Genomic DNA, 56,847 nt, shown 5'->3' with positions numbered 1-56,847 from the left:
GCGGCCACGGGCACGCTCCAGGATCGGGTCTTCAAGTTTTTCCCGGGAGACCTTGGCGTTGTAGGGCACGATCTCGGCGAGGACTTTTTCCACGTCGATGATCTCCACCAACTGATCATCTACCTTGCTGATGGCGGTGAGGTAATGCTGGCGCCCGGCGCTGGTCGGCGGCGGCAGGATGGCTTCCCAGTTCATGTTGACGATGCGGTCGACCCCGCCTACCAGGAACGCCTGCACCGAACGGTTGTATTCGGTGACGATGATGGTGCTGTTGGGCCCTGGCACCAGAGGGCGCATGCCGATGGCCTGGGACAGGTCGATCACCGGCAAGGTCTGGCCACGCAGGTTGACCACCCCGCACACGAAGGGGTGGCGCTGGGGCATCAGGGTCAGCTTGGGCAGCTGCAGCACTTCCTGCACCTTGAACACGTTAATGGCAAACAATTGCCGCCCGGCCAGGCGGAACATGAGAATCTCCAGGCGATTCTCACCCACCAATTGCGTGCGTTGATCTACCGTGTCGAGAATGCCGGCCATTGAAAGCTCCTGGTGTGCTGAGGGAATGTGCCACTGATGCGAGCGTGGCGCGCTCTCGAGGTTGTTGCGAGCAAACTCGCGCCTGTAGTGGGTTATCGGCGGCAAACGCCAGACCTTGACCTGAGTAAAATGCCATGTAAATTCATTGATGTCACACTGACATCATGCTTTACTGCAATGACTCCTGCATAGGCACGGAACATGACCTTGCGCGACACCCAAATCGACGCGAGGTTCCGCTATATAAGGGATTCCCCTAGGCACAATCGGGCCTAACCTGATATTCGCGATATCTAATAGCCATTAATGTGACGCCATTCTCATTGCATGAATGGAGTCAGGCTTTTGTTTGCCATCCCAAGCCCTCGGCCCACCGGCCTTCCAGGCACTTACTTGTCGGCTACTCAAGGTGTGCAAGCGGTCCGGATAACGAGGACGATGCACGGCCTTTGTCGGCATTTCAATAAACGTCCTACCGAAACATCAGAAGCGACCTACAGATTCCCGTCAAATTTCAGCGCTAGTTTTAAGCTATTCGCCCGGTGCGACATCTCATCACCCGACCTAAAGTTGTGGAGACTTGCATGATGAATAGCGCAAACGAATGGCAAACAGCACTTCCCGATTTTCTGCTGGAAGCGGAAATGCTGCTGGCCAAGTCTGAAGAGTGCCTGAACCACCTGCATTTGATCCGCAACGACAGCGATGCCATCGACTGCATGAAGGCCAGCCTGGCTAAACTGGCTGAAAAAGCCGACGGCCTGGCCTTGCAGGCGATCAGCGAGTTCTCTCGACATATCCAGTACCTGATCGCCAATGCCGTGAGCCCCGTGCAATTGCATGACCAGGCACTGGATGCGTTGCATGACTGCCTGACGCTGCTGGCCTGGCAGCTGGAGCTGATCGACATGCGTACCGGCGAGTTAAGCCTGGATGACAGTGAACAGACATCGCTGATTGCAACGGTGACCTCGCAGATCCCGCAAAAAGATTATGCACCTGACCTGCAGTCTCGCTTGCAGCAGGGATCTTGAACCGCAAAGGTCGTATTTGATAGCCGGGCTATCTGAAAACGACCGCTTTTGCTCAAAAGATGAAACCCACTTAGCCTTTCATTCAATAGTTGTACAAACTACTCTAATTAATACAACTGGCTATCTTTGAACTCTGGGACTATTGCTCAGGGCGTTGACGTGGCCAATACATCCAACACGGAAAGTGCCAGGCGACCAACGGTAATAGTGGTGGTACTATGCCCCGCTCGAAGTGACTCAACTTCATCATGGATAACCACGATTCGGCACCGCATTCCCAACAGAGCCCAGTCAACCGCCGTGACCGGTCTTCCCGCAGCGAACCCTCATTGGCTCCATCTGCTATGTACGCCAGTCTCAAGTCACTCATCGCAAGGTCCGTGTCCCGCAGTCATGCACCTCGCATAGTCCTTGCCCTGTGCCTGTGCGCAACGCTGGCCAGTCTATTGGCCTACCTGCATGGCGCGTCGCTGCCGTTATTGATCCTGCTGCTCAACTTCGCCACGCTGGTGGTGGTGGCCCTGTACCAGTGGTGCTCGCGCAAAGCTATCAAGTTCCAGCCCCAGGAACTGGCCGACCGCCTGCTGCAAGTCCAGGAAAACGAACGCCACCGTCTCAGCCGCGAACTGCACGACGACATTGGCCAACTGCTGACCGCCGCCAAACTGCAAGGCGAATGGCTGCAACGTCGCCTGCCCCAGGACCTGCAAAACCATTGCTCGGTGCTGTGCAACACGCTCAACGAAACCCTGGCTAAGGTGCGCGACGTGTCCGCGATCCTCAACCCTCGCCAGCTGGCAAGCCTGGGCCTGGAAGCCAGCCTGCGCGCGCACCTGCTCAAGACCTTGGAGAACACTCAGGTATGCTGGAGCCTGGAGTGCCAGCAACGACTGACCGGCATCCCCGAGGAAATGGCCGTGGCGGCCTTTCGCATCACCCAGGAAGCCGTCACCAACATGCTTCGCCATGCCCAGGCGCACAATCTGCTGGTGCGCCTGCAACGCCTGCCCGAAGGCCTGTCACTGGTGATCTGCGATGACGGCCTGGGTTTCTCGCCTGCCGCCGACCCCGGCCGGGAAGGCCAACGGGGCATGGCCGGCATGAAGGAGCGAGCCGATCAGTTGGGGGGCACCCTGACCGTCAGCAGCCAGCCAGGCAAAGGCACACGCATCAACGCACTTTTCCCCTGGGCGCCCCGCGCCCTCAAACGGGCCAGCCCCCCTAAGGTTCTCGAGTGACCTGCACCTTACTCCTGGTCGATGACCACGCGCTGATTCGCGCCGGCGTGCGTGCACTGATCCAGGATCTCCCCGGCTACAGCGTAACCGGCGAGGCCAGTGATGGTGCGCAATTGCTGGAGCAATTCAGTGCCCTGCAGCCGGACATCGTGTTGCTCGACCTGTCAATGAAACACACCGGCGGCCTGGATGCCTTGCAGCAACTCAAAAGCGCCTACCCCACGTGCAAGGTGCTGATCCTGTCGATGCACACCGATCCCGAGCTGATCATGCGTGCGCTGGAGGCTGGCGCCCACGGCTACCTGCTCAAGGACACCACCGCCAACGAGCTGGAGCACGCCCTGCTGGCCCTGCGTAACAACGAACGCTACCTGAGCCCCGCCATTGCCCACACGGTGATCAACCAGGCGCTGATCCGCAGCCATGGCCCGAGCGCTCCCGTCACCCACAGCCACAACCTGACGGCGCGGCAGTTGGAAATCCTGCGCTTGATCGTACGCGGCAAGTCCACCCGGGAAATCGCCCACGGCCTGGGCCTGAGCATCAAGACCGTGGAAGCCCATCGCTCGCAGATTATGAAGCGCCTGCAGATTTTCGACGTGGCGGGCCTGGTGCTATTCGCCGTGCGCGAGCAGATCATCAGCCTGGACGACTAACGGCGACCCCAGCGGCAGGTGCACGCGCAGGGCCTTGGGCAACGCCTCGAAATGCAGGTCATCGCCTTCCAGCGGCTCCCCATCGAGGTTGATGTACAGGCCTTGCGCGACCTTGATATTGACCCATGGCAGGCGTGCGCGAACGAACATGGTATCCAGGCCCCAGCCATTGTTCATCAATTCACGCAGGGTGCCGACCACCTCCTGGGGGGCCGGCAGGATGCTGACGTCGAGCAATCCATCATCGGCCAATGCGCCGGGGCACAGTACATGCCCGCCACCAGCCTGGCGACCGTTGCCGATACCCAGCGCGAGCAGCTCACCTTTCCAGTGGAAATCCGGGCCTTCCAGCTCCCCGTACGCGGCCTTCAATTCACTGAAGCGCGATAAACCGGTGAACAGGTAGGCGGCTCCGCCGAGGACTTTCTTCAGGTCTTCGGAAGTGTTGGCCGTGACCTGGCTGCCGAAACCGCCGGTGGCCATGTTCAGGAAGATCTGCCCGCCCACCTGGCCAAGGTCGATAGCCCTGGGTTGAACGTCCAGCAACGCCAGGGCGCCAGCCGGTTCCAACGGCACGCCGGCGGCCTTGGCGAAGTCATTGGCGGTGCCCAGGGGCATCAGCACCAGGCTGGCATCGGTCTTGGCCAACGCCATGGCCTCGGCCACATCGCGCAGGGTGCCGTCGCCGCCACCGGCGATGATATGGGTATACCCGCCATCCAATGCTTCGTTGACCAGGCGCTGGGCATCCCCGCCCTCCCAGGTCACTCGCACCGCCAGTTCCCAACCCTGCTCACGTCGGGCCAGCACGGCGGCACGCACGTCCTCGTTCAGGGCTTGTTTGCCATGGAGGATCAACAGGGCTTTGGGGGTGGTCATTTGGGGGTATCTCCTGGGTCAGGGTGCTTGAAGGATGTTGACCCTTGGGGAACAGGAAAAGTCTGTGGCTGGAGAAAATTGATTAAAGTACACAGATCAAAAAGTGGGAGCCGGCTTGCCTGCGATGGCGGCGGTTCAATCGACAAAGATGTCGAAGGTGCCGCCCAAAGGTAACCACGATGCGAAGCGAGCCGCTCTTGATCTTGCTCTTGATCTGCTTTTGATTTCAGGCGCCCCGTTAAACCACGCTGGCGGATTACGGGCACACCGAGCCTAGGCGAGGTGCCGAGTGGTGGGCGAGGACCTTTTGGTTACTTTTGGGTCCTTCCAAAAGTGACCCGCTGTCAGAGCGGAACCCTAAGTGGCCGTTACCGCAGATATGTACTCGGTATAACAGCGGCGGCTATCAGGCCGCCATCGCAGGCAAGCCAGCTCCCACATTTGGACTGCGGGGTGTCAGGTAGATAGAGGTCGGCTGCCAGGCCGCTATCGGGGCAAGCAAGCCCAGCCCCCATCAGCTCTTGTGCAACTTACTCATCAACTGCGCCTCAGCCTGGGTCAACCCGCAGGACTGCGTCAACTCATCCACGGTCGCGCCCATGCCCACCAGCTTGGCGGCCTGGGCAAACGACAGGTTCGAAGGATCGCGCTGCTCCAACTGCACCAACTTATCCGGCAATGGCGCAAGAATCGCGCGCAGTTCATGCACTTCATCCCCAACCCGCACGGCACTTTGCTGGAAGTGGTCGACGCGCTTGACCAGCTCCAGGATGCGCCGGTCGCGCACCGCATCGCGTTCGGCCTGTTGCAGGGCCAACTCCCGTTGCTGGCGTACATAGCGCAGCACAAACGCCAAGGTCCCGGCCCACAACAGGGCCAGGACAATCACCGCTGCCTCAAGGAACAATCAGATGCTCTCCAGTTCCGACCATTCTTCTTCGCTCATCATCTTGTCCAGCTCAACCAGAATCAACAGCTCGTTGTTCTTGTTGCACACGCCCTGGATGAACTTGGCCGATTCTTCGTTACCGACGTTCGGCGCGGTTTCCACTTCCGATTGGCGCAGGTAGACCACTTCGGCCACGCTGTCGACCATGATCCCGACCACCTGCTTGTCGGCTTCGATGATCACGATGCGCGTGTTGTCGCTGACTTCGACCGTGTCCAGGCCGAAGCGCTGGCGGGTGTCGATCACGGTTACCACGTTGCCGCGCAGGTTGATGATGCCCAGCACGTAGCTTGGCGCACCCGGCACTGGCGCGATTTCGGTATAGCGCAACACTTCCTGCACACGCATGACGTTGATGCCGTAGGTTTCGTTATCCAGTTTGAAGGTAACCCATTGCAGGATCGGATCATCCAAACCTTGTGCGGACGCTGACTTGTTCATCTCTCTGACCCCTTCAAGTGCCGTTCGACACGGCGTATAGGCTGCTCTGACCGCACTCGCGCACGGACCTTATTGTTCAATCAACTGCGTTTGTTCTGCGGCATCGCCTTGACCGCCCCGCTGGCGATCAACTCGGCCAGTTCGGCGACATCCAGCAAGGCGCACATGTGTTCGATCACGGTGCCCGCCAACCATGGACGCTGGCCGCGATGGCTGCGCCATTTGATTTCATTCGGGTCCAGGCGCAACGAGCGGCTGACTTGATGCACTGCCAGCCCCCACTCGTAGCCCTGCACCGAGATCACGTATTGCAAACCCTGGCGGAAGTCGTCGCGGTAGCGGTCGGGCATGACCCAGCGCGCGGTATCCAGCACCTTGAGGTTGCCGGCCTGGCTGGGCAGGATGCCGAGAAACCACTCCGGCTGGCCAAACAGCGGCGTCAGCTCGTGGCCTTCCAACGAATAGATCGAGCCCAGGCACACCAGCGGCACCGCCAGGGTCAGCCCGGCGACGTCGAACAGCAGGCACTCGAACGGCTCGGCAGCCCATGAAGGGCGGCCATCGCCGGACACTGGCGGCGGCGTGATGCTCGGCGGCAAGTGCACTTCAACCAATGGCTCGACTACCACGGGCGCGACCGGGTCTGGCGTGACCGGCACCACAGGCGCAGCCTCGGCAAGTGCATCGCGTGCCTGCTCCTCGAGCACCGCCAGCTGGAACTCATCCAGCGTGCCGGGGGGTTCGACAGCAGGCTCCAGCACCAGGATCGGTTCCGGCAACTCTTCCTCGGTCGCGTCCTGCAGCAAGGCATCCAGGTAGGATTGCAGTGCCAGTTGCGGCCGGGTCTTGAGGTCGACGGGTCGGTTCATCACGCCACCTGCGCCACAAGCTGCTGCGACAGCAGATGCTTGAGCAACGCACGGTACGCCAGCACGCCACGGCTCTTGCCGTCGAACTGCGATGGCGTGAGCCCGGCGCGGCTGGCGTCACGCAGGCGTGTATCCACCGGAATGTAGCCATTCCAGATGGTATCCGGATAGGCGTCGCGCAATACCCGCAAGGTGCCGAGGGACGCCTGGGTGCGGCGATCGAACAACGTGGGCACGATGCTGAATGGCAGCGCCTGCTTGCGCGAGCGGTTGATCATCGCCAGGGTGCTCACCATGCGTTCCAGGCCCTTGACCGCCAGGTGTTCGGTCTGCACCGGAATCACCAGTTGCTGGCTGGCCGCCAAGGCATTGACCATCAGCACACCAAGCAACGGTGGGCTGTCGATGATCGCGTAGTCGAACTCCTGCCACAGCTGCGCCAGGGTCTTGGCGATCACCAGGCCCAGGCCACTTTGCCCCGGCGACTGGCGCTCGAGGGTGGCCAGCGCGGTGCTCGACGGCAACAGCGAAATGTTGTCGTTGCTGGTGGGCAGCAACAGTTGTCCAGGCAAATCCGCCGCCACGCTGCCCTTGTGCAGGAACAGGTCATAGCAGCTGTGTTCCAGCGCATCCGGGTCATAGCCGAAATAGCTGGTCATGGAACCGTGGGGGTCCAGGTCGACCACGACCACACGCTTGCCCGCCTCGGCCAGCAAGCCGGCTAAGGCGATGGAAGTGGTGGTCTTGCCGACCCCACCCTTTTGATTGGCAACTGCCCAGACTCTCATTCGGTTGGTTCCTCCCGGTGGGCATAGGCGCGACCGAGACATTGCATAAGGTTATTGAGCCGGTGACGGAGAATTGACGTTACTCGATCTGACCGGCGACTTGACTACGGGCGGTGCAGTTTGTGTGCCAGCACGCTTCAACGCCGCATCCGGGGTTGCATTGGCGGTGCCGGTGCCGGTCAGGCTGCGGCGTACATCCAGGTTGCGCGACACCACCAGCACTACCCGGCGATTGCGTGCACGGCCTTCCACCGTGGCGTTATTGGCCACCGGCTGGAATTCACCATAGCCCACCGAAGCCAGGCGCTGGGGGTTGACCCCCTGCATGGCCAGCATGCGCACGATGCTCGACGCTCGGGCGGATGACAGTTCCCAGTTGGTCGGGTACTGCGCGGTGCTGATGGGAAAATTGTCGGTGAAGCCTTCAACGTGAATCGGGTTTTCAAATGGTTTGAGAATCGACGCCACCTTGTCGATGATGGTGAACGCCTGGTCGCTGGGCATGGCATCGGCGCTGGCGAACAACAGGCTGGAGTTCAGCTCGATCTCCACCCACAGCTCGTTGCCGCGCACGGTCATCTGGTTGGAGCTGATCAAGTCGCCAAACGCGGCGCTGATATCATCGGCGATGCTTTTCAGCGGGTCGCTGGTGCCACCCACGCCGGCGGCGGTTTCATCGCTGTCGTTGACCAGCGGCTTGGCCGGGGTCACGGTCTTGGGCCGCTCGTCGCCAATGGGAATCGGCTTGAGGGCACGTTCGGTATCGTTGAACACGCCCACCAGCGCCTGGGAAATGATTTTGTATTTGCCTTCGTTGACCGACGAGATGGAGTACATCACCACGAAAAACGCGAACAGCAAGGTGATGAAGTCCGCGTAGGACACCAGCCAGCGTTCATGGTTGACGTGTTCCTCGGGCTCGCGGCGGCGACGGCTCACAGGCAGCTCCTTCCCATCAATCCATGAAGCCCTGGAGCTTCAATTCGATGGAGCGCGGGTTCTCGCCCTCGGCAATCGACAGGATGCCTTCAAGCAGCATCTCGCGATAACGCGACTGGCGCGTGGCAATCGACTTGAGCTTGCTGGCCACCGGCAGCAGCACCAGGTTGGCACTGGCCACGCCGTAGATGGTGGCGACAAACGCCACGGCGATGCCGCTGCCCAGCTGCGAGGGGTCGGCCAGGTTGCCCATCACGTGGATCAGCCCCATTACCGCACCGATGATACCGATGGTCGGCGCGTAGCCGCCCATGCTTTCAAAGACTTTGGCGGCGTTGATATCACGGCTTTCCTGAGTGTAGAAATCCACCTCGAGAATACTGCGGATCGCTTCCGGCTCAGCGCCGTCCACCAGCAATTGCAGGCCTTTGCGTGCGTAGTTGTCGGGCTCGGCATCGGCCACGCCTTCCAGGCCCAACAGGCCTTCCTTGCGTGCGGTGAGGCTCCAATTGACCACGCGGTCGATGCCGCCTGGCAGGTCGACCCGTGGCGGGAAAATGATCCACACCAGAATCTGCATGGCACGCTTGAACGAGCTCAGCGGCGACTGCAAGAGTGCCGCGCCCACGGTGCCGCCGATCACGATCAGCGCCGCCGGGCCATTGGCCAAGGCGCCAAGGTGGCCGCCTTCCAGGTAGTTGCCGCCAATGATGGCGACAAACGCCATGGTGATGCCGATCAGGCTCAAGACATCCATCAGAGGCAGGCCTCCACCAGATGCTTGCCGATGTCATCCAGGCTATAGACCGCGTCGGCCAGGTCAGCCTTGACGATGGCCATGGGCATTCCATAGATCACGCAACTGGCCTCGTCCTGGGCCCAGATGGTGCTGCCACCCTGCTTGAGCAGGCGTGCGCCTTCACGGCCGTCGGCGCCCATGCCGGTAAGCACCACCGCCAGAACTTTGTCACCGTAGGACTTGGCCGCCGAACCAAAGGTGATATCCACGCACGGTTTGTAGTTCAGGCGCTCGTCGCCCGGCAGGATTTTGATCGCGCCACGGCCATCCACCATCATCTGCTTGCCACCCGGGGCCAGCAGCGCCAGGCCAGGGCGCAGGATGTCGCCATCCTCGGCTTCCTTGACGGTGATGCGGCACAGCTTGTCCAAACGTTCGGCGAATGCCTTGGTGAACGCGGCGGGCATGTGCTGAACCAGTACGATCGGCGCCGGGAAGTTGGCCGGCAATTGCGTCAACACCCGCTGCAAGGCCACCGGGCCGCCGGTGGAGGTGCCGATGGCAACCAGCTTGTAAGCCTTGCGCTTGGGCGCTGGCGAATGAGCGCTCGGTGCCGCTGCGGTACGTACCGGCGCCACCGCAGGCCGAGCCACGGGCGCAGGCGCCGGGCGTGCAAACGACGAACTCGGCGCAGGCGCTGCGGGCGCAGGTGCCGCTGCCGGCGCAGGTGCGCTGAACAGGCTGCGACGGTTACTGCGGGAAATGCTGTGCACCTTCTCGCAGAGCATCTGCTTGACCTTCTCGGGGTTGCGCGAGATGTCTTCGAAATTCTTCGGCAGGAAGTCCACCGCGCCGGCATCCAGTGCGTCGAGTGTCACTCGCGCGCCTTCGTGAGTCAGCGAGGAAAACATCAATACCGGGGTGGGGCAGCGCTGCATGATATGACGTACGGCAGTGATGCCATCCATCATCGGCATCTCGTAGTCCATGGTGATCACGTCCGGCTTCAAGGCGATGGCTTGATCGATCGCCTCTTTGCCGTTGGTGGCCGTACCGACCACCTGGATCGTTGGATCAGCGGAAAGAATTTCCGAGACGCGGCGGCGGAAGAAACCCGAATCGTCCACCACCAGGACCTTGACTGCCATAAACACTCCGTTAGGCGGGGCGGGCATGACCGCCCTGCCCCACCAGAATCAAATACGCCGTGCGGCGTAACGCTTGAGCATGCTCGGAACATCGAGAATCAGCGCAATGCGACCGTCACCGGTGATGGTGGCGCCCGACATGCCCGGGGTTCCCTGCAGCATCTTGCCCAAAGGCTTGATCACCACTTCTTCCTGGCCCACCAGTTGGTCGACCACAAAGCCGATGCGCTGGGTGCCCACGGACAGAATCACCACATGGCCTTCGCGCTGTTCTTCATGGGCAGCCGAAGCCACCAGCCAGCGCTTGAGGTAGAACAGCGGCAACGCCTTGTCGCGCACGATCACCACTTCCTGGCCGTCCACCACGTTGGTGCGCGACAGGTCGAGGTGGAAGATCTCGTTGACGTTGACCAGCGGGAAGGCGAACGCCTGGTTGCCCAGCATCACCATCAGGGTCGGCATGATCGCCAGGGTCAACGGCACCTTGATGACGATCTTGGAGCCTTGGCCCTTGGTCGAGTAGATATTGATCGAGCCGTTGAGCTGGCTGATCTTGGTCTTCACCACGTCCATGCCCACGCCACGGCCGGACACGTCGGAGATCTCGGTCTTGGTCGAGAAGCCCGGGGCGAAGATCAGGTTGTAGCACTCGGTGTCGGTCAGGCGGTCGGCGGCGTCCTTGTCCATCACGCCGCGCTTGACGGCGATGCCCCGCAGAATGTTCGGGTCCATGCCTTTGCCGTCATCGGTGATCGACAGCAAGATATGGTCGCCTTCCTGCTCCGCCGCCAGGATCACTTTGCCGTTGCGGGACTTGCCCGAGGCTTCGCGTTCTTCCGGGGTTTCGATGCCATGGTCGACGGCGTTGCGCACCAAGTGGACCAGCGGGTCGGCCAAGGCCTCGACCAGGTTCTTGTCGAGGTCGGTTTCTTCGCCCACCAGTTCCAGGTTGATTTCTTTCTTGAGCTGGCGTGCCAGGTCGCGGACCAGGCGCGGGAAACGGCCGAAGACTTTCTTGATCGGCTGCATCCGTGTTTTCATCACGGCGGTCTGCAAGTCAGCGGTGACCACATCGAGGTTCGACACGGCCTTCTGCATGGCTTCGTCGCCGCTGTTCAGGCCCAGGCGCACCAGGCGGTTACGCACCAGCACCAGCTCGCCGACCATGTTCATGATGTCGTCCAGGCGCGCGGTGTCGACGCGCACGGTGGTTTCGGCTTCACTGGCGGGCTTTTCCGCCACCGCCGGCGCCGCTGCACGCGCAGGTGCCGGGGCAGCGGCTGGGGCAGCGGCTGGGGCTGGCTTGGCGACCGGCGCGGCAGCTTTGGCGGCAACCGGTGCGGCGGCGACCGCAGCCGCGGCAGCCGGGGCTACCTCGGTGAACTTGCCTTTGCCATGCAACTCGTCCAGCAAGGCTTCGAACTCGTGATCGGAGATCAGTCCGTCGCCGGCCGGTGCGGCGCTGCTGGCCGCTGGAGCCGCTGGAGCTGCGGCGGCAGTGGCAGTGGCAGCAGTGGCGGCGACTTCCGGCAGGGCTTCGGCTACAAACGTGCCTTTACCATGCAGCTGGTCGAGCAGTGCCTCGAATTCATCATCGGTAATGTCGGTGCTGGCGCTGGCAGCCGGTGCTTCTGGCGCAGCGGGTGCCACGGCATCGGCCGCGAACTGACCCTTGCCATGCAACTGGTCAAGCAGGGATTCAAACTCTGCGTCGGTAATGTCTTCGCTGGTCGGCGTGGCGACAGGCGCCGCCGGGGCTTCGGCTTCGGCCTTGACCGCATTGAGCGAATCGAGCAGCTGTTCGAACTCGCTGTCGGTCACATCCGCCTCGGCCTCCACCACTGGTTCCGGCTCAGCTTGTGCTACCGGCGCAGCCGCGGCCGGTTCCGCCAGGCGCGCCAGGGCCGCCAACAGTTCCGGAGTGGCCGCCGTGATCGGCGCACGTTCGCGCACTTCACTGAACATGCCGTTGACCGCATCCAGTGCTTCTAGAATCACGTCCATCAGTTCCGAGTCGACCTGCCGCTCACCCTTGCGCAGGATGTCGAACACGTTCTCGGCGATGTGACAGCACTCCACCAGCTCATGGAGCTGGAGGAAGCCGGCGCCCCCTTTTACAGTGTGAAAACCGCGAAAAATTGCATTGAGCAGGTTCGCATCATCCGGTCGGCTTTCCAGCTCGACCAGTTGCTCGGACAGTTGCTCTAAAATTTCGCCGGCCTCTACAAGGAAATCCTGAAGGATTTCTTCATCGGCGCCGAAGCTCATGGGTGTGCTCCTTAGAAGCCTAAACTGGATAACAGGTCATCTACGTCATCCTGACCTGACATAACGTCTTCACGTTTATCGGCATGAATCTGCGGACCTTCACCCTTGGCGAGATGTTTTTGTGGATCTTTTTCCGAGAGGATCGCTTCGCGGTCATGCTCGATGCCGGCAAAACGGTCGACCTGGCCGGCCATCAGCACCAATTTGAGCAAGTTGCTTTCCACTTCGGTGACCAACTGGGTCACGCGCTTGATCACCTGGCCGGTGAGGTCCTGGTAATCCTGGGCCAGCAGGATGTCGTTGAGGTTGCTGGCCACCGTGCGGTTTTCCTGTTCGCTGCGCGACAGGAAACCCTCGACCCGACGGGCCAATTCCCGAAACTCTTCAGCCCCCACTTCGCGGCGCATGAAGCGGCCCCAGTCAACGCTCAAGGCCTGGGCTTCGCTGGTCATGCCGTTGACCAGCGGCGTGGCGTTTTCCACCAGGTCCATGGTGCGGTTGGCCGCCGCCTCGGTCAGCCTGACCACATAGGACAGGCGTTCGGTAGCGTCGGTGATTTGCGAAATCTCTTCGGCCTGGGGCATGCGCGGGTCAATCTGAAAATTGACGATCGCACTGTGCAGCTCGCGTGTGAGCTTGCCCACTTCCTGGTACAGGCCGCGATCACGGGTCTGGTTAAGCTCATGGATCAACTGCACCGCATCGGCGAACTGGCCTTTTTCCAGGCTGTCGACCAAGCGGTGAGCATGTTTTTTCAGGGTCGACTCGAAGTCGGCCTGCGATGATTCGTTATGCTCCATAGCTCCCCCGTGGCAGCATCAATGACCGATGCGTTCGAAGATTTTTTCAATCTTCTCTTTCAAGGCCAGTGCAGTGAATGGCTTGACCACGTAGCCGTTGACCCCGGCTTGGGCGGCTTCGATGATCTGTTCACGCTTGGCTTCAGCGGTCACCATCAGCACAGGCAGGCTGCGCAGTTTTTCATCGGCACGTACATGGCGCAGCAGATCGATACCGGTCATGCCCGGCATGTTCCAGTCGGTTACCAGAAAATCGATGCTTCCGCTGTTGAGGATCGGAATCGCCGTGATGCCATCATCCGCCTCGACCGTGTTGGTGAACCCAAGGTCACGCAACAGGTTTTTTATGATCCGCCGCATCGTTGAGAAGTCATCAACGATGAGGATTTTCATGTTCTTGTCCAATTCGACCTCCAAGCAGTCTTAAACGCGCCCAGCACCTGGACGCGCCATTTCAATCAACAGGCGTTACACAAAAAGGACTGCCCAGGGCACCACGGTACGAGCCCGCGAACCTTGCGGCTTCACGGTAGCGTCTGCAGTGTCCCCACACTGCCTGTCAGCGCGCGCGCCACTCTCCCAATCGCCCCCGCAAGCGGGCCGCGCACTGGCTATGCAACTGGCTGACACGCGATTCGCTGACCCCCAGCACCTCACCGATTTCCTTGAGGTTCAGCTCTTCGTCGTAGTACAGCGCCAGTACCAGGCGCTCACGCTCCGGCAAATTGGCAATCGCGTCCGCCAACGCGCTCTGGAAACGTTCGTCTTCCAGGTCGCGAGACGGTTCGAGATGTGCACTCGCGCCGTCCTCGTGCAGCCCTTCGTGTTCGCCGTCCTGCAGCAGGTCGTCGAAACTGAACAGGCGGCTGCCCAAGGTATCGTTCAAAATCCCGTAATAATCGTCGAGACTCAATTGGAGTTCGGCCGCAACTTCATGATCTTTAGCGTCACGACCGGTTTTTGCTTCAATTGCACGAATTGCATCACTGACCATGCGCGTATTGCGGTGTACCGAACGCGGCGCCCAATCCCCTTTACGCACTTCATCGAGCATCGCGCCACGGATACGGATGCCCGCATACGTCTCGAAACTCGCACCCTTGCTCGCGTCGTATTTGGTCGACACTTCGAGCAGGCCGATCATGCCGGCCTGGATCAAGTCCTCGACCTGCACACTGGCCGGCAGGCGCGCCAACAGGTGATAGGCAATGCGCTTGACCAGGGGCGCGTAACGCTCGATCAATTCGCCCTGGCTGTCACGTGCCGACTTTTTGTAAAGGTTGTAGCCGCTGGATGTCATAGCACCGGTCCTGCGCTCGTCTGATGCACCAAACGCTCGACGAAAAATTCCAGATGCCCCCGGGGGTTGGCGGGCAACGGCCAGGTATCGACCTTCTGGGCAATGGCCTTGAACGCCAGTGCGCACTTGGAACGAGGGAACGCTTCGTAGACCGCACGCTGCTTTTGCACGGCCTTGCGCACACACTCGTCGTAAGGAACTGCGCCAACGTATTGTAAAGCCACATCGAGGAAGCGGTCCGTGACCTTGGTCAACTTGGCGAACAGGTTGCGCCCTTCCTGCGGGCTTTGGGCCATGTTGGCCAGCACGCGGAAGCGGTTCATGCCGTAGTCGCGGTTAAGCAGTTTGATCAACGCGTAGGCATCGGTGATCGAAGTGGGCTCGTCGCACACCACCAGCAGCACTTCTTGCGCTGCGCGCACGAAGCTGACCACCGACTCGCCGATCCCGGCGGCAGTGTCGATCACCAGCACATCGAGGTTGTCGCCGATATCGCTGAACGCCTGGATCAGCCCGGCATGCTGCGCGGGGCTCAGGTGCACCATGCTCTGGGTGCCCGAGGCAGCCGGCACGATGCGGATGCCACCGGGACCCTGGAGCAGCACATCGCGCAGCTCACAGCGGCCCTCGATCACATCGGCAAGGGTATGTTTGGGTGTCAGCCCCAGCAGAACGTCCACGTTCGCCAAGCCCAGGTCAGCATCCAGCAGCATGACGCGACGGCCAAGCTCTGCCAGGGCCAGGGACAAATTCACTGACACGTTAGTTTTGCCGACGCCACCTTTGCCGCCGGTCACCGCGATCACCTGTACGGGATGCATGCTGCCCATTTTATTTCTTTACCTTGTCTTGCTTAGACGCAGGCTACATGGCTTGGCCGCGTGAATCGCTTGCAGACCATCGATGTAGGTACATTTCACGGTGTTCATCCTGCCTTAACCGACCCGTTTAGCCGGGTGGTGGTAAAGGTCGGCGAACATATCGGCCATCGCTTCCTCGCTAGGCTCTTCTTGCATTTGCACACTTACGGCACGGCTGACCAACTGATGACGGCGCGGCAGATGCAGATCATCCGGGATCCGCGGCCCGTCGGTCAGGTAGGCGACCGGTAATTCATGGCTGATGGCCAGGCTCAACACTTCGCCCAGGCTCGCAGTTTCATCGAGCTTGGTGAGGATGCAACCGGCCAGGCCGCAACGCTTGTAACTGTGGTAAGCAGCGGTAAGAACCTGTTTCTGGCTGGTGGTTGCAAGCACCAGGTAATTTTTCGACTTGATGCCACGCCCGGCCAGGCTTTCGAGTTGCATGCGCAGCGCCGGATCGCTGGCTTGCAGGCCGGCGGTATCGATCAGCACCACGCGCTTGCGCAGCAGCGGGTCGAGGGCATTGGCCAGGGACTGGCCCGGGTCGACGTGGGTCACCGGCACATTGAGGATGCGCCCCAGGGTCTTGAGCTGCTCCTGGGCGCCGATGCGGTAGCTGTCCATGCTCACCAGAGCGATATTCTGTGCGCCGTACTTGAGCACATAACGGGCGGCCAGCTTGGCCAGGGTGGTGGTCTTGCCCATGCCGGCGGGGCCGACCATGGCAATCACACCGCCCTCTTCCAGAGGTTCGATTTCCGGCGTAGCGATCATGCGTGCCAAGTGCGCCAGCAGCATGCGCCAGGCCTGGCGGGGTTCTTCGACTTCGGCGGTCAAGGCCAGCAAATCGCGGGACAACGGGCCGGACAGGCCGATGCGTTGCAGGCGACGCCAGAGGTTGGCCTGTTGCGGCTTGCTGCCTTGCAGTTGCGTCCAGGCCAGCGAGCCCAGCTGCACTTCGAGCAATTCGCGCAGGCCGTTGAGTTCAAAGCGCATCGAGTCGAACACACGTTGGTCGACAGCGGCGGCCGGGGCTGGCGCAGCTGGACGCGGTGGCTCGACGAACGTCGGTTCTACCAGCGGCTCGGCAGCCGTCAACGGCAGGCCGGCGAACAATTGGCGATTGGTGCTGGCGTCGCTGTCGCCACGCATGCTCAGTTCAGCCTGGGCCGACACAATGCGCGAGGCAGTCTTGCGCAGCTCGTCTTCGAGCTCCATGTTCGGCACACGCGGGGCCAGGGCCTGGGGCGTGTAATCCAGCGCAGCCGTCAGCTCGACACCGCCGGCAATCCGACGGTTACCGATAATCGCGGCGTCGGCGCCCAGCTCATCACGGACCAGTTTCATGGCCTGACGCATATCGGCGGCGAAAAAACGCTTAACTTGCATAACCCACTACCTCAGCCATTGGGCCCTACTGTCGCGACGATAGTCACTTGCTTATTGTCAGGAATTTCCTGGTAAGCCAACACGTGCAAATTCGGTACAGCCAAGCGTCCAAACCGCGACAACATCGCCCGAACCGGACCGGCCACCAAAAGAATGACCGGGTTGCCCTGCATTTCCTGGCGCTGCGCGGCATCGATCAACGAACGCTGCAGCTTTTCAGCCATGCTTGGCTCCAGCAAAACACCTTCTTCCTGGCCCTGACCGGCCTTCTGAATACTATTGAGCAATATTTGTTCCAACCTTGGCTCCAAGGTGATAACAGGCAGCTCGGACTCAATGCCTACAATGCTTTGCACGATTGCACGGGACAATCCGACGCGCACCGCCGCCACCAGCGCGGCAGTATCTTGACTCTTGGCGGCATTGTTGGCGATGGCCTCGGCAATGCTGCGAATGTCGCGCACCGGCACCTGTTCGGCCAGCAGCGCCTGCAACACCTTGAGCAATTGCGACAGCGTCAGCACGCCCGGCACCAGCTCTTCGGCCAGTTTCGGCGACGACTTGGCCAGCAGGCCCATCAATTGCTGGACTTCCTCATGGCCGATCAGCTCGTGGGAGTGCTTGTAGAGAATCTGGTTGAGGTGGGTGGCGACCACCGTACTGGCATCGACCACGGTATAACCCAGGGACTGCGCCTGGCTGCGCTGGCTGACTTCGATCCACACCGCTTCCAGGCCAAAAGCCGGATCTTTGGCGGTGATGCCGTTGAGGGTACCGAACACCTGGCCGGGGTTGATCGCCAGTTCGCGGTCCGGGTAGATCTCGGCTTCGGCCAGGATCACACCCATCAGGGTCAGCCGGTAGGCACTGGGGGCCAGGTCGAGGTTGTCGCGGATATGCACGGTGGGCATCAAAAAGCCCAGGTCCTGGGACAGCTTCTTGCGCACGCCCTTGATCCGCGCCAGCAATTGCCCGCCTTGGTTGCGGTCCACCAGCGGGATCAGGCGGTAGCCGACTTCCAGGCCGATCATGTCGATCGGGGTCACGTCGTCCCAACCCAACTCCTTGGTTTCCTGGGCGCGGGCTGGGGATGGCAGCAGTTCCTGTTGGCGTGCAACCTCCTGCAGGGCCTGGACCTTGACCTGGTTCTGTTTTTTCCAGAACAGGTAGGCACCGCCACCGGCCAAGGCGGCCATGGTCAGGAACGACACGTGGGGCATGCCCGGCACGATGCCCATGATCGCCATGATGCCCGCCGCCACGGCCAAGGCCTTGGGCGACGCGAACATCTGCCGGCTGATCTGCTTGCCCATGTCTTCGGAGCCCGAAGCACGGGTCACCATGATGGCCGCCGCTGTGGATAACAACAGTGATGGCAATTGCGCCACTAAACCGTCACCGATGGTCAGCAAGGCGTAGACCTTGCCGGCATCGCCGAAGGTCATGCCATGCTGGAAGATGCCGACTGCAATACCGCCGATCAGGTTGATAAACAGAATCAACAGGCCGGCGATGGCGTCACCGCGCACGAATTTGCTCGCACCGTCCATCGAGCCGTAGAACTCGGCCTCCTGGGCCACTTCCAGGCGGCGGGTCTTGGCCTGGTTCTGGTCGATCAGGCCGGCGTTGAGGTCGGCGTCGATGGCCATCTGCTTGCCGGGCATCGCATCGAGGGTAAAGCGTGCGCTCACCTCAGAAATCCGCCCGGCGCCCTTGGTCACCACCACGAAGTTGATGATCATCAGGATCGCGAACACCACGATACCCACTACGTAGTTACCGCCGATCACCACCTCACCAAAGGCCTGGATCACCTTACCGGCGGCGGCGTGGCCGTCCTGGCCGTGGAGCATCACCACCCGCGTCGACGCCACGTTCAGCGCCAGGCGCAGCAGGGTCGCAATCAGCAGGATGGTGGGGAATACCGCGAAATCCAGCGGCCGCAGCGCGTACACGCAGACGAGCAGGACCACGACAGACAGGGCAATGTTGAAAGTGAAGAACACGTCGAGCAGGAACGGTGGCATCGGCAACATCATCATTGCCAGCATTACCAGCAACAACAACGGCACACCCAGATTGCCCCGCGACAGATCAGTCAGGGTGCCACGGGCCGTGTTGAGCATTTGAGAGCGATCTACCACCGGTATTCCTCGTGTCCTTGAAGCAAAGTTTTGACGCTGAAGGGCGACTTGAAGGCGGTATTGCAAGAAGCCTTCCAACTTTGCTTTTGGGCCCGGAGAACCTCGCAAACACCCCGGGCCACCGGGTGTAAATCAATCCAAATGTGGGAGGGGGCTTGCTCCCGATAGCGGTGTATCAGGCACTGATGTTTGGCTGATTCACCGCTATCGGGAGCAAGCCCCCTCCCACATTTGATCTGTGTACAGCCGGGGCTACCGAGGAAATTTCTGACAAGGATTTGGGGTTGCCCCTAGGAAACCGGCTCTCTAGTCTCCGTACACCGCTGCAAACGCAGCGGTCGGGCGTCGCGGCCCGGTTTACTACGGAACAAAAGCACCATCTCCCTTTCAGTAAGCGGTTTTTTATCGTCTACTGTGCGGCGCTATGGCGGCTGTGCGCGGGATACCTTCGGGTATGCCGGGTTGTTCCTAGACCGGTCCGCGAACCTGCGTACAGCTGCCACCCTCCATCGCGTCGCGGCGATCAGTGGCGGCTCCACTTTTCTAGGAACGTCAAAATGATCAAACCCACCCCAAATCCCCCCATCCGGCTGTTTACCGTAGCCGACGGCATCAGCACCGAAGACCTGCTGGTCAACCTCAGTGAAACACTCGCTTCGGCCAATGCCCTGAGCTGCGACCTGGCATTTGACCTGGAAGGCCCTAAACGAGAGGAGTTGCTCGGCGTTGCGCAGTTGATAGAACTGGCGCAATTACTGGCTGATCGTGTGCACGCTGGCGCAGCACTGACGAGCGCGGCCAGCAGCGGATAACACGTTCCACATGTGGGAGGGGGCTTACCCCCTCCCACATTTGAGCCTTCAAAGAGGCCGTATATTCTCGGCCTGCAGACCTTTTGGTCCTTGTGCTATATCAAACTCAACTCTTTGGTTTTCTTCCAGACTTTTGTATCCATTCGACTGAATTGCCGAGTAATGGGCAAAAACATCCGCCCCTCCATCATCCAGGGTAATAAAACCAAAGCCCTTCTCCACGTTAAACCACTTCACAGTACCCGTTGCCATTGCCCTTCTCCTTACACCTATAGACCCGCCCTGCACGCTTGCGCCGACAGGAAGCGCATAAACGCCCTTAGGTTTATTGATCATCTGAAACATTATCTGCTCACCAATCGATAGCGCAGCCCAATGCCAATCGCTCCAATCGACGAATACGCATTCTTCCTCATCATCCAACGCAATCAACCACTCTCCCCGGGCCAACTCATAGGATTTGACAGTACCTGTAGCCAGCTTCAATGCCGCTCTCCCCTGCATCCGGTTTACTACATGCGCGAAGTGCCTGATCTGTACTAAACAACGGCACGCGCCCTTTGGCTACTGTCAAAGTTGACAGGTAGACGCAAGCAGCCGATGGGTGCTAGAACCGTCGAATCATGTATCCAGTGGTTTTTTCCGCTTGCGGGGTTTTCGTCGCTTGGGCGCGGCGGGCGGAGCTTCAGCGTTCTTAGCGCCTTTGGACTCAACAGCAACCTCATTGCCATCACGGTCTCGGGCAATAAAGCCAATGCCCTTGACCGCGTCGAACCACCTGACCGTGCCCTTATCCATCTGTGCCTCCCGAGACGCGCATGGCTGCGCGCCTCATCGCTGTATCAAACAGTGAAGGCGGCGTCATGGCTACTGTCAAAGTTGACAGGTCAGAGAGGCATCAAGTGTCGCGACGTAAATCCGGCGGGATCGGCAGGTCTTTGAGCGGGTCCGGGCGCTTGCCCTTGCCGGCGCGGTATTGGCGGATCTGGTAGACGTACGCCAGCACCTGGGCCACCGCCAGGTACAACCCGGCCGGGATTTCCTGGTCGAGGTCGGTGGAGTAGAAGATCGACCGCGCCAGCGCCGGGGATTCCAGCAGCAGGATGTCGTTGGCCACGGCGATTTCGCGGATTTTCAGCGCGGTAAAGTCGCTGCCCTTGGCCAGCAACATTGGCGCACCACCCTTCTCGGGGTCGTACTTGAGGGCCACGGCGTAGTGGGTCGGGTTGGTGATGATCACGTCGGCGTCGGGCACCGAGGCCATCATCTTGCGCTGGGACATCTCGCGCTGCAGTTGGCGGATGCGTTGCTTGACCTCGGGGCGGCCTTCCTGGTCCTTGTGTTCGTCGCGCACTTCCTGCTTGGTCATCAGCAGTTTCTTGTGGCTTTCCCACAGCTGGATCGGCGCATCCACCGCGGCAATGAGGATCAGCCCCAGGGCCATCCACAGGGAACTCCAGCCCACCACTTGCACGCTATGGATGATCGCGGATTCGAGCGGCTCATGGGCGATGCGCTGCAAGTCATCGATGTCGGACGACAGGACGGCCAGGGCCACGAACAGAATCAGGATGAACTTGGCCAGGGCCTTGAGCAGCTCCACCAGGGCCTTGGCGGAAAACATGCGCTTGAGCCCGGCGCCGGGGTTCATGCGGCTGAATTTGGGCGCCATGCTGCCGGCGGCGAACAACCAGCCGCCGAGTGCCACCGGGCCGATCAGCGCGGCGAGTAACAGGGTGATCAGGATCGGTTGGACGGCCAGGATCGCGATCTGGCCCGAATGCAGCAGGTATTGGCCCATGGCGCCGGGGCTGAGCAGTACCTCGCGGGGCAGGCTGAAGTTGTGCTTCATCAGCTCCATCAGGTCCAGCGCCAGGCCACCGCCGTAGATCAGCAAAGCACCGGCGCCGGCCATCATGGTGGCGAAGGTATTGAGCTCTTTGGAGCGTGCAATCTCGCCCTTTTCCCTGGAGTCCTTTTTACGTTTCTCCGTGGGGTCTTCTGTCTTGTCCTGACCACTCTCGCTCTCGGCCATGGCTCAGCGCGCCCGTGCCAGATCACGTAAGAACTGCAAGGCGTCGGTGGCCAGCGGTTGATACTGATTGAGAATGTCAGCCAGGCCGACCCAGAAAATCCCCATGCCCAGCACCAGGGTCAAGGGGAAACCGATCGAGAAGATGTTCAGTTGCGGCGCCGCACGGGTCATCACGCCGAACGCAATGTTGACCACCAACAGTGCGGTGATCGCCGGTAGCACCAGCAACAACGAGGCGCCCAGCACCCAGCTGAGGCGTCCCACCAGCTCCCAGAAATGATTGACTACCAGCCCCGAGCCCACCGGCAAGGTGGTGAAGCTCTCGGTGAGCACTTCGAATGCCACCAGATGGCCATTCATGGCCAGGAACAGCAAGGTCACCAGCATGGTCAGGAATTGCCCGATCACCGCCACCGACACACCGTTGGTGGGGTCGACCATCGAGGCGAAGCCCATGCCCATCTGGATCGAGATGATCTGCCCGGCGATCACGAACGCCTGGAAGAACAGTTGCAGGGAGAACCCCAGCAGCGCGCCGATCAGGATCTGTTCGGCAATCAGCATCAAGGCACTGAGGTCCAGGGCGTTGACCGGCGGCATCGGCGGCAGGCCAGGAACGATCACCACTGTGATCGCCACGGCGAAATACAGCCGCACACGCTGCGGCACCAGGGTAGTACCGAACACCGGCATGCTCATCAGCACCGCCGCCACGCGAAACAGCGGCAGGATGAACGAGGCCACCCAGGTGCTGATCTGGGTGTCGGTGAGGGCCAGCAACGACTGCATCAGGTCAGCCGATCAACTGCGGAATACTGCCGTACAGCTGCAGGATGTATTCCATAAAGGTTTGCACCAGCCACGGGCCGGCGACGATCAGGGTGACCAGCATCACCAGCAGGCGCGGCAGAAAGCTCAGGGTCTGTTCGTTGATCTGGGTGGCGGCCTGGAACATCGCCACCAACAGGCCTACCAACAGGCTCGGCACCACCAGCACGGCGACCATCATGGTGGTCAGCCACAGCGCTTCACGGAACAGGTCGACGGCGACTTCTGGGGTCATGCTGCTTCACCTAACAAATCACACGCCTCCGAAACTGCCGGCCAGGGTGCCGATAATCAGCGCCCAGCCGTCCACCAGCACAAACAGCATGATCTTGAACGGCAGCGAGATGATCAGCGGCGACAGCATCATCATACCCATGGCCATCAGCACGCTCGCCACCACCAGGTCGATGATCAGGAACGGGATAAAGATCATGAAACCTATCTGGAACGCAGTCTTCAATTCAGACGTGACGAACGCCGGCACCAGGATGGTCAGCGGCGCCTGGTCCGGGGTGGCGATGTCGGTGCGCTTGGACAGGCGCATGAACAGCTCAAGGTCGCTGGAGCGGGTTTGCGACAGCATGAAGTCCTTGATCGGGCCCTGGGCCTTGTCGATGGCGTCCTGAGCGTTGAGCTTTTCCGCGAGGTAAGGTTGCAGGGCTTGCTGGTTCACCTTGTCGAACACCGGCGCCATGATGAACAGCGTCAGGAACAAGGCCATACCGGTGAGGATCTGGTTCGACGGCGTCTGCTGCAGGCCCAGGGCCTGGCGCAGGATCGAGAAGACGATGATGATCCGCGTGAAGCTGGTCATCAGCATGACAAACGCCGGGATAAAGCTCAGCGCGGTCATGATCAGCAGGATCTGCAGGCTGACCGAATACTCCTGGGCACCGGCCGCGTTGGTACCCAGGGTGATCGCCGGGATCGACAACGGGTCGGCCCCCAGGGCCATCGGCGCGGCCAGCAACAGCATGAGCGTCAAGAAAACGCGCATTACTTCTTATCCTTCTGATCCTTGCCCAGCAACTCCATCAGGCGCTGGGCGAATTCTGGCGTGGCCGGCTGGGACTGATCCACGTTCACCGGTGTCTTGAGTACATGCAGCGGGGTAATGCGGCCGGGAGTGATACCGAGCAGGATCTGCTCCTCGCCAACCTGCACCAGCACCAGGCGATCCCGTGGGCCGAGAGCGCGCGAGCCAACCAGCTCGATGACCTGGGCATTGCCCGGGCCGATGCCCTGTACGCGGCGCATCAGCCAGGCCAGCACGAATATCAAGCCGACCACCAGCAACAGGCCCAGCACCAGCTGGGTCAATTGCCCGCCGACACCACTGCCGACCACCGGCGCCGCAGCCGCCTGGGCAACCGGCTCCGCCGCCAGGGCGCTCAATGGCAGCGCCAGCAACAGTCCCGCCATCGAATACTTCATCTCAGCGCAACTTCTTGATGCGTTCGCTCGGGCTGATCACGTCCGTCAGGCGAATGCCGAACTTCTCGTTGACCACCACCACCTCGCCGTGGGCGATCAGGGTGCCGTTGACCAGCACGTCCAGAGGCTCACCGGCCAGGCGGTCGAGCTCGATCACCGAGCCCTGGTTGAGTTGCAGCAGGTTGCGGATGTTGATTTCGGTGCTGCCCACTTCCATGGAGATCGATACCGGGATGTCGAGGATCACATCCAGGTTCGGGCCATCGAGGGTCACCGGCTCGTTGTTCTTCGGCACGCTGCCGAATTCTTCCATCGCCAGGCGATTGCCAGCCGGTGCGGTGGCGGCGTCGGCGGCCAGCAGCGCGTCGATGTCGTCCTGGCCGACATCGCCGGTTTCTTCCAGGGCCGCAGCCCACTCGTCAGCCAGGGCCTGGTCTTCGGCGGAAGTGTTTTCGTGTTCGGTAGCCATTACATGTCCTCGGCGAAGCAAACATTCATAAATAGGGGTGCATCAGCGGCGGGTGATCGGCTCGACCACCTGCAGCGCCAGGTTGCCCTTGTGGGAACCGAGCTTGACCTTGAACGACGGCACGCCGTTGGCGCGCATGATCAGTTCTTCCGGCAGTTCGACGGGGATGATGTCCCCCGGTTGCATGTGCAAAATATCCCGCAGGCGCAACTGGCGACGAGCCACGGTGGCGCTCAGGGGCACGTCGACGTCCAGCAGGTCTTCGCGCAGGGCCTTGACCCAGCGCTCGTCCTGGTCGTCGAGGTCGGACTGGAAGCCGGCGTCGAGCATCTCGCGCACCGGTTCGATCATCGAGTACGGCATGGTCACGTGCAGGTCACCGCCACCGCCATCGAGCTCGATGTGGAAGGTCGACACTACAATCGCCTCGCTGGGGCCGACGATGTTAGCCATGGCCGGGTTCACTTCCGAGTTGATGTACTCGAAATTGACTTCCATGATCGCCTGCCAGGCTTCCTTCAAGTCGATGAAGGCCTGTTCCAGCACCATGCGCACTACACGCAGTTCGGTGGGGGTGAACTCACGCCCTTCGATCTTGGCGTGGCGGCCGTCGCCACCGAAGAAGTTGTCCACCAGCTTGAACACCAGCTTGGCGTCGAGGATGAACAGCGCGGTGCCGCGCAACGGCTTGATCTTGACCAGGTTGAGGCTGGTGGGCACGTACAGCGAGTGCACGTATTCACCGAACTTCATCACCTGCACGCCGCCCACCGCCACGTCCGCCGAGCGGCGCAACATGTTGAACATGCTGATGCGGGTATAGCGGGCAAAGCGTTCGTTGATCATTTCCAGGGTCGGCATGCGTCCACGGACGATGCGATCCTGGCTGGTCAGGTCGTAGCTTTTGACGCTGCCGGGTTCGGCAGACATTTCGGTCTGTACCAGACCATCGTCCACGCCGTGCAACAGCGCGTCGATTTCATCCTGGGACAGCAGGTCCTGCACGGCCATGTCGTGATCCTACTGCAATACGAAGTTAGTGAAGAGCGCCTGCTCGACCACGACTTTGCCGAGTTCTTTCTGGGCCACTTCCTGCACGCTGGCAGTGACCTTCTGACGCAGCATTTCCTGGCCGACCGGGGTGGCGAGGCTGTCGAAGGCCTGCCCGGAGAACAGCATCACCAGATTGTTACGGATCACCGGCATATGCACCTTGAGGGCGTCCAGGTCCGCCTGGTTGCGCGCCAGCAAGGTAATGCTCACCTGCAGGTAGCGCTGACGACCGTTGACGTTGTAATTGGCAACAAACGCCGGAAGCATCTGTTCGAAGATTGCCGGTTGCTTGACGTTAGTGGCGGTTTCAGCGGCGGGCACCGGCTTGCTTGCACTGCTGTGCATGATGTACCAGGTGCCGCCAATCGAGGCACCGATGGCCAGGAGCAGGCCCAGCACAATCAACAGGATCAGCTTGAGCTTGCCTTTGCCTGCTGCGGGGGGAGTTGCTGCGTCGTCGCTCTTCGCCATGCCAATAATCCGTCACTATTCGGGGATTCATAGATCTACGGGAAGGCAAGAGCAAGTGTTATGCCAGAGTTGTCTAGCGCGAAGGCAACCCAAATCAAATGTGGGAGGGGGCTTGCCCCCGATAGCAGTGTGTCAGTCAACAAATCCATTGCTGACACACCGCTATCGGGGGCAAGCCCCCTCCCATATTTTGACCTTCACAGGGCTTGAATCAGGCGTAGTAGTCGACGGCGCTGGAGCCGATGACAGTCTGGGTCACTGGCGCCACGGCTTCAGCTAGCTCCACCTGGCCGCCGCTGTCGCCACCGCGCCCGCCGCCAGCGCTCACACCACGGGTTTGGGCCTGCTGTTGCTGCTGCTCCTGTCCACGGGACTGGTCGGACACATTCACATCCACCTGCCCCATACCCTGCTGGGTGAACATTTCGCGCAAGCGTCCGGACTGGCTTTCCAGGGCTTCACGCACCACCGCATGGCCGCTCATGAAGCTGACCTGGGCCTGCTGGTCCGCCGTCATGTTGACCTTGATATCCAGGCGCCCCAGCTCGGCCGGCTGCAACTGGATCTCCGCCGACTTGAGGTTGGCGCTGGAGAGGTACATCACGCGGTTGACCACTTCTTCGGTCCAGCCGCTCTGGTGCATGGCCAGCGGCGCATTGTTGACCGGCGGCAAGGCATTCGCGGTTTTCGGCGTGGCGGCCTGGGTCAGCGCGGCCAGGCGGTTGGCGAAATCATCCACGCGGGTGTCGCTGTTGGCGTTCTTGAGGTCCTTGAGGCCGTCATCGATCAGCCCGCTGAAAGCATTGTCGCCACCCTGGTCGGTGCTGTCCTTGGTGGCTTGCTGATCGACCATAGTGGCCAGGCCGGCGGCAAAGCTCTGCGCGGCGGTCGGTTGATCCTGGATCGCAGTTTTCTGCGCCGCCTGGCTGCTGGCCGACACGTGGCCGCCCTGCTCCATCGCCAGGCGCACAGCAGGCATCGCATCCAGGGGGTCAGCCTCCGGGTCGAAGGACGTCGGCTTGGCTTCATCGGTCACGGCGACGGGCAGGGCCGCGTCCTCGGCAGCCACGGCGGGAGCCGAGGCTTGCACGGGCACAGGCACCGGCGTCATTGCAGCGATCACCGCTGGATCGACCACCGGGTCAACCGGGGGCTGTTGCGCCTGGGACGGGTCGGTGGCTTTGTCGCCGTCGCTGCCAGCGCCGTCGCCGGCCTTGGCCGGCGGCTTGGCAGGCAAGGAATTGCCGCTATCGGCAACCGCTGGTTTGCTGGCGGCAGGGAAGTCGCTATCGGCGGCCGGTTTGGCGTTGATATCAGCAGGCTTGTCACGTGTAACTTTGCCTGGGCTGTCGCCGGCCTTCGGCGCCGGCTTGGGACCTTGGTTGGCAAACACTTGAGCAAAGCCAGCACCCTTGTCACGCGGGGCCGCAACCGCTACCGCCGGGGTGGCGACAGGCGCTTGAGGCTTGGCCGCGGGGGCAGCCTGTAGAAGCGAATTGGGAGCGACTGGCATAAGTAAGGGTCTCCACTGCATGAAGGTCGGGGATGCAGTTCTTGGAGATAGAGCAAGAGTCGGGCCAGGTTTAGCGCGATGATTCAGAAACTGAAGCGTTGGCGCTCCGATTCATACAGCGGCCGGACCAATGCGAACTCATGATCGATCTGGTCAACCAATTCGCCCAGATCCGATGATGGCTTGACGGACTCCGTCTCCAGCCGCTGACACAACTGCGCCAGCCGCACCGCCCCGAGGTTGCCACTGCTGCCTTTGAAACTGTGCGCAATCCGTCCCAACGCCTTGGCATCGTCGCGCGCGTTGCGCAGCGCTTCGATGCGCTTTTGCGAGTCATCGAGGAAAGTGTCGAGCAGTTTGGGATACTCCCCCTCCATGACGTCCTGCAAACCCGACAACACGTCGGGATCCAAATGAATCTCAGCCACTTGCTCGCTCCTTGATCAAGAATCGGCGGATTATGCCAGAGCCTCCCAACAAAATTCCACGCAGACGCTGCGCCCGCCATCGGACCAGCGTACGGCGCTGCTCAATTGACGCACCAGACTCAAGCCCCGGCCAGACAGACGGTCGACGTCCACCGGCCGCGCCAATTCCTTCTCTACGTCAAAACCCGACCCGCTGTCTTCAACCCGCAAGGTCATAGTGCCGCCCTGGTCGGTCGGCGCCACCTGTACATGCACGCGCACATAGCCACTATTCAATTGCGCCAGCCGCTCATTGCGCTGGCGATAATACTGCGCAAAACCCTGCGCATCGCGCTTGAGCGCTGAATCCAGGCCCAGCACGCCATGCTCCAGGGCATTGGAATACAACTCGGCCATCACGCTGTAGAGCGCCCCGCTCTGCTCGCGCAGGCCGTGGACCTCCAGCAGCAGTTGCAGCAAGTACGGCAGCGGGTTGTAGTTTTTGAGAGTCTGGGCGCGAAACTCGAAACTCACCGACCAGTCCAGCGGGCTTGACTGGCCGCTGTCGGCATACATCGGCTCAGCCACACGCAGCGGCGGAGCAGACAGCAAAGTGATCTCGACCATGCTCACATCGTCCCGCGCCTGGCCGCGAAATGCTGCCAGGGCCTGTTCGATGTCCTCGAACAGGCGGTCGGGCTCGCGGTTGGCGGTGAACACCTGTTGCAAGCGGGCGGCACCGAACAGCTGGTCGTTGGCGTCAGCGGTATCCAGCACGCCATCGGAGAGCAGGAACACCCGGTCGCCCAAGGCCATGGGCCAGACCTCGGTGCTGTCATCGAACGCCTCCACCGACAACACCCCCAAGGGCAGATGTCGCGATATCAACGGCGTGCGCCGGCCGGTGGCGACTTCATGCACATAGCCTTCGGGCATGCCGCCGTTCCACACCTCCACCGCCCGCCGCTGGGCGCTCAGGCACAGCAAGGTGGCGCAGCAGAACATGTCCACCGGCAGGATACGCTTGAGCTTGGCGTTCATCTCTCGCAACGTCTGGGTCAAGCCATAACCCTTGGCGGTCATGCCGTAGAACACTTCGGCCAATGGCATGGCGCCGATGGCGGCCGGCAGGCCATGGCCGGTGAAATCGCCGAGCAGTATGTGCATGTCACCGGACGGTGTGTAGGCCGCCAGCAGCAAGTCACCGTTGAACAGCGCATAGGGCGATTGCAGGTAGCGGATATTCGGTGCGGCGTTAATACAACCGGAATGGGCAACCTTGTCGAACACCGCCTTGGCCGCCCGCTGCTCATGCAGCAGGTGTTCGTGGTGCCTGGCGATCAGGTCACGCTGTTGCAGGACCGTGGCCTGCAGGCGCCGCAGGCGGTCCATAGCGTTGATCTTCGCCGCCAGGATCAGCGGGTTGTAGGGTTTGGGCAGGAAGTCGTCGCCACCGACATCCAGGCACTGGGCCAGGGCTTCGCTCTCACGCAACGAGGTGAGGAAGATGATCGGCACCAGCGCCTCCCCCGCCAGTTGCTTGATCTGCCGGGCGGCTTCGAAGCCATCCATCAGCGGCATCAGCGCGTCCATCAACACCAGTTGCGGGCGCTCGTGGGCAAAGACCTCAACCGCCTCGACACCATTACTGGCAGTCAACACCTGATGGCCCTGGCGACGGATGATGGTCGACAGCAACAGACGGTCGGCGGCGCTGTCTTCGGCGATCAGGATGGTCAGCGCCTCAAGGACAGGGGCCAGGGCGCTCAACTGATGTCGAACAGCTTGTCGAAGTTAGAGATGGCGAGGATCTTGCGCACGTCGGAGTTGCTGTTGAGCACACGAACCTCGGCGTCATCTCCGCCAGCATGATCACGTAGCAGCAGGAGCATGCCCAAGGCAGAACTGTCCATATAGGTGGTCTCCTTGAGATCGACAATATAGGTCTCGGGCACCTTGTAGAACCGCTCGTAGGCCTCCCGAAACGCCTGATGGCTGCCGAAATCGAACCGGCCCTTGATTGCGATCGTCAACTTCTTCCCATCCAGGGATACTTCTGACTCGATTGACATGTGACTGCTTCCTTGTCGTGGGCACTGTGCAACAAGGTGTAGCAGGCGAACCGGATCCAAGCAACACATCGAATCAAATGTGGGAGGGGGCTTGCTCCCGATAGCGATGTGTCAGCAATGGATTTGCTGGCTGACACACCGCTATCGGGAGCAAGCCCCCTCCCACATTTACCCTGCGTCGTTAGCTAGAACTGTTCGTGGCGGGGCAGGCGCTGGGACAGTTCATCGAGCAGCTTTTGCTCGCGTTTGTCTTCAATCGCCCGCGCTTCGTCGATATAACGCTGCACCAGCTTGCGCAACCCTTCCACACGGGCGAACGCCGCTTGCCAGGCCTCGCGGGCCTTGTCGAGGTTGTTCTGGTGCCAGGCCAGGCTCTGGCGCTGTTGGCCGACAGCCGTCTCAAGCTGGTTGAGAAAGCCCTGGTAACCCATCAGCCACTGGCCCGACACGCCTTTGCTGCCGCGATCGATCCATTGCTGCTGGTATTCGACGCGAAAGCGCTCCAGGTCGCCCAGCTTGCTCTCCGCCAGGCGCACCTGGCCCTGGAAATAACCCAGGCGCTGCACAGCGGCTTTCTCAGCCTTTTCGGCCATGTCCACCACTGGGGCCAGGCGTGCGGCGCGGCTGTTGGCCATGGCTTAGCCGCCCGGCGCGGGGGCGAAGATGGACTGCAGATGCGCCTGGCTTTCGGCCATGCTGATCTTGTCGTTAAGGCCCTGGCGCAGGTAGGTCACCAGTTGCGGCTGCAAGGCGATGGCCAGGTCGGTGTCGCGGTCGCCACCGGCTACATAGGCACCGACGCTGATCAGGTCGCGGCTCTGCTGATAACGCGACCACAGCTGCTTGAACTGCTGGGCACGGGCCATATGCTCAGGGGTAACCACCGACGGCATGACCCGGCTGATGGACGCTTCGATATCGATGGCTGGGTAATGCCCCTCTTCCGCCAACCGCCGCGACAGCACAATGTGGCCGTCGAGCACGCCCCGCGCCGAGTCAGCAATTGGGTCCTGCTGGTCGTCGCCTTCAGACAATACCGTATAGAACGCCGTGATCGAGCCACCGCCGGCCTCGGCATTACCAGCGCGTTCCACCAGTTTGGGCAACTTGGCGAATACCGACGGCGGGTAGCCCTTGGTAGCGGGCGGTTCACCGATGGCCAGGGCGATTTCCCGCTGGGCCTGGGCGAAACGCGTCAGCGAGTCCATCAGCAACAGGACATTCTTGCCCTTGTCGCGAAAATATTCAGCGATGCGGGTGCAGTACATCGCGGCGCGCAGGCGCATCAGCGGCGCATCATCCGCAGGCGAGGCCACTACCACCGAACGCTTGAGTCCTTCCTCACCGAGACTGTGCTCGATGAACTCCTTGACCTCACGCCCCCGCTCACCGATCAAGCCCACCACAATGATGTCGGCCTCGGTAAAGCGCGTCATCATGCCCAGCAACACCGACTTACCCACGCCGGTACCGGCGAACAGGCCCAGGCGCTGGCCGCGACCGACCGTCAATAAACCGTTGATGCTGCGAATGCCCACGTCGAGCGGCACGCTGATGGGGTTGCGCTTGAGCGGGTTGATGGTGGGGCCGTCCATGGGCACCCAGTCTTCGGCTTTCATGCCGCCCTTGCCATCCAGCGCGCGCCCGGCACCGTCAAGTACGCGGCCGAGCATGCCCATGCCCATGGGCAGGCGGCCGGTATCGGCCAGGGGCACCACGCGGGCGCCGGGGGCGATGCCGGCGAGGCTGCCCACCGGCATGAGGAAAATCTTGCTGCCGGAAAAGCCCATTACTTCAGCTTCGACCTGCACCGGGTGGTAACTGTCGTCGTTGATCACCATGCAGCGACTGCCCATGGCGGCGCGCAACCCCTCGGCTTCGAGGGTCAGGCCGACCATGCGCAACAGGCGCCCTTCGAGGATCGGCTGGCCGGGCAACTCGGTCGCCTCGGCGTAGCTGCCCAGGCGCTTGGCGAAACTGGTGCGATCAAGGCGCATCGGAGGCATCCAGGTCAACGCTCAAGTCTGGCTCTGCCGGGTGCAGGGCTTGCTCATGCAGTTGGTCCAATAATTTGGCCATGATCTGGCTGATGCGGGTTTCCACCGTGGCATCGATGCGGCTGTGTTCGGTCTCGACGCGGCAACCACCGGGCAACAACGCGGCATCCTCGACGATGCGCCAGGTTTCTTCATGGCGCTCGCGCAGGGCTTTGACCTGCTCGAAATCCTGCGGGTTGATGTACAACCGCACATTGCCGACACCCAGGGGCAGCAGCTTGAGGGCTTCGCGCATCACGCTTTCGATCTGGCTGGAATCCAGCACCAACTCGCGCTGGATCACCTGGCGGGTGATGTGCTGCACCAGGCCGACCATGGACTTTTCCAGCTGCGTGTCCTGTTCGGCAATGGGGTCGAACAGGTTGGCCATCAGGCGTTCCAGGCTGGCCAGCTGGGTGGCCAGCGCCGCCTCGGCTTCCTGGCGGACCTTGAGGGTGGTGCTACGAAAACCGTCTTTTTCGCCCGCGGCAAAGCCTTCGTTGTAGGCCTCCTGGCGGATGGCCTCCAACTCGTCGAGGGTCAGTGGCTGGACTTCATCCAGCGGCACCTCCTCCATCTCCACCGGCGTTTCTACGACCGGTTCAGGCTCAGGCTGCGGCACATGGGGATCGAAGCTGGGCAGCGACCAGATGTCGAACCCACCGACATCCCGCGCGCGAATCAGATCGCTGGGCGTCTCATCTTTGTTCGACATGGGAGGCGCCTTAGATCATTTCTTCGCCGCCCTTCCCGCCGAGAACGATTTCTCCGGCTTCGGCCATACGGCGGGCAATGGTGAGGATTTCCTTCTGGGCGGTTTCCACGTCGCTGACGCGCACCGGGCCTTTGGCTTCCAGGTCGTCGCGCAACAGTTCCGAGGCCCGCTTGGACATGTTCTTGAAGATCTTCTCCTTGACGTTTTCGTCCGAACCCTTGAGGGCCAGCACCAGCACGTCGGAGGACACTTCGCGCAGCAACGCCTGGATGCCACGGTCGTCGACATCGGCAAGGTTGTTGAACACGAACATCAGGTCTTCGATCTGGCCGGACAGGGTGTCGTCGATCTCGCGGATCGAGTCCATCAACTGGCCTTCGACCGAGCTGTCGAGGAAGTTCATGATGTCGGCCGCGCGCTTGATGCCACCCAGGGTGGTGCGCGAGGCATTCGAGTTACCCGAGAATTGCTTCTCGAGAATCGTATTGAGTTCTTTCAGCGCCGCCGGCTGCACGGTGTTCAGCGACGACACGCGCAGGATGATGTCCAGGCGCACTTTATGGTCGAAGTGGCCGAGCACTTCACCGGCCTGGTCCGGGTCCAGGTAAGCCACCACAATCGCCTGGATCTGCGGGTGCTCGTAGCGGATCACGTCAGCCACCGCACGCGGCTCCATCCATTTGAGGCTGTCCAGGCCACTGGTGTTGCCACCCAGCAGGATGCGGTCGATCAGGCCGTTGGCCTTGTCTTCGCCCAGGGCCGAGGTGAGCATCTTGCGGATGTAGCTGTCGGAGCCGACGCCCAGGCTGGTCTGGTCGCCGACGATCTCGACGAACTCACTCATCACCTGCTCGACTTGCTCGCGGTGCACATTGCGCATCTGCGCCATGGCCACGCCTACACGTTGGACCTCTTTAGGGCCCATGTGGCGCAGCACTTGGGCGGCGTCGGTTTCACCCAGGGACAGCAGCAGGACTGCGGCTTTGTCGACCCGGGAGAGCTTGGCCACAGCGGCTCGATCATTCATCTGCGTTAATCCACTCTTTCACGACCTGAGCCACACGGCCCGGGTCTTCTGCTACCAGACTCTTGATTGCGTTCAACTGAGCGTCATAGCCTTCGCTCGGGCTTGGCAACAGGATGCTTTGCGGGCCGCCGAGGCTGACGCGGTCGTTGCCCAGTTCGCCGTCCAGGCCGCCCATGCCACCCAACTCGACATCGCCTCCAGCAAAAGGCGCCAGTTGTTTCTTGCCCCCACCGGTGATGTTGTTGAGCACCGGGCGCAGCACGCCGAACACCAGCACCAGGATGAACAACACCCCCAGCACTTGCTTGACGATGTCCCAGAACCACGGCTGGGTGTAGAACGCAGGGTCGGCGATCACTTCACTGCGTTCGGCGGAGAACGGCATGTTGATCACGCTGACGCTGTCACCGCGGCTGGCGTCGAAACCGACGGCGTCCTGCACCAGGCGCGTGAAGCGCGCCAATTCGTCGGCGGTCCAGGGTGCACGGGTGACGGCACCGTCAGCGGCGTTGACCTTGACCTGGTCATCGACCACCACCGACACCGACAGGCGATTGATCTTGCCCTGCTGCTGCTTGGTGTGGCTGATGGAACGGTCGAGTTCGAAGTTCTTGGTGGACTGGTTACGCTTGTCCGCCGGGTATGGCGCAAGCATCGGCTGGCCGGTGGCCGGGTCCATGATCTGCTGGCCGTTGGCATCCAGCAGCGGCTGGCCGGGCTGGATCGCGCCAGCAGTGGCAGCGGCGCCACCGGTAGTCTGCGGTGCCGAGGCGGCCGACGGTGGCTGGTTGCTCAAGGCCCCCGGCACACCTTGCGGGCCATTGGCGGCGGTGCGCTGCTCGCTGGTGGACTGCTCGCTGCGCAGCGCCGGCTGGTCAGGGTTGAACTGCTCGGAGGTGGACTCAACGGCGCTGAAGTCCACGTCGGCAGACACTTCCGCCTTGTAGCGGTCGTTGCCCAGCACCGGTTGCAGGATGTTGTGCACGCGCTGGGTGAGCATGCTTTCCATGCGGCGGCTGTAATCGAATTGCTTGCCGGCCTGGGTCAGCGCCGAGTTTTCCGCCATGTCGGAGAGCAGGTTGCCCTTCTGGTCGACCACGGTAATTTGCGACTTGCTCAATTCCGGAACGCTGGTGGCCACCAGGTTGACGATCGCCAGCACCTGGCCAGGCTCCAGGGAGCGGCCGGAAAACAGTTCGACCAGTACCGAGGCGCTGGGCTTGCGTTCGTCACGCACGAACACCGAGCTTTTCGGAATCGCCAGGTGCACACGGGCACCCTTGACGTTATTCAGGCTGGAGATGGTGCGCGCCAGTTCGCCTTCCAGGCCACGACGGTAGCGGGTGGCTTCCATGAACTGGCTGGTACCCAGGCCCTGGTCCTTGTCGAGGATTTCAAAACCGATATTGCTGTCGGACGGTGTCACCCCAGCGGCAGCCAATTTCATCCGCGCACGGGCCACATCATCGGCCTTGACCAGCAGCGCCCCGGAGTTGGGCTCCACGGTGTAGGCGATGTCGGCGGCGGCAAGGGTTTCCATGATCTGCTTGGAATCCATGCCCGCCAGGCTGCCGTACAGCGGGCGGTAATCAGGTTGTTGCGACCACAACACCACGGCAAAACCGATCGCCACGCTGGCCGCCAGGCCGACCATCAGGCCTACCTGACGCAGCATGGTCATTTCCGAGAGGTTTTCCAGGAACGACAGGCCAAAAAGCGGCGGTTTGCCGTCTGTCTTGGCGGGGAGGTTGTCGGAGAGTGCTTCTGCCATGACTTAAATCTCGTCCTTAAACCGGCATCTGCATGATGTCTTGGTAAGCCTGAACCAGCTTGTTACGCACTTGAGTCAGGGCCTGGAAAGACACACTGGCCTTCTGCGAGGCGACCATCACATCGGTGAGGTCCACGCCGCTTTTACCGATCTCGAACGCAGTGGCCAGCTGGCTGGACGCCTGCTGGGTATCACTGACTTTATTGATTGCCTGGCCGAGCATGTCGGCAAAACTGCTTTGGCCCAATTCCGGTGCTGGCACGACGGATTTCGGCTGAGCCATGGCGTCCATTTGCATGGCGCGCATATCCAACATCAACCGATTGAACTCAATACCCTGGCTCATGAACTTCTCTCTCCGACAACCCGCATTTTTTTGACGCTACGCCGCTCTTACAGGGGAGGTAGCAACAAGGGTGCCAGGTCCGTGGCGACTCGTAAGAAAAGGCGACAAACCATGTCAGCCGAAGCATTTTTCAGGTGGCGAAAAGGTAGGCTTCCACGTCCATTCCGGCGTCGCGCATCTGCGCCAGCTTGTAGCGCAAAGTGCGCGGGCTGATGCCCAGGCGCTCGGCCGCTTCTTTGCGGCGGCCGCGTTCGGCGCGCAGGGTGTCGATGATCATCTGGAATTCGCGGCGACGCAGGTCATCGCCCAGGGCACCGGCCGATTCCGCCTCGGCAACCACCGGCGCCGGCGCCAGGCTCGGCAACGGCGCCGCGCCATTGCCCATGGCCAGGCAGAAGTCCTGGGGCTGGATCAGGCCCCCCTGTTGCAAAATCAGCGCGCGCTGGATCGCGTTGTCCAGCTCGCGCACGTTACCCGGCCATGGGTAGCTGACCAGGCAGGCCTGGGCCTCGGCCGACAGCCGCGCCTGGGCGTGCTTCATTTTTTTGACGTGGTTGTTCAGCAGGCGCTCGGCCAGCGGGAGGATATCCGCCGGGCGTTCGCGCAACGGGCGCCAGGCCAGCGGAAACACCGATAGCCGGTAAAACAGGTCTTCACGGAAGCGCCCCGCCGCTACCTCGCCAGCCAGGTCGCGGTTAGTGGTGGCGACCACGCGGATATCCAGCTGGATCGGCTTGCGTGCGCCCACGCGCTCCACTTCGCGCTCCTGCAACACACGCAGCAACTTGGCTTGCAGGCCCAGGGGCATTTCCGAGATCTCGTCGAGCAGGATGGTGCCGCCGTCGGCCTGTTCGAACTTGCCGGCCTGGGCCGCGATGGCGCCGGTGAACGAGCCCTTTTCATGGCCGAACAAGGTGGCTTCAAGCATATTGTCGGGGATCGCCGCGCAGTTGATCGCAATGAAGGGTTGCTTGGCACGGCTGGATTGCTGGTGAATGTAACGCGCCAGCACTTCTTTACCGGTGCCGGACTCGCCGGAAATCAGCACGGTGGAATCACTGCGCGCTACCCGCGCCGCCAATTCCAGCAATTGCGCGCTGGCCGGCTCAAAGGCAATCGGCCCATCGCCCTCACCCGCTGAAATCACACCCAGGGCGTGTCGGGCCACAAGCTCGATCAATGCCTTGGGTTCGAACGGCTTGACCAGGTAATCCGCCGCGCCCTGGCGCATGGCGTCCACCGCCCGCTCGACGGCACCGTGGGCGGTCATCAGCAGCACCGGCAGCTGCGGCTGGCGTGCGCGCAGCAGGCCGAGCAACTGGTGACCGTCCATGCCGGGCATGTTGACGTCGCTGACCACCAGGCTGAAGGCTTCCTGCTCGACCGCCTCCAAGGCTTCCTCGGCAGAGCCGACCGCACGGTAGTCATGGCCCGCCAACAGCAGCGTGTCAGCCAATGCTTCACGCAGGGCGCGATCGTCTTCCACCAATAAAACCTTGATAGCCATAATCCTTTTACTCCGCGCTTGCCGCACTGGAAAACAGCGGCAAGGTCATCAATGCACAGGTGCCACGCCCCAGGCGGGAACGCAGCTGCAATTGTCCCTGATGGGCCCGGGCCACCGCCTTGACCACGGTCAGGCCCAAGCCAGTACCGTTGGTCTTGGTGGTAAAAAACGGTTCGCCCAGGCGTTGCAACACCTGCGGCTCGATGCCGCTGCCGCTGTCACTGATACACAGGCGCAAGGTTTGTTCACGGGTATAGAGGTGCACTTTCAGGCGTGCGCCCGGGCCACTGGCCTGGGTGGCATTTTCGATCAGGTTGAGCAGCGCGCCGACCAGGGTGTCGCGGTTGCACAGCAACTCGCCCTGGTGGCTGTCACACTGCCAACGCAGGTTGGCGTCCTGGACGTGGGTGGCCGCCGCCGCTTGCAGCGACTGCATCAGGCCGGCAGGCGTGACGCGGTCGGTCAGCGGCAATTCGCCGCGGGCAAACACCAGCATGTCGCGCACCTGGTGCTCCAATTCATGCAGGCGCTCCTTGAGGCGCCCGGCAAAGCGTTGGTGGGTGGCGGCCGGCAATTGCTCATCAGTCAAATGACTGGCGTAGATCAACGCCGCCGACAACGGCGTGCGGATCTGATGGGCCAAGGACGCGACCATTCGCCCCAGCGACGACAAGCGTTCGTGGCGGGCCAACTGGTCTTGCAGGTGACGGGTTTCTGTCAGGTCGTTGAGCAGCACCAATTGGCCCGGCTCGGCGTCCAAGGAGCGGGTCGCGATAGAGAGGCGACGCCCGTCCTTGAGGGAGACTTCATGGCCGTCGTCTTCACGCGGCGCAAAGCAGCGGGTGATGACTTCACGCCACAGCTCGCCTTCAAGCGGCAGGCCGAGCAGGTCGCAGGCGGCCGGGTTGGCTTCGCGCACGCGGCCCTGGTCGTCAATGACGATCACGCCACCGGGTAGCAGGTCCAGCAGGTTTTGCAGACGGTTGGCCAGGCGCTCTTTCTCGGCCAGCTCTTGCATGCGCTGGGCGCTGACCACCGCCAGTTCGCCTTTAAGCTCGGACACCCGGGCTTCCAGCAGACTGTAGGAGTCGGTCAGTTGGCTCGACATCTGGCTGAACTGTGAGAACGCTTGCTCCAGGCCCTGGCGGGTCGGCGGTTCTACAGGCGAAACCAGCCCCTGGATGGCAGGGGCCGTAGCTAGTTGGGCGGCGTGGGGCATGATGCTCTCTCGCTTGGCTGACCGTCAGTTAAACGGAACGTTGCGAGGGTTGTAGCAATACCCGTGCCGGAAAAATCGCCGGTGTCCGACCTCGCCAATACAGTTCCGTTTTGACGAGTGACTGTTGCTGTCAGACAAGGCGCCGCGACGACTCATAGCTCGCTATGGGGAGGAGCGGCAACGCAGTATGACGGCAACAGGCACCGTCATAAACTGAACAGTATTGGTGAGGTCGGGCACCCTAAATCAATGTGTTGAAAAACAGGCGTCAATCATCCGCCTGTTCATCACCTTCTTTGCGGCTCATACCATACTTGCGCATCTTCTCCACCAGGGTGGTTCGACGGATACGCAAACGCTCGGCGGCGCGGGCGACGATGCCATGGGCGTCGTCCAGGGCCTGTTGGATCAGCCCTTGTTCCAGGTTGCCGAGGTAGTCTTTCAGGTCCAGGCCTTCGGGCGGCAACAGCGCGGTGGCGCCGAAGTCCGGAGTATGGCCGTTGATCGCCACGCGCTCTTCCATGTCACTGCGCAGGCTGTCCAGTTGCTCGTCTTCATCGTCGACGTAGCGAAATTTCTTCGGCAACTCGACCACGCCGATCACACCGTAGGGGTGCATGATCGCCATGCGCTCCACCAGGTTGGCCAGCTCGCGGACGTTGCCCGGCCAGCCGTGGCGGCACAGGGACATGATCGCGGCGGAGTTGAAGCGAATCGAACCGCGTTTCTCATGCTCCATGCGCGAGATCAGCTCGTTCATCAGCAACGGGATGTCTTCCACGCGCTCACGCAGCGGGGCCATCTCGATGGGGAATACATTGAGGCGGTAGTACAGGTCTTCGCGGAAGCTGCCGACCTCGATCATGCTTTCGAGGTTCTTGTGGGTGGCGGCAATGATGCGCACGTCGACGCTCTGGGTCTTGTTGCTGCCCACGCGCTCGAAGGTACGTTCCTGCAGCACGCGCAGCAGCTTGACCTGCATCGGCAGTGGCATGTCGCCGATTTCGTCGAGGAACAGGGTGCCGCCATTGGCCAGCTCGAAACGCCCGGCACGGCTGGTGATCGCCCCGGTAAAGGCGCCCTTCTCGTGGCCGAACAGTTCGCTTTCGAGCAGCTCTGCCGGGATCGCCCCGCAGTTGACCGGCACGAAAGGCCCGTCGCGGCGCTTGGAGTGATAGTGCAGGTTACGTGCGACCACTTCCTTGCCGGTGCCCGACTCGCCGAGGATCAGCACACTGGCGTCGGTATCGGCCACTTGCTGCATCATCTGGCGCACGTGCTGGATCGCCCGGCTGGTGCCGACGAGGCTGCGGAACAGGTTGGGTTCACGGTGACGGCCGCGCTCGCGGGCCTGGTCGTACATCTCGCGATAGACCTGGGCGCGGTGCAGGGAATCGAGCAGTTTGCTGTAGCTGGGCGGCATTTCCAGATTGGAAAGCACACGGCGGCGCTGGTCTTCCGGAAGGTCCACGGAAGAAATATCGCCCATCAGCAACACCGGAAGGAACTCATCCCAGGTTGACAGTGTCTTTAACAAGCCCAGAACTGCGCCAGGAGCGTTTACCGTCCCGATCAATACACAGATGACTTCACGGCTCGACGCCAACGAGCTGACCGCCTGCTGCCAATCGTGGCTGCCGCAGGGCAAATTTTCTTCACCGAGAAAATTTAAAATCACCGCTAAATCGCGGCGGCGGACGCTATCGTCATCGATCAGCAGAATTTTGGTTTCACGCCACATGCAATAGCAACTTCCCTAGTAAAACTTCCTGCCCCGGAATGAGGGCAATCAAGACGCTTGTAAGATTTCTTACTTACTAGACGTCTGAAATCTGAAAACAGCACTAGTTAAGTCAAAAATGCTGGCACAGTCAAATATATGACGCACCGTTCGGACCAACTGAGCCCATTCATCCGAACAGATGGTAAACCTTTGACGCATTTTTAGCTTGGTTGATCTGCGACATCTCTTCGAAAATCGCCTGGCGCTCGCCGGTCGTGACTTCCAGCAACTGCTGATACACCACCAGCAGGCTCTCCAATTTTTCGCGCAATGCGCCCTCGTCCACCGGCACTTCGCTGAGTACCTCATCAATCACCGCACGGCAACCCAGGTCCAACTCGCCGACAGCTTCCCAATTACGCTCAGCCAGCGCGCCGAGAAGGGCTTCGCGGGTTTCGTCGATGCGTTGCAGTGCATGGCTCATGATGTGTCCCTCAAGGCGATCGGCCTTATTGTGGAGCGATGGCATCCCAGCCGGTCTTGACGGTGATCAGCAAGCGCGCAACTTCGTCGATCATCTCGGCGTCATTGACACGGTTCGCCTCGACCAAGCGGTTGCCCATGTAGTTGTACAAGGCATCCAGACGCTGGATCGCTTCCGGGTCTTCGGCTTTCTCCGGCTCCAGGCCATCACGCAGGCCCGAAATGATTTCGATCGCCTTGCCCAGCATCAGGCCTTTTTGCGCGATATCCCCGCGACTCAACGCACCCTTGGCCTGCGCCATGCGATCAAGGCCGCCCTCCATCAGCATCTGCACCAGGCGGTGCGGGCTGGCTTCGGAGACCTGCGCATGGGCGTTGACCTTCTGGTACTGACGAAGGGCTCTCATTGGGTTCATGTTGCTACCTCGTAACTGGGCGACAATCGAATCGGTTTGCTTAACCAGTTTTTCGACCGTGGCGACAAAAACTTTAATCCCCAACCATATGCCAAGGCCCTGAATCAGGACCTGAAAGCGCGCCGTCCATCAGTTCGATTTCGGGTTGTTCAGCGAGTTGAGGGTGGTCAGGATGCTGGAGCTGCTGGAGTTGATCTGCGCGATCATGGTGTCCATGGCGGTGTACTTGGCGGTCAGGGACTTCTGTAAGGCATCCATGCGCCGCGTCAGGTCGTCGGTCTCTTTGGTCAAGTCGGTCAACTTGTTGTTGAGATCGGTAGCCCGGGTCGCCAGGGTGCCGGTGGTACCCACGTAGCTCTTGGTCGCCTTGTTCATGCGCGTGATCAAGCCAGTATCGCCAGTGAACAGCTTGGCGATATCGCCAGCGCCCTTGACCACGGCCTTGTCCCACGTCTTGTCGTCCAGACTCAGCAGGCCGGTTTTCTGGTCAGTGGTAATGCCCATCTGCGCCAGGCTGGTCATGGTGCCCGCGCCGGAACCGTTGACCAACTCGGAGCGCAGGCTGTTCACCAATTGACGCATCGACGCATCGCCGGTCAACGCACCTGCTGTGGTGGTGGAGGCATCACCGGTGGCGGTGACTTTGGTCTGGGTGTTGATCGCCGTCATCAGCGTGTTGTAGGCGCTGACGAAGGACTGCACCGAGGTTTTCAAGGTGTCGGTGTTGCTGGCCACGGTAATGGTGGTCGGCTTGGTGATATCAACCGTGTCCAACAGGTCGAGGGTCACGCCACTGATCGCCGAGGTGATCTTGTTGCTACTGGATGACATTTCAATGTCATCAATGGAGTATTTGGCGTTGGTCGGCGGCTTGCCTTTGTCGTACCCGGTAGCCAGCTGCGAATCGCCGCTGAGGGTGATGTCGGTGCCCTCGCCCATGGTGGTCGAAGTCAGTACCAGCCGCGCGCCATTGGAGTCGCTCAGCACGTTAGCACTGATGCCCTGGGACGAGAGCTGGGTGTTGATGGATTCGCGCACCTGCTGCAACGTCGCGCCACCGGGAATGATCACGTCGTAGCTCTTGCCCGACTGGTTGATGGTCAGCGTCTGGTCTTCGTCCGTGCTGTTGGCCTTGCCCGATGCGCCATCGACATTCACCGCCGTGGTGACTTTCGAAGCCGTCGCCAGGTTAGTGACCTTCAATACGTACTTGCCGCTGGATGCGCCGTCACCGAGGGTAACCTTGGCGTTTTTTTCTTCCGAAGAAGTCGCCGCCAGCCCATTGAAAGCCGAGGCATTGTTCAACTTGGTGATCGCCGCCTGGTAGGCTTCCAACGCCGTCTTGACCGAACCGACAGCCGACAACTGCACGGTGGCTTTTTTCTGCTCGTTGGTGATCTGAGCCTGCTTGGGTGCCTGCTCGGCACCGACCAACGCCTTGACGATAGCCTGGGTGTCGTAGCCCGAACCTGGGCCGGAAATCGTTGAACTAGCCATTTGTCATTCTCCTTGTCCTGCGGCGGCCGTTTTTTGGCGCTTAAACGCTTAGACCGCAATCAGAAACATGTTTCGTGCCAACTCAAGCCTTGCTATCGAACAGCAGGCTGCTGGCATCGCTCAGGTTCTGCGCCAATTTCAGCGCGGTCTCCGATGGAATCTGTCGAATCACTTCACCACTGTCAGTGGCGATCACCTTGACCACCACTTTGCCGGTGGAGTCATCGATGGAAAAATCCAGGTTGCGCTGGGAAGCCTGCACAAACTCACGTATATCGGTAACGGCCTTTTCCAGCGCCACGCGCTGCGGCTCTTCGACCTTGGCCGGCTCACTGCTGGCCGCAGGCTTGGCCTGGGTCATTACTGCGCCAAGACCGGCCTGTGCCTTGCTTGCGGGGTAAGACGGGTTCAGCTTGATGCTCATGTCCATGTCACCACCTCCAAACTGAAAAAACGGAAGGGCACGTCGTTAAACGCACCCTCCCGTTATTTAACCGCTAGCGCTATTACTGAAGCAGCTTCAGAACAGACGATGGCAGTTGGTTGGCCTGGGACAGGATCGCAGTGGAAGCCTGTTGCAGGGTTTGTTGCTTGGTCAGCTCAGCGGCTTCAGAAGCGAAGTCAGCGTCTTCTACGCGGCCTTTGGCAGCGGAGGAGTTCTGCGAAATGCTCTGCAGGTTGGCCACGGTGCTGGCGAAGCGGTTTTGTACGGCACCCAGCTGCGAACGCTGGCTGTCGATCTGCTGCATGGCGTCGTCCAGAGCCTGGATGGCCTGCTGGGAAGAAGCGGCAGACAGGATGTTCAGGTCGGAAACGCTGGTTTCCAGGGTCACTGCAGCGGTAGTACCTGCGCTCAGACCAAGCTTGGTAAGACCTGTGCCTGCGCTACCATCGGCGATGACGATATTCTTGTCAGCGAATAGAGCGAGAGTACCATCAGTATTTTTGGAAGCCGTCACGCCAGTGCTAGCGCTGTTGATCGACGAAACGATTGCGTCCGAGGTGTCACCTTTTTTGAATTTGACTTCAACGCCATTCAAGCTGACCGAGGTGTCCGCGTCCAGCTTCGCTTGCGAGGTGCCGGAAGACAGTCCCAACTGAGACAGGGCGCCGCTAGTTTTATTGGAAAGAACTACGTCTTTACCATCTTTGGAGGTAACTTCAACACGGCCATTAGTGATTTTGGCGTCCGCAATCCCGGCAACTGCCTTGATTTTAGTCAGGATATCGCTGACCTTTTCAGTAGCCAACATCGGTACGTCTTGACCATTGACCTTGATCGTCCCTGCGGCCACCAGGGTGTCCTCAGGCTTGGTAACTGCAGCGGTTAAGCCAACATCGGCAGCGCCCGCACCGGCAATCGTCAAGTCCGCGTTCGCCGACTTAATAGTTAACTTGTTACCGGCATCAACAGTAGCGGTGACACCGGAGATACCTGCATCGTTGATTGCTTTCGCAGCGTCTGCACCGGTAGCACCAGTGGCCAAGTTGATTGTCGAGCCATTGATGGTAAAGGTTGAAGCGGCAGTCAACGGGGTTACTGCGGTACCGGTCACGCCTGCACTCAGAGGAGCGCCTGTGGAGGTTGCAGTAAGGCCAGCCATTGCAGCACCGTTCGCTTTGGCTTCGCTGTAGTTACCCTTCAGCGCAGTCGAGCTGATGTCGGTCATACCGAACGAGATAGTCTCGTTGGCGTTTGCGCCAATCTGGAACGCTACGTTGTTGAACGAGCCGTCCAGCAGGTTACGACCACCGAAGGTAGTGGTGCTGGCGATACGGTTCAGCTCGCCCACTTTAGCGGTGAATTCCTGCTGCAGGGAAACACGGTCAGCGTCGCTTTTATCACCGTTGGCCGCTTGCAGGGCGAGTTCACGCAGACGCTGCAGGGTGTTGGTGGATTCTTGCATTGCGCCTTCAGCGGTCTGGGCAATCGAAACACCGTTGTTGGCGTTGGCGATGGCAACGTTCAGGCCTTTGACCTGGTTGTTCAGACGGTTGGCGATCTGCATGCCGGCAGCGTCGTCTTTGGCGCTGTTGATTTTCAGGCCGGAGGACAGACGGTTCATCGACTGGCTCAGGGCGTCGGAAGCTTTGTTCAGGTTCTTCTGGACACCCAGGGAGGTGATGTTGGTGTTTACTGATAATGCCATGACGAAATCCTCGTTGGTTGGATACTGCGGCTTCCGGCCCTGGCGACCGCCGGGTGTGGCCTAGAGAACCTACGTAATAGTTATCGTCGTGGTAGCCGGTTGCTTGAGGACTTTTTTGATTTTTTTTAGTAGCCCTGTGCCAGCCCTTGTACTTCAAGGGCTTAGACCGGCACAAAACCCCGGTTTCATTGGGTTTTCTGGCGCCAATAAAAAAACGCCGATGTTCGAAGGATCATCGGCGTTTTTTATGCAGCGGCTAAAACATCATGGGCGATAGAGAATCGCCGAGCCCCAGGACAGGCCCACACCAAAGCCGCTGATGGCCACACGCTTCCAGGTGGCGTCCATCACGTGCTTTTCCAGCAGCAGCGGAATGCTCGACGACACGGTGTTACCGGTCTCGACCATGTCCTTGATGAACTTGTCCACCGGCGCTTCTTCAAAGCGGCGTGCTACGGCATCGACGATGGCCGCACTGCCCTGGTGGATACAGAAGGCGTCGATATCATCGGCCTTGAGGTCCGACTCGGCGAGCAGCTCGTGCAGGTGCGCCGGCACCTTGAGCAGGGCGAAGTTGAACACCTGGCGGCCATTCATGAAGAACACGCCGTCGCTGACCTTCAGGTGCGGGGCGCCGGAGCCGTCGGTGCCGAACTTGGATTTGCCCAGCAACCAGGGTGCATCTTCGCCCATCCAGGTGGCGGTGGCGGCATCGCCGAACAGCATGGTGGTGTTGCGGTCTTCGGGGTCGACGATCTTCGAATAGGGGTCGGCGGTGATCAGCAGGCCGTTTTTCAGGCCGGCGGCTTCCATGAAGCCCTTCATCGCATAAATGCCATAGACGTAGCCGGAACAGCCCAGGGAGATATCGAAGGCTGCCACGTGGGTAGGCAGACCCAGTTTGTCCTGGACGATGGCTGCGGTGTGAGGCAAGCCCTCTTCATCGCCGTTCTGGGTGACGACGATCAGCGCGTCGATAGACTCGCGCTTCAACGCCGGGTTGTTGGCAAATAAAGCGTTGACCGCTTCGACACACAGGTCGGACGTCTCCTGTGCCGCTTCCTTGCGCGGCAGGAACGCCGAACCGATCTTGCCGATGATGAACTCTTCATCCTTGGCGAATTTGGCACCCTGGGCGTAGTTATCGATCCCGTCTGCCGGCACGTAACTGGCGATGCTTTTTATGCCAATCATTATGGCTTCCCAATACTAAATAGCTGGAGAACACCCCTCGGGCTACGCCGGGAGTGCTGACAATAAAGGGGATAACCCCATGAAAATCTCGCTGAAAGCCACCGCGCAAGGACCCTGCGACGACTTATCCTTTTCACACGATACAGTGAAGATGCGCTTTATGACTCACAGGTCACTCAATTTTGTGTGCTTTGTGCAAAACCTTTCAACAATTAAACCCCATAAACGACAACGGCCCGCCCTGTTTCCAGAGTGGGCCGCTTGACCAAACGCCATTTACATCTTGTTGAACAGGCTCAACTGCGAGATTTTCACAAAGGCCAGCTGCGAGGCCTGCAGCATGGTCTGCTGCAAGCTCAGGTTGATGGCGGCTTCGGCGAAGTCGACGTTGCCCAAGGCGCTCATGGTGGTGCTATTGGCCAGGTCCAGGCTGACGTTTTCTTTGGACTGAATGTCCAGGCCATTGAGGCGCGCGCCCAGGGAGCCACGCGCCTGGTCGATCTGACCGTAGGCATTGGTCAGATTGCCGATGGACTTGGCCACCACGTCCTTGAGCTCCTTCTGCGCCGCCGGATTGCCGTCTGACGGCGTTTCCAGGATTTTGCGCAAATGGCTCAGGGTGTCGAGGACGTTTTCGTTCTTGTTGCTGGTGGCGCCGATCGAAAATTGGTCGCCGGCGGCTGGAGCCGGTGCGGTGGTGACATCGAAGGTCACCCCTGCCGCCGTGATCGAGGTTGCACCGGCCGCCTGGGTACCGCTGGCGATGGATTGGCTGTCTGCCGTATAAGGCTGCGCGTACAGGTCATAGGCGCCGGCCGCACCGAACTTGACGATGACACCGGAGTTGGGAAAGGTGCTGGCGTAGGCCGCCGGATCGCTCACCGTGCCGCCACTCAGTTGTGCCGTGGACGGATTGCTCGGGGTGCGCGATACGCTGAAGGTGTCCGGCTTGACCGAGAGGCTGAACTCCCGATCCTTGACAATGGCGTCCGCTGGCGCGCCGGGCAGTATGTCCTTGCCCAGCGCGTCCTTGCCCAGATTCAAGCCAATGTCGAACTTGACCCCACGCAGCTTGATACTCGATCCGCCTTCCTTGGTGGCATCGAAGGTGCCATTGCCCGGAATCTCCGAGGTAATGTCCTTGCCAGCATTGTCGGTTACTACATATTGGGTGCTGCTGGTGAACGTCAGCTTATACGGCTGGCCATCCGAAAAGCTGCTGTTGTAGTTGGAGTTAGCCGCAATCAGGCCGGCCGACACCGTGACCTTTCCATCGTCGACCGCTGGCGGCACGAGGATAGGTGCTGTTTGCGTACGGCCAGTGTTCGCCGAGCTTTCCAGCATGCTTTTGGCGGTATTGCCCATGGCTACCGACAGATTTTCCGCAACCTTCAAGCTCAACGGCGTGTCATCGCCCTGGTAGCTGTAGGTGCCGTCATTGTTACGCGAGTAAGGAGGCGTGTCGGTCTTGCTCCCGGAGAACATGTAATTACCACTGGCGTCCTTGGTATTGAGCAAGCCCAGGACCTGGTCTTCAATGGCGCCGATCTCCGCGGCGGTCGACTTACGGTCAGCATCACTGATACCGACGTTACCCGCTTTGAGCGCCAACTCACTGGCTCTCTGAATCGCGATATTGATATTGGCCAACACGTCGTCCTGGGTGGTCAACGAGTTTTTCAGGGTGTCGATGTTGCCATTGAACTGCCCCAGCATGTCTTTCTGCTGTTGCAGCATCAGCAAGCGCGCCGCCGCCACCGGATCATCCGCGGCGGTTTGCACACGCACGCCGGAGCTGGCCTGGTCCTGGGCCTTGACCACACTGGAATAGTTGCTCTGGTACTTGGCGGAACTGGTCTCGAAATACTGCTGTGTAGAAATACGCATCGTCCCAGCCTCCCTTAAAGAGCATTCATCAGTGTGGTGAAGGTTTCCTGCGCAGCCTTGATGATCTGCGACGACGCGGTGTAGTACTGCTGGAACTTGATCATGTCGCCGGCTTCATCATCCAGGTTGACCCCGGATACCGAGTTGCGCGCTTCCTTGTTGGCACTCAGCAAGGCGCCGGTGGCGGCGGTGTCGACTCCGGCCTGGCTGGCCTTGGCCCCCACTTGCGATACCAGTTTGCTGTTGGCCCCCACCAGGCTGGTGCCGCCGTTGCCATCGCCCATGCCGACGGTGGCCTTGGTTTGCAGGTTCAGCAGTTCCTGGGCGTTGCGGCCGTCGGACTTGCCGCCACTGTTGAAGGCGAAGGTGGTGCTGTCGCCTTCTGCCGGTGAGCCGTTGACGGTGGTGTCGAACTTGAAACTCTTGCCAGGGATCGCTGCACCGCTGGCGTCGCGCATCGGCACGTCCACGGTGATCTTGTTGCCCTGCCCCGGAATAATCGAGCCGGTGCTGATCGGGTTGCCCTTGGCATCGCTGATCGTGTAGGACTGCGTACCATCGGCGGCCGGTTTGGCAAAGACCATTTTCACCGGCATCGAGTTTTCAATACCGGCGCGCAGCTGTGCGGTGTCGGCGCCGCCATTAATATCCAGCGGTACTGTCAGGGACGGCTGGGTGAACGTGCCCGTGCCACTGTTGGTGTTGCTGCTGGTACCTGCCAACGGGCCGGCAAACGCCAGCTTGTTCGCATCGGTGAGCGCCACGCCAATCGCGCTGGCCCCGGTGGCAGTCGGGCTGACCTTGAAGCTGTCGCCATAGGCCATCGTGCCCTTGCCATCCAGCGCCAGGGTAAAGCCATCCATGGTCGGCGGCGGCGTGGCGGACATATCAAAGGTGCCCATGGCCTTGCCGTCCGAGCGCAGTACCGTGACCTTGTTGGGGTCGGTCTTGTCGTTGAAGCTCACGGTGTAGTCAAACGCGGACAACTTGCTGCTGTCCTTGATCGTTACATTCAGGTTGCTTGCCCCGGCACTGTTGCCCGCTGCCCCCTGGCTGCGCGACGCAATGGCGACGGCGCTGTTGATGTCTTTGAACAACGAAACGCCGAAGTCACCATTGAGGTCCAGGCCTTGGCCGAGTTGGTTGTTGATGGTGTCTGCGGTCGCTATGGCGATACGGCCCAGGTCGTTGATAGCCGGCATCAAGGCATCACTGCGATAACGCAACAGGCCGCCGATGCTGCCGCCACTGATCACGCCACCCAGGTCCATGGGGGTGCCGTTGTTGTCCAACTGAATGGTGTACTGGCTGTTATCGGTTTTGCTCGGCACTGCGGAAATCGTATTGGAGATCCCGCCTTCTACCAGGGACTGGCCGGTGCCGGTGGTCACGCTGAACTGGCCGTTCTTCTCGGTGGCCGTTACGCCGATCAATTCATTGAGCGAGCGTACCGCCTCGTTACGCGAGTCCAGCAGGTTGGCCGGCGCATTGCCCGACGCGCCTTGCACCTGGGTGATCTGCTTGTTGAGCGAGGCAATCGAGGCGGTCAATTGATTGACCTGCTCACTCATGCTGCTCAGTTGGTTGTTGATGGTCTCTTTCTGCTGGGTCAACTGCGTCGAAATCGAGTTGAAACGACTGCTCAGGGTCTGAGCGTTGGTCACCAGCAGCTGCCGCGCAGACAGATCATTGGGGTTGGACGCCGCGGTCTGCAGGGTGGCGAAGAACGAACTGAGCACCGAGGACAAACCGGTGGTCTTGTCCGACAACACTTTGTCGACGGCACCGACCTGATCCAGATACGCCTTGGCATCGTTGTTCAGGGCCGTGCTGTTCTGGTAGGCGGTGTCGAGGTATTCGTTGTACACCCGGCGCACGTCAGCCAGGGTGGTACCGGTGCCGATGAACACACCGCCGAACGGGTTCGACGCGTTGGTATTCTGCGTGGTCTGCTGCCGCGAGTACCCTGGGGTATTAACGTTGGCGATGTTATTACTCAAGACCGACAGCGATCCTTGAGCGGCGTTGAGCCCTGACATCCCGATACTGAGCAAACTCATGGTTCAGACCTTATAAATGTGTGGTTGCGCCAGCGGCAGCGTAGTTCTGGTAACTGTTCATATTTTTTGCGATCTGCGAAATCTTGCTGGCGTAAGCCGGGTCGGTTGCATAACCGGCTTTTTGCAACTCGCGTACAAACTGTTCCGGGTTATCGGCTGATTTCACAACTTCTTTATAGCGATCATGGCTTTGCAGCAGAGTCACAAGGTCGTGGAAGCTGTCCTGGTAGGAGCTGTAGGAACGGAACTGCGCCGTTTCCTTGACCATCGCGCCATCGCGAAACTCGCTGGTGATCGCCCGGGCCTGGCCGCCCTGCCAACTCTGGCCGGCCTTGATGCCGAACAGGTTGTGGCTGCTGCTGCCGTCCTCGGCGCGCATCACCGATTTGCCCCAGCCGGTTTCCAGCGCGGCCTGGGCCACCAGGTACTTGGGGTCGATACCAATACGCGCGGCGGCCGCCTTGGCCATCGGCAACATGGTGGCGACGAATTCGTCCTGGGAGCTGAAGGCTTTTTTCGCCGGCGCCAGCGGTGGCTGGGCAATGGCGCGGCCATAGACCTGCATCTTTCCGCTTGGCACGGCAAAGCTGCGGGCGGCGCTGCTGACTACATTGTCATCGGCGGCGCTGTTGCGCAGGGGCGCGCTTTTGGCTTCGGGGGCGACCGGGGCACTCGGCACGATGCCAGCCAGCAGACGGTCGGCCAGTTTGCTTGGCAAGGCGATACGGCGCTGGTTCATCAGCTCCATGTCGTTGGTGTGCGCACTGGTGCCCTCAGGAACCGCCACGCGATACGCCCACAAAGGCCGCTGGCCATTGGAGCGGCCCAGCGGCCCGTCGGCCTGGGTACCGGCGCCAATCTCGGTCGGCACATCGACTTTCTTCACCGGCACATCTGCGGCCGGACCTTGCAAGGTGGCGGCCTGGGCCTGCACCGGCTTGTTCTTCTGCATCTGGCGCATCAGCACGTCGGCCAGGCCGATACCGCCGCCCTCGCGGGACATCGAGACCGCCAGCTGCTGGTCGTACATTTCCTGATACTGCTTGGCCGCCGGGGTGTTCAGCGGGTTGTCCTTGCCCAAGGCGTCGGTGGCCGAGCGCATGGACTTGAGCATCTCGTTGAGGAACAGCGACTCGAACTCCTGCGCCACCTTGCGCATATTGCCGTCGCTGTTCTTGTCGGCGCCGACCTTGAGCTGGTTAAGTCGGTTCAAGTCGGAGTAAGACCCCGAGTCCGCCGTGCTGCTGATGCCGCTTTTGCGCATATCCATGGCCATGGCCTCAGATCACAATGAGGTCGGCTTGCAAGGCGCCGGCCTGTTTCAAAGCTTCAAGGATCGCCATCAAGTCGCCGGGCGCTGCGCCCACCTGGTTCACCGCGCGGACAATCTCGTCCAGGGTGGTGCCGGGGCCGAACTTGAACATCGGCTTGGCTTCTTGCTGGGCATTGACCCGCGAGCGCGGGACCACGGCGGTCTGGCCGTTGGACAGCGGCCCCGGCTGGCTGACAATCGGGTCTTCGGTGATGGTCACCGTCAGGCTGCCGTGGGTCACCGCTGCCGGCGAAACCTTGACGTTCTGGCCGATCACGATGGTACCGGTACGCGAGTTGATGATGACTTTTGCCACCGCCTGGCCCGGGTCGACCTCAAGATTTTCCAGGATCGACAGGTAGTCGACGCGCTGGCTGGGGTCCAATGGCGCGGTGACGCGCACCGAACCGCCATCGATGGCCTGGGCCACGCCAGGGCCGAGCATGTCATTGATCTTGTCGACCACGCGCTTGGCGGTGGTGAAGTCGGAGCGGTTAAGGTTCAGGGTCAGGCTGTTGCCCTGGTTGAACCCGCTCGGCACGGTGCGTTCAACCGTGGCGCCACCGGGAATGCGACCGGCCGACGGCACGTTGACGGTGATCTTCGAGCCGTCGCGGCCTTCAGCGTCAAACCCGCCCACCACCAGGTTGCCCTGGGCGATGGCGTAGACGTTGCCGTCGATACCTTTAAGCGGAGTCATCAGCAGGGTGCCGCCGCGCAGGCTTTTCGAGTTACCCATGGACGAAACCGTGATATCCACCACCTGGCCCGGCTTGGCGAACGCTGGCAGATCGGCACTGATCGACACGGCGGCAACGTTCTTCAACTGGACGTTGCCCGAGCCTGGCGGCACCTTGATGCCGAACTGCGAGAGCATGTTGTTGAAGGTCTGCAGGGTGAACGGCGTCTGGGTGGTCTGGTCACCCGTGCCGTTGAGCCCCACCACCAGGCCATAGCCGATCAACTGGTTGGAACGCACGCCGGAAATACTGGCGATGTCCTTCAGGCGTTCGGCCTGGGCCACAGCGCTTAAGGCCAGCAAGAGTGCCGTCGCCATCAGCTGTTTGAAGTTCAAAGTGGCCACCTAGAAAGGGAACAGCGGGCTAAGGAAGAACCGGTCGAACCAGCCCGGCTGACTGGCATCAGCAAACGAACCCGTACCCGAGTAGGTGATGCGTGCATCGGCAATGCGTGTCGAAGGCACCGTGTTGTCGGTGGAAATGTCATCGGCGCGGACCATCCCGGCAATGCGCACCAGCTCATCGCCGGTGTTAAGGGTCATCCACTTCTCACCGCGTATGGCAATGATGCCGTTGGGCAATACATCGGCCACGGTCACGGTGATCGAACCGGTCAGGCTGTTGCCCTGCCCTGCCGCACTCTTGCCGTTGGTGGAGCGGTCGCCGCTGTAGCCGGCATCCAGGCTCAGGTCACCGCCGCCCAGGGGGTTGTTGGTGCTGAGGCCACCCCCGAACAACGAGGTCAGGCCGATGCTCGCCTTGCTGTTCTTGCCGATCTGCGAGTTGGCGTTCTTGCTGGCCTGGGTCTTCTCGTTGAGGGTGATGGTGATGATGTCACCGACCCGAAACGCCTTGCGGTCGCTGTACAGGTTCTGTTCGAAACCGGCCTGGTAGATCGAGCCATTGTTGGCTGCCGCCGGCAATGGCGTGCGCGGCAACACCGGCGCGTAGTACGGGTCATTGGGCTTTGGCGTCGGGGCAACACACCCCGCGAGCACGGCGATCCCACTCAATGCCAAAACGGAAACATAGCGATTCATGACCCTTACCTCATGGTGTTGCAGGCGCCTTCAAGGGCGCCCCAGACTGGATTACAGATTCTGCGTAACGAACGAAAGCATCTGGTCGGCGGTGGAAATCACCTTGGAGTTCATCTCGTAGGCGCGCTGGGTGGTGATCATGTTGACCATCTCCTCAACGGTGCTGACGTTGGAGGTTTCCAGGGTGCTTTGCAGGGTGGTGCCGAAACCGTTCAGGCCAGGGGTGCCGATTTGCGGCGCGCCGCTGGAGGCGGTTTCCAGGAACAGGTTGTTGCCCATCGCCTGCAAGCCGGCCGGGTTGATGAAGTCAGCGGTTTGCAGGTTGCCGATCACTTGCGACGCCGGGTTGCCGGCCACGGTGATCGACACGGTGCCGTCGTTGCCCACGGTAAAGGTCTTGGCATCCGGCGGTACCACCACGGCAGGTTCCAGGGCGAAACCGTTGGCGGTGACGATCTGGCCATTGGAGTCCAGGTGGAAAGTACCGTCACGGGTATAGGAGGTGGTGCCATCCGGCTGCAGCACCTGGAAGAAGCCACGGCCGTTGATGGCCATGTCCAGGGGTTGTCCGGTTTGCTGCAGGTTACCGGCGCTGAAGTTTTTCTGGGTGCCGACGATCTGCACACCAGTACCCAGTTGCAGGCCCGACGGCAATTCGCTGTCCTGGGTCGACTGGGCACCTGGCTGCTTCTTGATCTGATAGAGCAGGTCCTGGAACTCGGCGCGATCACGTTTGAAACCCGTGGTCGAGACGTTTGCCAGGTTGTTGGAAATGGTGGTCAGGTTGGTGTCCTGGGCGGACAGGCCTGTCTTGGCAACCCATAGAGCCGGAAGCATGCTGTTCTCCTTCGTGCGCCTGTTTGTTGGCGCCGTGCGACGAAATAAATTAGGGGCTTAGCTCATCTGCATGACGCGAGTCATGGCCTGGTCGTCTTCTTTAGCGCTGTTCATCATCTTGATGTGCAGCTCGAACTGCTTGGAAAGCGCCAGCACTGCGGTCATTTCCTCTACCGCGTTGACGTTGCTCGCCTGCAGGAAGCCCGAGGTCAGGGTGACGTTGGCGTCGGCCTGGGCCGGCTGGCCATCCCTGGTGTGGATGGTGCCGTCCAGGCCCTTGGTCATGTTCTTAAGGTCGGGCTGGACCAACTTGATGCGGTCCACTTCCGCCATCACCCGTGGGCCTTCGCCCATGGCACGGATGCTGATGGTGCCGTCTGCACCCACTTCGATTTTCTGCTGGGGTGGCACGGCAATCGGGCCGCCGTTGCCCATGATCGGCATACCGTTGCCGGCACGCAGCACGCCCAGGGCATCCACATTCATGCTGGCGCTGCGCACGTAGGCTTCGCCGCCATCCGGGGTTTGCACGGCCATCCAGCCGTCGCCGCTGACGGCTACATCCAGGTCACGACCGGTTTCGATCATCGCCCCCGGAGAGAAATCAGTGGCCGGCCGCTCGGTCATGGCAAACGCCCGCGCCGGAAAGCTGTCACCGAACACCGGCATCGAACGCGCCTGCTCCAGGTCACGCTGGAAGCCGTTGGTGGAAATGTTCGCCAGATTGTTGGCATGGGCCTTCTGCGCCAGTGCGTTCTGACTGGCGCCGGTCATTGCCACATAAAGGTATTTGTCCACGCTCTATCCTCTTTCTGACGGACGCTTGCCGTCCACCGCTGTACTAATGAGGCTTAAGCAATTTGCGAACCAACTTTTAAAAAGAGGCTAAAGTCCAGGCGCGGCGGGGGTTTGCGGCGAAGCAGGATGATTTGAGGCTTGAGAGCGAGTCGAAAAAACGGCGGACTACTGCCGCCTGCGGCAATCACCGGCCTGGAAAACGACGAAGATCAAATGTGGGAGGGGGCTTGCTCCCGATGGCGGTGTGTCAGCCAGCTCACCTGTAGCTGACACACCGCCATCGGGAGCAAGCCCCCTCCCACATTTTTGACCGCATAGTGTCAGCGAATTATTTATCGGCCTTGAGGATTTCGTAGTCGCGCAGCTTATTGGCGATGGTGGTGTGCGACACGCCCAAGCGTTTGCCAAGCTGCCGGCTGCTGGAATACTCGGCATAAAGGCTTTCCAGCACGGCCTTCTCGAACCGTCCAACAATCTCCTCTAACCCGCCCTCCAGGGAAAAGTCGCCAAGAGGCTGGCGCACCCCGTAGTCCGGCAAGCGGATATGCTCGGCCTTGACCACCCCACCGTCGCACAGCGACACGGCCTGGAACAGCACGTTTTCCAGCTGTCTTACGTTGCCTGGCCAGTGGTAGTGACTCAAGCGATCCATCGCCGCGGGCGCAAGCTTGGGCAAAGGGCAGCCAATCTGTCGGCTGGCCTGGTCGAGGAAGTGCTCAACCAGTGGCACCAGGCCGTCAAGGCATTCGCGCAACGGCGGGATATGCAACGACAGCACATTGAGCCGGTGATAAAGATCCTGGCGAAACTCACCTCGGGCGCAGAGTTCCGACAAGTCCACCTGAGTGGCACAGATCACGCGCACATCCAGGTACACCTCTTCGTCACTGCCAACGCGGCGAAAGCAGCCGTCCTGCAGGAAGCGCAGCAACTTCACCTGCAGACGCGCACTCATTTCCCCCACCCCATCGAGAAACAAGGTGCCGCCCGCCGTCAATTCCAGCAGCCCGAGCTTGCCTTCCGCCCGCGCGCCTTCAAAAGCGCCGGGGCCGTAGCCGAACAGTTCGGTCTCGGCCATCGACTCGGGCAACCCTGCGCAGTTGAGCGCCATCAGCGGTGATTGCCCACGGGGGCTGGCCAAGTGGCAGGCACGGGCCAGCAACTCTTTACCGGTGCCGGTTTCACCTTCTATTAATAGAGGCGCATCCAGTGGCGCCATGCGCCGCGCTTCGCGGACCACCGCGGCCATGACCTTGGAGCTTTGGAAGATACTGTCGAAACCACGCAGCTCCTGCTTGCGCACGTTATAGATACGCTCACCGACGCGGTCGGCGCGATGCAAGGTGAGCACCGCGCCAGCCATGGCTTCGCTGTCATCGTGTTCGGAGGATTGCAGCGGCGCGATATCCGCCAGGAACACGTCCCCCTTGACCTTGACCCGCAGCCCATTGATGCGCGATTTGCTGGCGCGTACCAACTCCGGCAAGTCAAAATCCTCAGCGTAGCGCGACAACGGAATGCCCGGCACTTCGTCCACACGCACGCCGAGCAACTGCGCCGCCGCACGGTTGGCGGCCACGATGGAGCCGCCCATATCGATGGACAACACTGGAAACTCCAGGGCGCCGAGCAGCGCATTGAGTTCCATATGCCGCCGCTCGCTGGGCATCAGCCCCACTCGCTTGACGCCGAACACGCCGCCAATCGCTTCGAACTGCGGGCGTAGCGCCTGGAACTGCATATTCACCAGGTTCGGACAGAACAGGTAGATGGCATTGCCATGCTCGCCGCCGACCTCGCCCTTGGCGACGTTGACGCCGTACTCCACCAGCAGGTTGAGGATGTCCCGCAGGATGCCGATGCGGTTCTGGCAATGCACTTTGATACGCATGAAAAGGCTCGAAAAGTAGGTAGGCGCCGCGTCTTTTTGTCGCCGAGCGCAGATAGTCGTCAAGATTATGTGACAGAGCGTAGGCGTTTCCCAGCCCATAGCGCGGATAAGTCATCCATCCGT

Annotated in this window: 57 protein-coding genes (1 of these 57 cut by a window edge); 4 read left to right on the top strand and 53 right to left on the bottom strand. The window is 60.9% G+C overall.

Features of this window, described 5'->3' with window-relative positions; all coding sequences use genetic code 11:
* A protein-coding gene (locus NMB39_RS08805; protein WP_046071813.1) for a chemotaxis protein CheV crosses the window boundary here: on the bottom strand, positions 1–537 show its 5' portion. It extends 399 nt beyond the left edge of the window; only the first 537 of its 936 coding nucleotides appear in the window; it begins with the start codon at positions 535–537; its stop codon lies off the left edge, out of view.
* A gap of 584 nt (positions 538–1,121) precedes the next feature.
* On the opposite strand from NMB39_RS08805, the gene NMB39_RS08800 reads away from it, so the two are divergent.
* The 3 genes from NMB39_RS08800 to NMB39_RS08790 all read left to right on the top strand — a co-directional run bounded on the left by NMB39_RS08800 (position 1,122) and on the right by NMB39_RS08790 (position 3,465).
* Positions 1,122–1,571 (top strand): hypothetical protein, encoded by a 450-nt coding sequence (locus NMB39_RS08800; RefSeq protein WP_046071812.1) that lies wholly within the window; start codon positions 1,122–1,124, stop codon positions 1,569–1,571.
* 344 nt (positions 1,572–1,915) lie between these two features.
* Complete coding sequence (locus NMB39_RS08795) at positions 1,916–2,809, top strand: sensor histidine kinase (protein WP_494340604.1); 894 nt, start codon at positions 1,916–1,918, stop codon at positions 2,807–2,809.
* Positions 2,806–3,465: a response regulator transcription factor gene (locus NMB39_RS08790; protein ID WP_057023015.1), complete on the top strand. Its 660-nt coding sequence runs from the start codon at positions 2,806–2,808 to the stop codon at positions 3,463–3,465. The genes NMB39_RS08795 and NMB39_RS08790 overlap by 4 nt, the downstream gene beginning before the upstream one ends.
* On the opposite strand, the gene yegS is transcribed toward NMB39_RS08790, so the two are convergent.
* The 15 genes from yegS to flhA form a co-directional block, all read right to left on the bottom strand.
* A complete protein-coding gene (yegS, locus tag NMB39_RS08785; protein WP_124378865.1) occupies positions 3,424–4,344 on the bottom strand; it encodes a lipid kinase YegS in 921 nt (306 codons plus the stop codon). The two genes, NMB39_RS08790 and yegS, sit on opposite strands and share 42 nt — an antisense overlap.
* A 514-nt stretch (positions 4,345–4,858) precedes the next feature.
* The gene (locus NMB39_RS08780) at positions 4,859–5,251 is read right to left on the bottom strand and encodes a DUF2802 domain-containing protein (RefSeq protein WP_046071807.1); all 393 of its coding nucleotides are present in this window, start codon (positions 5,249–5,251) and stop codon (positions 4,859–4,861) included.
* On the bottom strand, positions 5,252–5,734 hold the full coding sequence (locus NMB39_RS08775; protein WP_005790025.1) for a chemotaxis protein CheW: 483 nt from the start codon (positions 5,732–5,734) through the stop codon (positions 5,252–5,254).
* Between the two features lie 80 nt (positions 5,735–5,814).
* Positions 5,815–6,603 (bottom strand): CheW domain-containing protein, encoded by a 789-nt coding sequence (locus tag NMB39_RS08770; protein ID WP_057023018.1) that lies wholly within the window; start codon positions 6,601–6,603, stop codon positions 5,815–5,817.
* On the bottom strand, positions 6,603–7,391 hold the full coding sequence (locus NMB39_RS08765; RefSeq protein WP_057023019.1) for a ParA family protein: 789 nt from the start codon (positions 7,389–7,391) through the stop codon (positions 6,603–6,605). Before NMB39_RS08765 ends, NMB39_RS08770 begins: the two co-directional genes overlap by 1 nt.
* Before the next feature lie 51 nt (positions 7,392–7,442).
* Positions 7,443–8,330: a flagellar motor protein MotD gene (gene motD, locus NMB39_RS08760; RefSeq protein ID WP_494339407.1), complete on the bottom strand. Its 888-nt coding sequence runs from the start codon at positions 8,328–8,330 to the stop codon at positions 7,443–7,445.
* 16 nt (positions 8,331–8,346) lie between these two features.
* A complete protein-coding gene (locus tag NMB39_RS08755) occupies positions 8,347–9,087 on the bottom strand; it encodes a flagellar motor protein (RefSeq protein ID WP_057023021.1) in 741 nt (246 codons plus the stop codon).
* A complete protein-coding gene (locus NMB39_RS08750) occupies positions 9,087–10,217 on the bottom strand; it encodes a protein-glutamate methylesterase/protein-glutamine glutaminase (RefSeq protein ID WP_057011775.1) in 1,131 nt (376 codons plus the stop codon). Before NMB39_RS08750 ends, NMB39_RS08755 begins: the two co-directional genes overlap by 1 nt.
* A 48-nt stretch (positions 10,218–10,265) precedes the next feature.
* Positions 10,266–12,485 (bottom strand): chemotaxis protein CheA, encoded by a 2,220-nt coding sequence (locus tag NMB39_RS08745; RefSeq protein ID WP_494339408.1) that lies wholly within the window; start codon positions 12,483–12,485, stop codon positions 10,266–10,268.
* Between the two features lie 11 nt (positions 12,486–12,496).
* The gene (locus tag NMB39_RS08740) at positions 12,497–13,285 is read right to left on the bottom strand and encodes a protein phosphatase CheZ (RefSeq protein WP_057023023.1); all 789 of its coding nucleotides are present in this window, start codon (positions 13,283–13,285) and stop codon (positions 12,497–12,499) included.
* A gap of 18 nt (positions 13,286–13,303) precedes the next feature.
* Positions 13,304–13,678, bottom strand: coding sequence for a chemotaxis response regulator CheY (locus NMB39_RS08735; RefSeq protein ID WP_005790040.1), 375 nt, complete (start codon positions 13,676–13,678; stop codon positions 13,304–13,306).
* 166 nt (positions 13,679–13,844) lie between these two features.
* Entirely contained in the window at positions 13,845–14,585 is a 741-nt protein-coding gene (fliA, locus tag NMB39_RS08730; RefSeq protein WP_046071802.1) for an RNA polymerase sigma factor FliA, read from the bottom strand.
* Positions 14,582–15,415, bottom strand: coding sequence for a flagellar synthesis regulator FleN (fleN, locus tag NMB39_RS08725; protein ID WP_003192912.1), 834 nt, complete (start codon positions 15,413–15,415; stop codon positions 14,582–14,584). Before fleN ends, fliA begins: the two co-directional genes overlap by 4 nt.
* A 105-nt stretch (positions 15,416–15,520) precedes the next feature.
* Complete coding sequence (flhF, locus tag NMB39_RS08720) at positions 15,521–16,837, bottom strand: flagellar biosynthesis GTPase FlhF (RefSeq protein WP_005790047.1); 1,317 nt, start codon at positions 16,835–16,837, stop codon at positions 15,521–15,523.
* Positions 16,838–16,848: 11 nt separating this feature from the next.
* Positions 16,849–18,963: a flagellar biosynthesis protein FlhA gene (gene flhA / locus NMB39_RS08715; protein ID WP_043049699.1), complete on the bottom strand. Its 2,115-nt coding sequence runs from the start codon at positions 18,961–18,963 to the stop codon at positions 16,849–16,851.
* Between the two features lie 575 nt (positions 18,964–19,538).
* Here flhA and NMB39_RS08710 point away from each other — a divergent pair.
* Positions 19,539–19,793 carry a DUF6124 family protein gene (locus tag NMB39_RS08710; RefSeq protein ID WP_057023024.1) on the top strand — a complete coding sequence of 85 codons (255 nt, stop codon included), beginning with the start codon at positions 19,539–19,541 and terminating at the stop codon, positions 19,791–19,793.
* Between the two features lie 48 nt (positions 19,794–19,841).
* Here NMB39_RS08710 and NMB39_RS08705 read toward each other — a convergent pair whose 3' ends face one another.
* The 37 genes from NMB39_RS08705 to NMB39_RS08525 all read right to left on the bottom strand — a co-directional run bounded on the left by NMB39_RS08705 (position 19,842) and on the right by NMB39_RS08525 (position 56,724).
* Positions 19,842–20,045 carry a cold-shock protein gene (locus NMB39_RS08705; RefSeq protein ID WP_057023161.1) on the bottom strand — a complete coding sequence of 68 codons (204 nt, stop codon included), beginning with the start codon at positions 20,043–20,045 and terminating at the stop codon, positions 19,842–19,844.
* Positions 20,046–20,414: 369 nt separating this feature from the next.
* On the bottom strand, positions 20,415–20,591 hold the full coding sequence (locus NMB39_RS08700) for a cold-shock protein (protein ID WP_198719614.1): 177 nt from the start codon (positions 20,589–20,591) through the stop codon (positions 20,415–20,417).
* Between the two features lie 100 nt (positions 20,592–20,691).
* On the bottom strand, positions 20,692–21,828 hold the full coding sequence (gene flhB / locus NMB39_RS08695; protein ID WP_057011780.1) for a flagellar biosynthesis protein FlhB: 1,137 nt from the start codon (positions 21,826–21,828) through the stop codon (positions 20,692–20,694).
* A gap of 3 nt (positions 21,829–21,831) precedes the next feature.
* Complete coding sequence (gene fliR / locus NMB39_RS08690) at positions 21,832–22,617, bottom strand: flagellar biosynthetic protein FliR (protein ID WP_046071799.1); 786 nt, start codon at positions 22,615–22,617, stop codon at positions 21,832–21,834.
* Positions 22,618–22,621: 4 nt separating this feature from the next.
* The gene (gene fliQ, locus NMB39_RS08685) at positions 22,622–22,891 is read right to left on the bottom strand and encodes a flagellar biosynthesis protein FliQ (RefSeq protein WP_003175300.1); all 270 of its coding nucleotides are present in this window, start codon (positions 22,889–22,891) and stop codon (positions 22,622–22,624) included.
* Between the two features lie 18 nt (positions 22,892–22,909).
* On the bottom strand, positions 22,910–23,653 hold the full coding sequence (gene fliP / locus NMB39_RS08680; protein WP_043049693.1) for a flagellar type III secretion system pore protein FliP: 744 nt from the start codon (positions 23,651–23,653) through the stop codon (positions 22,910–22,912).
* Positions 23,653–24,090, bottom strand: coding sequence for a flagellar biosynthetic protein FliO (fliO, locus tag NMB39_RS08675; RefSeq protein WP_046071797.1), 438 nt, complete (start codon positions 24,088–24,090; stop codon positions 23,653–23,655). Before fliO ends, fliP begins: the two co-directional genes overlap by 1 nt.
* Before the next feature lies 1 nt (position 24,091).
* The gene (fliN, locus tag NMB39_RS08670; RefSeq protein WP_043049691.1) at positions 24,092–24,559 is read right to left on the bottom strand and encodes a flagellar motor switch protein FliN; all 468 of its coding nucleotides are present in this window, start codon (positions 24,557–24,559) and stop codon (positions 24,092–24,094) included.
* Positions 24,560–24,601: 42 nt separating this feature from the next.
* A complete protein-coding gene (gene fliM / locus NMB39_RS08665) occupies positions 24,602–25,570 on the bottom strand; it encodes a flagellar motor switch protein FliM (RefSeq protein WP_057011782.1) in 969 nt (322 codons plus the stop codon).
* 9 nt (positions 25,571–25,579) lie between these two features.
* Entirely contained in the window at positions 25,580–26,083 is a 504-nt protein-coding gene (fliL, locus tag NMB39_RS08660; RefSeq protein ID WP_043049689.1) for a flagellar basal body-associated protein FliL, read from the bottom strand.
* Between the two features lie 211 nt (positions 26,084–26,294).
* The gene (locus tag NMB39_RS08655; RefSeq protein ID WP_494339409.1) at positions 26,295–27,596 is read right to left on the bottom strand and encodes a flagellar hook-length control protein FliK; all 1,302 of its coding nucleotides are present in this window, start codon (positions 27,594–27,596) and stop codon (positions 26,295–26,297) included.
* A gap of 83 nt (positions 27,597–27,679) precedes the next feature.
* A complete protein-coding gene (locus NMB39_RS08650) occupies positions 27,680–28,024 on the bottom strand; it encodes an Hpt domain-containing protein (RefSeq protein WP_046071794.1) in 345 nt (114 codons plus the stop codon).
* A gap of 30 nt (positions 28,025–28,054) precedes the next feature.
* Entirely contained in the window at positions 28,055–29,773 is a 1,719-nt protein-coding gene (locus tag NMB39_RS08645; protein WP_494339410.1) for a SpoIIE family protein phosphatase, read from the bottom strand.
* Positions 29,770–30,075 carry an STAS domain-containing protein gene (locus NMB39_RS08640; RefSeq protein WP_046071792.1) on the bottom strand — a complete coding sequence of 102 codons (306 nt, stop codon included), beginning with the start codon at positions 30,073–30,075 and terminating at the stop codon, positions 29,770–29,772. The genes NMB39_RS08645 and NMB39_RS08640 overlap by 4 nt, the downstream gene beginning before the upstream one ends.
* A 185-nt stretch (positions 30,076–30,260) precedes the next feature.
* Positions 30,261–30,710 carry a flagellar export protein FliJ gene (gene fliJ, locus NMB39_RS08635; RefSeq protein ID WP_057023028.1) on the bottom strand — a complete coding sequence of 150 codons (450 nt, stop codon included), beginning with the start codon at positions 30,708–30,710 and terminating at the stop codon, positions 30,261–30,263.
* 3 nt (positions 30,711–30,713) lie between these two features.
* A complete protein-coding gene (gene fliI, locus NMB39_RS08630) occupies positions 30,714–32,072 on the bottom strand; it encodes a flagellar protein export ATPase FliI (RefSeq protein WP_043049683.1) in 1,359 nt (452 codons plus the stop codon).
* Entirely contained in the window at positions 32,062–32,826 is a 765-nt protein-coding gene (gene fliH, locus NMB39_RS08625) for a flagellar assembly protein FliH (protein ID WP_367236079.1), read from the bottom strand. The genes fliI and fliH overlap by 11 nt, the downstream gene beginning before the upstream one ends.
* 10 nt (positions 32,827–32,836) lie before the next feature.
* A complete protein-coding gene (gene fliG, locus NMB39_RS08620; RefSeq protein ID WP_003192957.1) occupies positions 32,837–33,853 on the bottom strand; it encodes a flagellar motor switch protein FliG in 1,017 nt (338 codons plus the stop codon).
* The gene (fliF, locus tag NMB39_RS08615) at positions 33,846–35,624 is read right to left on the bottom strand and encodes a flagellar basal-body MS-ring/collar protein FliF (RefSeq protein WP_124356226.1); all 1,779 of its coding nucleotides are present in this window, start codon (positions 35,622–35,624) and stop codon (positions 33,846–33,848) included. Before fliF ends, fliG begins: the two co-directional genes overlap by 8 nt.
* Before the next feature lie 16 nt (positions 35,625–35,640).
* On the bottom strand, positions 35,641–35,970 hold the full coding sequence (gene fliE / locus NMB39_RS08610; protein WP_046071789.1) for a flagellar hook-basal body complex protein FliE: 330 nt from the start codon (positions 35,968–35,970) through the stop codon (positions 35,641–35,643).
* A 130-nt stretch (positions 35,971–36,100) separates the two neighbouring features.
* Positions 36,101–37,477, bottom strand: coding sequence for a sigma-54-dependent transcriptional regulator (locus NMB39_RS08605; protein ID WP_043049680.1), 1,377 nt, complete (start codon positions 37,475–37,477; stop codon positions 36,101–36,103).
* Between the two features lie 7 nt (positions 37,478–37,484).
* Positions 37,485–38,696 (bottom strand): sensor histidine kinase, encoded by a 1,212-nt coding sequence (locus NMB39_RS08600; protein ID WP_057023032.1) that lies wholly within the window; start codon positions 38,694–38,696, stop codon positions 37,485–37,487.
* A 268-nt stretch (positions 38,697–38,964) separates the two neighbouring features.
* Positions 38,965–40,437: a sigma-54 dependent transcriptional regulator gene (locus tag NMB39_RS08595; protein ID WP_043049678.1), complete on the bottom strand. Its 1,473-nt coding sequence runs from the start codon at positions 40,435–40,437 to the stop codon at positions 38,965–38,967.
* Between the two features lie 169 nt (positions 40,438–40,606).
* Positions 40,607–40,903, bottom strand: coding sequence for a flagellar protein FliT (fliT, locus tag NMB39_RS08590; protein WP_005790088.1), 297 nt, complete (start codon positions 40,901–40,903; stop codon positions 40,607–40,609).
* A gap of 25 nt (positions 40,904–40,928) precedes the next feature.
* Positions 40,929–41,318, bottom strand: a complete 390-nt coding sequence (gene fliS / locus NMB39_RS08585) for a flagellar export chaperone FliS (protein WP_043049676.1) — start codon at positions 41,316–41,318, stop codon at positions 40,929–40,931.
* Between the two features lie 129 nt (positions 41,319–41,447).
* Positions 41,448–42,815, bottom strand: coding sequence for a flagellar filament capping protein FliD (fliD, locus tag NMB39_RS08580; protein ID WP_124412823.1), 1,368 nt, complete (start codon positions 42,813–42,815; stop codon positions 41,448–41,450).
* Between the two features lie 82 nt (positions 42,816–42,897).
* Positions 42,898–43,245 carry a flagellar protein FlaG gene (locus NMB39_RS08575; protein ID WP_124412824.1) on the bottom strand — a complete coding sequence of 116 codons (348 nt, stop codon included), beginning with the start codon at positions 43,243–43,245 and terminating at the stop codon, positions 42,898–42,900.
* 76 nt (positions 43,246–43,321) lie between these two features.
* Positions 43,322–44,965 (bottom strand): flagellin N-terminal helical domain-containing protein, encoded by a 1,644-nt coding sequence (locus tag NMB39_RS08570; protein ID WP_094773727.1) that lies wholly within the window; start codon positions 44,963–44,965, stop codon positions 43,322–43,324.
* A gap of 264 nt (positions 44,966–45,229) precedes the next feature.
* The gene (locus NMB39_RS08565) at positions 45,230–46,159 is read right to left on the bottom strand and encodes a ketoacyl-ACP synthase III (protein WP_046071783.1); all 930 of its coding nucleotides are present in this window, start codon (positions 46,157–46,159) and stop codon (positions 45,230–45,232) included.
* Between the two features lie 276 nt (positions 46,160–46,435).
* Positions 46,436–48,046: a flagellar hook-associated protein 3 gene (locus NMB39_RS08560; RefSeq protein ID WP_494339411.1), complete on the bottom strand. Its 1,611-nt coding sequence runs from the start codon at positions 48,044–48,046 to the stop codon at positions 46,436–46,438.
* A 14-nt stretch (positions 48,047–48,060) separates the two neighbouring features.
* On the bottom strand, positions 48,061–50,106 hold the full coding sequence (flgK, locus tag NMB39_RS08555; RefSeq protein WP_198719602.1) for a flagellar hook-associated protein FlgK: 2,046 nt from the start codon (positions 50,104–50,106) through the stop codon (positions 48,061–48,063).
* Positions 50,107–50,116: 10 nt separating this feature from the next.
* Positions 50,117–51,382, bottom strand: a complete 1,266-nt coding sequence (flgJ, locus tag NMB39_RS08550; RefSeq protein ID WP_494339412.1) for a flagellar assembly peptidoglycan hydrolase FlgJ — start codon at positions 51,380–51,382, stop codon at positions 50,117–50,119.
* 4 nt (positions 51,383–51,386) lie between these two features.
* The gene (locus NMB39_RS08545; protein WP_198719619.1) at positions 51,387–52,475 is read right to left on the bottom strand and encodes a flagellar basal body P-ring protein FlgI; all 1,089 of its coding nucleotides are present in this window, start codon (positions 52,473–52,475) and stop codon (positions 51,387–51,389) included.
* A gap of 27 nt (positions 52,476–52,502) precedes the next feature.
* Positions 52,503–53,198: a flagellar basal body L-ring protein FlgH gene (gene flgH / locus NMB39_RS08540; RefSeq protein ID WP_057023041.1), complete on the bottom strand. Its 696-nt coding sequence runs from the start codon at positions 53,196–53,198 to the stop codon at positions 52,503–52,505.
* A gap of 51 nt (positions 53,199–53,249) precedes the next feature.
* Entirely contained in the window at positions 53,250–54,035 is a 786-nt protein-coding gene (flgG, locus tag NMB39_RS08535) for a flagellar basal-body rod protein FlgG (protein ID WP_003192986.1), read from the bottom strand.
* Between the two features lie 57 nt (positions 54,036–54,092).
* Positions 54,093–54,833, bottom strand: a complete 741-nt coding sequence (locus tag NMB39_RS08530; RefSeq protein WP_046071778.1) for a flagellar basal body rod protein FlgF — start codon at positions 54,831–54,833, stop codon at positions 54,093–54,095.
* Between the two features lie 328 nt (positions 54,834–55,161).
* Positions 55,162–56,724 (bottom strand): sigma-54-dependent transcriptional regulator, encoded by a 1,563-nt coding sequence (locus NMB39_RS08525; RefSeq protein WP_198719601.1) that lies wholly within the window; start codon positions 56,722–56,724, stop codon positions 55,162–55,164.
* Between the last annotated feature and the right edge of the window lie 123 nt (positions 56,725–56,847).

The sequence above is a fragment of the Pseudomonas sp. FBCC-B545 genome, assembly GCF_059134095.1.
Note: the sequence above shows the minus strand (reverse complement) of the source record. Positions and strands in the feature narration are given on the sequence as shown.

Coding starts and splice junctions, on each gene's coding strand:
- fliN (WP_043049691.1), bottom strand. CDS start 24,559: ATGGCTACCGAACACGAAAACACTTCCGCCGAAGACCAGGCCCTGGCT.
- fliJ (WP_057023028.1), bottom strand. CDS start 30,710: ATGGCCAACAGCCGCGCCGCACGCCTGGCCCCAGTGGTGGACATGGCC.
- fliT (WP_005790088.1), bottom strand. CDS start 40,903: ATGAGCCATGCACTGCAACGCATCGACGAAACCCGCGAAGCCCTTCTC.
- NMB39_RS08710 (WP_057023024.1), top strand. CDS start 19,539: ATGATCAAACCCACCCCAAATCCCCCCATCCGGCTGTTTACCGTAGCC.
- flgJ (WP_494339412.1), bottom strand. CDS start 51,382: ATGGCCATGGATATGCGCAAAAGCGGCATCAGCAGCACGGCGGACTCG.
- fliM (WP_057011782.1), bottom strand. CDS start 25,570: ATGGCCGTGCAGGACCTGCTGTCCCAGGATGAAATCGACGCGCTGTTG.
- NMB39_RS08755 (WP_057023021.1), bottom strand. CDS start 9,087: ATGGATGTCTTGAGCCTGATCGGCATCACCATGGCGTTTGTCGCCATC.
- NMB39_RS08600 (WP_057023032.1), bottom strand. CDS start 38,696: ATGCCCCACGCCGCCCAACTAGCTACGGCCCCTGCCATCCAGGGGCTG.
- NMB39_RS08700 (WP_198719614.1), bottom strand. CDS start 20,591: ATGGATAAGGGCACGGTCAGGTGGTTCGACGCGGTCAAGGGCATTGGC.
- fliR (WP_046071799.1), bottom strand. CDS start 22,617: ATGCAGTCGTTGCTGGCCCTCACCGACACCCAGATCAGCACCTGGGTG.
- flgG (WP_003192986.1), bottom strand. CDS start 54,035: ATGCTTCCGGCTCTATGGGTTGCCAAGACAGGCCTGTCCGCCCAGGAC.
- flgH (WP_057023041.1), bottom strand. CDS start 53,198: ATGAATCGCTATGTTTCCGTTTTGGCATTGAGTGGGATCGCCGTGCTC.
- NMB39_RS08740 (WP_057023023.1), bottom strand. CDS start 13,285: ATGGAGCATAACGAATCATCGCAGGCCGACTTCGAGTCGACCCTGAAA.
- fliA (WP_046071802.1), bottom strand. CDS start 14,585: ATGACATCCAGCGGCTACAACCTTTACAAAAAGTCGGCACGTGACAGC.
- fliH (WP_367236079.1), bottom strand. CDS start 32,826: ATGTCGAACAAAGATGAGACGCCCAGCGATCTGATTCGCGCGCGGGAT.
- fliI (WP_043049683.1), bottom strand. CDS start 32,072: ATGCGCCTTGATCGCACCAGTTTCGCCAAGCGCCTGGGCAGCTACGCC.
- NMB39_RS08640 (WP_046071792.1), bottom strand. CDS start 30,075: ATGTCAATCGAGTCAGAAGTATCCCTGGATGGGAAGAAGTTGACGATC.
- fliQ (WP_003175300.1), bottom strand. CDS start 22,891: ATGACCCCAGAAGTCGCCGTCGACCTGTTCCGTGAAGCGCTGTGGCTG.
- NMB39_RS08605 (WP_043049680.1), bottom strand. CDS start 37,477: ATGGCTATCAAGGTTTTATTGGTGGAAGACGATCGCGCCCTGCGTGAA.
- NMB39_RS08545 (WP_198719619.1), bottom strand. CDS start 52,475: ATGGCGACGGCACTCTTGCTGGCCTTAAGCGCTGTGGCCCAGGCCGAA.
- NMB39_RS08735 (WP_005790040.1), bottom strand. CDS start 13,678: ATGAAAATCCTCATCGTTGATGACTTCTCAACGATGCGGCGGATCATA.
- NMB39_RS08775 (WP_005790025.1), bottom strand. CDS start 5,734: ATGAACAAGTCAGCGTCCGCACAAGGTTTGGATGATCCGATCCTGCAA.
- NMB39_RS08795 (WP_494340604.1), top strand. CDS start 1,916: ATGTACGCCAGTCTCAAGTCACTCATCGCAAGGTCCGTGTCCCGCAGT.
- NMB39_RS08570 (WP_094773727.1), bottom strand. CDS start 44,965: ATGGCATTATCAGTAAACACCAACATCACCTCCCTGGGTGTCCAGAAG.
- NMB39_RS08800 (WP_046071812.1), top strand. CDS start 1,122: ATGATGAATAGCGCAAACGAATGGCAAACAGCACTTCCCGATTTTCTG.
- NMB39_RS08560 (WP_494339411.1), bottom strand. CDS start 48,046: ATGCGTATTTCTACACAGCAGTATTTCGAGACCAGTTCCGCCAAGTAC.
- fliD (WP_124412823.1), bottom strand. CDS start 42,815: ATGGCTAGTTCAACGATTTCCGGCCCAGGTTCGGGCTACGACACCCAG.
- yegS (WP_124378865.1), bottom strand. CDS start 4,344: ATGACCACCCCCAAAGCCCTGTTGATCCTCCATGGCAAACAAGCCCTG.
- NMB39_RS08655 (WP_494339409.1), bottom strand. CDS start 27,596: ATGCCAGTCGCTCCCAATTCGCTTCTACAGGCTGCCCCCGCGGCCAAG.
- fleN (WP_003192912.1), bottom strand. CDS start 15,415: ATGGGCAGCATGCATCCCGTACAGGTGATCGCGGTGACCGGCGGCAAA.
- NMB39_RS08745 (WP_494339408.1), bottom strand. CDS start 12,485: ATGAGCTTCGGCGCCGATGAAGAAATCCTTCAGGATTTCCTTGTAGAG.
- NMB39_RS08595 (WP_043049678.1), bottom strand. CDS start 40,437: ATGTGGCGTGAAACCAAAATTCTGCTGATCGATGACGATAGCGTCCGC.
- flhA (WP_043049699.1), bottom strand. CDS start 18,963: ATGCTCAACACGGCCCGTGGCACCCTGACTGATCTGTCGCGGGGCAAT.
- NMB39_RS08765 (WP_057023019.1), bottom strand. CDS start 7,391: ATGAGAGTCTGGGCAGTTGCCAATCAAAAGGGTGGGGTCGGCAAGACC.
- flhF (WP_005790047.1), bottom strand. CDS start 16,837: ATGCAAGTTAAGCGTTTTTTCGCCGCCGATATGCGTCAGGCCATGAAA.
- fliE (WP_046071789.1), bottom strand. CDS start 35,970: ATGAGCCAGGGTATTGAGTTCAATCGGTTGATGTTGGATATGCGCGCC.
- NMB39_RS08575 (WP_124412824.1), bottom strand. CDS start 43,245: ATGGACATGAGCATCAAGCTGAACCCGTCTTACCCCGCAAGCAAGGCA.
- NMB39_RS08770 (WP_057023018.1), bottom strand. CDS start 6,603: ATGAACCGACCCGTCGACCTCAAGACCCGGCCGCAACTGGCACTGCAA.
- NMB39_RS08705 (WP_057023161.1), bottom strand. CDS start 20,045: ATGGCAACGGGTACTGTGAAGTGGTTTAACGTGGAGAAGGGCTTTGGT.
- fliS (WP_043049676.1), bottom strand. CDS start 41,318: ATGAACCCAATGAGAGCCCTTCGTCAGTACCAGAAGGTCAACGCCCAT.
- fliL (WP_043049689.1), bottom strand. CDS start 26,083: ATGGCGAAGAGCGACGACGCAGCAACTCCCCCCGCAGCAGGCAAAGGC.
- NMB39_RS08565 (WP_046071783.1), bottom strand. CDS start 46,159: ATGATTGGCATAAAAAGCATCGCCAGTTACGTGCCGGCAGACGGGATC.
- fliG (WP_003192957.1), bottom strand. CDS start 33,853: ATGAATGATCGAGCCGCTGTGGCCAAGCTCTCCCGGGTCGACAAAGCC.
- fliP (WP_043049693.1), bottom strand. CDS start 23,653: ATGCGCGTTTTCTTGACGCTCATGCTGTTGCTGGCCGCGCCGATGGCC.
- fliO (WP_046071797.1), bottom strand. CDS start 24,090: ATGAAGTATTCGATGGCGGGACTGTTGCTGGCGCTGCCATTGAGCGCC.
- NMB39_RS08525 (WP_198719601.1), bottom strand. CDS start 56,724: ATGCGTATCAAAGTGCATTGCCAGAACCGCATCGGCATCCTGCGGGAC.
- fliF (WP_124356226.1), bottom strand. CDS start 35,624: ATGGCAGAAGCACTCTCCGACAACCTCCCCGCCAAGACAGACGGCAAA.
- flgK (WP_198719602.1), bottom strand. CDS start 50,106: ATGAGTTTGCTCAGTATCGGGATGTCAGGGCTCAACGCCGCTCAAGGA.
- flhB (WP_057011780.1), bottom strand. CDS start 21,828: ATGGCCGAGAGCGAGAGTGGTCAGGACAAGACAGAAGACCCCACGGAG.
- NMB39_RS08750 (WP_057011775.1), bottom strand. CDS start 10,217: ATGGCAGTCAAGGTCCTGGTGGTGGACGATTCGGGTTTCTTCCGCCGC.